The following is a 57,671-nucleotide window of genomic DNA, read 5'->3' on the forward strand; positions in this document are numbered from 1 at the left end:
AATGCCGCCTCCGGTTCCAATGACAGCATCACCATGCGTAACAGCTTCGTCGGCCTGACCGGCGGCTGGGGTACCTTCGTCGTTGGCCGTAACGACACCCCGATGAAGACCTCGACCGGCAAGCTCGACCTCTTCGCCGACACCATGGCTGACTACAACGGCACCGTCGGCTTCGACGACGTCCGCGCCGACAACGCCATCGCCTATGTCAGCCCGAACCTGGCCGGCTTCCAACTCGCCGCCGCTGTCCATGCCGGTGGCGCCTCCACCGCCGGCTACGGTGAGAACATCAACTCCGACAGCCTGGCCGAGGCCTACTCCGTCGCCGGTATCTACAGCAACGGCCCCTTCTACGCCTCGCTGGCCTATGAGTCGCTCGGCAGCGAGCTGTTCATGCGCACGAACGTCAGCAACGACAAGTTCTCGCCGTCTTACGTCGATGACGACTACACCAAGTGGCGCGTCGGTCTGGGTCTGATGGACTGGAACGGCTTCACCCTGACCGGTATCTATGAAGAGCAGTCCAACCTGCCCGAAGGTCAGATCAGCCCCGCTACCGACAACGAAAAGCTGAAGATCTGGCAGGTTCAGGCCGGCTACTCCTTCGGCAACAACATGGTCAAGGCCATGTACGGCAGCGGCAATCGTGACGGTCGCATCAGTGACGACCGCTTCCGTGATGCCATCGAGGGTGATTACTACACCTGGGCCATCGCCTTCGACCACAACCTGAGCAAGCGCACCAAGGCTTACGTGCTCTACACCCAGGTCGACGACGATATGTCCAACACGGACTGGGACGGCTTCTCGGTCGGTATGATCCACAACTTCTAAGCCCCGGCTCGAAGTTGCGTAAAACGAAAACGGGATCCTTCGGGATCCCGTTTTCTTTGTATCCTCATCAAGCCGGTCACGATATCCGGATGACGACCCGGCTCCCGCCGGATCGATTCGATCAGGGCGCGATCGTCCTCGGCCCCTGCGCCGACCCCAGAATCAGCACATCCGCCGGACGCAGGGCGAAGATGCCGACCGTGACCACGCCGGCAATGGCGTTGATCTGCTGCTCCAGCCCCTTGGGATCCGTGATCTCCAGGTTTTGGACATCCAGGATCAGATTGCCGTTGTCGGTGACGAACCCCTCGCGCCATACCGGCGTGCCGCCGAGCCGAACCAGTTCACGCGCCACATAACTGCGTGCCATCGGAATCACCTCGACCGGCAACGGGAAGCGCCCCAGCACCTCGACCAGCTTGCTCTCATCGGCGATGCAGACGAACTTGCGACTGGCCGCCGCGACGATCTTCTCGCGCGTCAGCGCCCCGCCGCCGCCCTTGATGAGCTCCAGCCGCCCATTGGCCTCGTCGGCGCCATCGACATAGAGCGCCAGCTCGCCGACCGCATTGAGATCAAAGACCGGGATGCCGTGACGCTCGAGGCGCTCGGTCGAGACCACGGAGCTGGAGACGGCGCCCTCGATGCGGCCCTTGATGCCGGCCAGGGCGTCGATGAAATGATTCACGGTCGAGCCGGTGCCCACACCGATCACCCCACCCTCGACATAAGCGAGCGCCGCCTCGGCCGCCTGTTTCTTCAGATTGTCTTGATTCACGGATTGTCCTCCGATTTTTCGTTGTAGAGACGAGATTCAGTCAAAACGGCATCGAGCCGAACGTCCCAGGGGCGCGGCTCGATGTGCTCGCAACGCTGGCACTCATGCGCCACGCCGATCAGCTGCGGCCGGCGCCAGCGCGGGTGGCGCCGCCGAAAGGCCAGCGTGCGATCGTAGAAACCGCCGCCCATGCCGAGACGATGCCCCTGAGCGTCGAACCCGACCAGCGGCAGGATCATGAGGTCGAGGCTGATCGGGCGGATCAACTGGGGGCCGCGTCCGGCCGGCTCGGGGATGCCGAAGCGATTGGGCCGCAACCGCTCGCCCGGACGATAGCGCGCGAACCAGAGCGCGCCCTGGCGTCGCTTCAGCGGATTCAGGACCGGGAGATAGAAGCGCTTGGCGCGACAGGACTCGAGCCGCATCAACCCGCGCGGATCGATCTCGCCATCGGCGGGCCAGTAGAGCGCGACACGTCGTGCGCGTCGCACGCTCGGATGTCGGATCAGGCGACGGAGCAAGGCCTTGGCGTGTCGGCGCTGCGTGCGCGCGTCGAGTGCGCGGCGTGCCGCTCGCAGCCGCTGTCTGAGTCGCTGAGGGGGAGACATGCGATGATGTGAAGGAGAGACACCCCCCATCTGTGCCGTTGCAGGCCCTCGTTCTTGAACCATAGGGTTCAAGTGGGGACGACGGGCGCCGCTTCAGGCTTTCCGCTCGGAGGCGGACATGCGCAACCGCTTTGCCGTGCCATCCCCGGGGTAGCGATTAGGCTCAAGAAAATACCCAGGCCGCTCTCGAACACTACAGGGGGTGTCTTGGGTTACAGGCTATACCCTTTCGCGCGGGGCGTCCAGACTTGACTGTGCCGGAATTTCCGATTCGGCCTGATCGGCCTGCCCATCGTCCGCATCTCCGGCCAAAGCATGGTTCACCCGATCCTGCAATTGCTGCAAACGCCGGGTCAGATCGCCCTCGGGACCGGAGCGCGCACGCTGGACCTGGATGAGATCATAGGCGATGTTCAACGCCGCCATGACCGCGATGCGGTCGGTGCCGATCACGCGCCCGGTCTGACGGATCTCGCGCATACGCCCATCGAGCAGCCGCGCCGAGGCCTTCAGGTCGTCCTGCTCATGGAACTCGCAGGCGATCCGGTATTCCTTGTCCAGGATCTTGATACTCAGTTGCAACGGCTCTTCGATCACAGATTCTCCTCCATCGCACGCAGTCGGGATAGCATGGCCTCGACGCGGCTTCGGGCTTGTTCGGTTTTTTCGATCAACTCGCTACGCTCGGCGACGAGCAGCTCCTGGCGCGCGCGCAGCGAGGCGTTCTCGTCCCTGAGCCTCTCGTTCAAACGGATCAGGGCCGTCAACCGAAGTTCAAATTGATCGAGGTCAAACTTGGCCAAAGTCCGCGACTCCATTGGAATTCCGCGCACTATAGAAGGGGCTTCGCGGGCGGTCAATCGGGCAGGTGTGCGTGCTATGATCCCGGATCTTCCAGCAAGGCTCAAGCATACCTTTAGTGACGGGAGGTCGCCACGGACATCATCGACCCTGACATCGGCCCCTATCTCGACGCCGGGCCATTGAATCCCTCACCCAGCGAGGCGCACGGCATCCTCTGTGGCCTGATCTGCGGCGGGGACACGCAGGCCCTGGAGTCCTGGCTCGGACAGGTCTCGCCCACGCCCGACGCGGGTGAGGCACTGGTCGCCGAGGGGCGAGCGGCCCTGCGTGAATGCGGACTGGCCATCGAGCGCGAGTTCCAGGGGCTGGAGCCGTTGGTTCGGCTCCCCTCCCCCGCCGGCGACTCGGCCCCGCTGGGCGAACGCGCGCTCTGGCTCTACGACTGGATACGCGGCTTTCTCTATGCACTCGGTCTGGTCGGGCTATCCGAGTCCGATCTCTCCGAGCAGGGACGCGAGATCCTGCGCGATCTCACGGCCATCACCCAGATGGACCTCGACGACCTGGAGGAGACCGAGGACAACGAGCAGGCGCTCGCCGAGGTGATCGAGTTCGTCCGGGTGGCGGCCATGCTGATCCATCACGAGCGGGCCATCGCGCGCTCGCCGACCAACAGCGGCCCGGCGACTTCCGCCGGCCAAGAGACGGACCCCGAATGACCCGTTCCGAATACAGACGCCGCCGCCGGGCACTGGCCAAGACCCTCGGCCCGGACGCACTCGCCATCCTGCCGGCGGCGCGCGAGGTGACACGCAATCGCGATGTCCACTACCCTTTCCGCCAGAGCAGCGACTTCAGCTATCTGACCGGCTTCCCCGAGCCGGATGCCTGGCTGGTGATCGCGCCTAAGCGCAAGGAGGGCGAATGCGTCCTCTTCTGTCGTCCGCGCGATCCGGAGCGCGAGCAGTGGGATGGCGCGCGTCTCGGGGTCGAGGGCGCGGTCGATGACTTCGGCGCCGACGAGGCTCATCCGCTGAGTGAACTCGATACGGTGATGCCGACGCTCATCGACGGGCGTCAGCGGCTCTACTATCCGATCGGCACGGACTCGACGCTGGACGCCCAGGTCATGGGCTGGGTCAGACAGGTGCGCGCCAAGGCGCGAACCGGCGCCGTCGCGCCCGAAACCTTCGTCACTCTCGAATCCGTACTGCACGAGCAGCGTCTCATCAAGAGTCCGGCCGAGATCGCTATCATGCGCCGCGCGGCCAGGATCTCGGCGCGCGCGCACAGCGAGCTGATGCGTCTGTGCCGCCCGGGTCTGAACGAGGCACGGCTGGAGGCCGAGTTTCAGCACCAGTGCGCGCTGGCCGGTGCTCGGCATCTGGCCTATCCGAGCATCGTCGCCGGCGGCGAGCACGCCTGCGTGCTGCACTATGTCGAGAACTCCGCCCCATTGCGCGACGGCGATCTGGTGCTGATCGACGCCGGCTGTGAGCTGGACGGCTATGCCTCGGACATCACCCGCACCTTTCCGGTCAATGGCCGTTTCAGTCCGGCCCAGCGGACCATCTACGACCTGGTGCTGAAGGCGCAGCGGGCTGCTATCGAGCGTGCGCGTCCGGGACGACACTGGAACGAACCGCACGAAGCGGCGGTCAAGGTGTTGACCAAGGGACTGGTGGAATTGGGTATCCTGAACGGCAAGACCAAGGATCTGATCAAGGACGAGGCGCACAAGCCCTATTACATGCACCGCACCGGCCACTGGCTGGGCATGGACGTGCACGACGTCGGCGCCTACAAGCACGACGGCGACTGGCGCGAGCTGGAACCCGGCATGGTGCTGACCGTGGAGCCTGGACTCTATCTGTCGCACGACGAGGCTGTGCCCGAACCCTATCGCGGCATCGGCGTGCGGATCGAGGACGACGTGCTCATCACCGAGCATGGCCACGAGATCCTCTCGGACGCGGCGCCCAAGGAGCCCGAGGCGATCGAGACACTGATGCGACCGAGACACTGACGTGACACAGGGGTTGACGATGGCGGAATTCGACGTGGTGATCGTGGGCGGCGGTCTGGTCGGCGGCAGTCTGGCTGGCGCGCTACGCGAACTGCCGCTGCGGGTGGCGGTGATCGAGTCGGCCCCCGTGCGTGCCTCGAACAAACCGAGCCCGGACGAGCGCGTGATTGCGCTGTCGCTCGGCAGTCGGCGCATCTTCGGCGGACTCGGCGTCTGGCCGGCCATCGCGCCCGTGGCCGAACCCATCCTGAGCGTGCATATCTCGGATCGCGGTCACTGCGGCTTCACCCGGCTCGAACGCCATGAGGCCGGCGTCGAGGCGTTCGGCTATGTGACGCCGGCGCGCGCCATGGATCTGGCGCTCCAGGAAGCGCTCGAACCGGCGTCCAACATCCAGACCCTGCGCCCGGCCCGGTTGCTCGATCATCAGGTCGGTCCCACAGGCGTCGCGCTGGACATCCAGGTCGGGGACGAACGCCGGCGCATCACGACCCGTCTGCTGGTGGCCGCCGACGGCGGTGACTCCGGCGTGCGCGAACGGCTCGGACTCCAGGTCGATGGACACGACTATGGGCAGGACGCCGTCGTCACCACCGTACTGGCGGATCGACCCTGCCCCGGTCAGGCCTTCGAGCGCTTCACCGACACCGGCCCCCTGGCCATGCTGCCGATGCCCGGCGGACGCTATTCGGTGGTCTGGACCTGCCGACCGACCGAGACGGCCGACCTGCTCTCGCTCACCGAGGCTGATTTCATCGACCGTCTGCAAGCGCGTTTCGGCTGGCGTCTCGGACGACTGAGCGCGCCCTCGCCGCGTCAGGCCTATCCGCTCAAGCTCAAGCTGGTGCGCGAGACCATCCACGAGCGTCTGGTGCTGATCGGCAATGCCGCCCACACCCTGCATCCGGTCGCCGGTCAGGGTTTCAACCTGGGTCTGCGCGATGTCGCCGCGCTCGCCGAGGCGCTGGGCGAGGCGGCTCGATGCGGACAGGATCCGGGTTCAGCCAACACGCTCGCCGACTACAAGCGCTGGCGCGGACGCGATCAGTCCGACACCGCGCGGCTGACCGATACCCTGGCACGGCTGTTCGTGGCGCCCTGGCGTCCTGTGCGCATCGCACGCAATCTGGGACTGCTGGGACTGGATCTGGCGCCGGGCGCGCGTCAGCGGCTGGCGCGACGCTTCATGGGACTCGACGGCTCGCTGCCGCGACTGGCCCGTGGTCTGCCGTTGGAGACGCCTCATGTCTGACACTCGCACAGACTTCGATGTGGTCGTGGTCGGCGGCGGCATGGTCGGCGCCGCCTTTGCCGCCGCCTTCTCGGGTCACGGACGCTCGATCGCCGTCGTCGAATCCTTTGAGCCCGTCCGCAGCTGGCCGCTCGGCGAGATCGATGCGCGTGTCTCGGCCCTGAACCGAGCCAGTCAGTATCTCTTGGAACGACTCGAAGTCTGGAGCAGCATCCAGGAACTCGGGGTGAGTCCCTATCGTGAGATGTATGTCTGGGACGCGCTCAGCGGCGCCCGGATCCATTTCGACAGTCAGACGCTCGGCGAGCCGGATCTGGGTCACATCGTCGAAAATCGCGTCATTCAGCGCGTGCTGTGGGAGCACCTCGAAAACACCGATGACGTCCGGCTCTTCTGCCCGATGGGCATCGTCGACCTGGAGATCGACGCTGAGGGCTCGCGCCTGATCCTCAGCGACGGTCGCGCGATCACCGCCCGGCTGCTGGTCGGCGCCGATGGACGCGATTCACTGGTGCGTACCCTGGCCGGCATCGAGACCGAGGGCTGGGACTATGGCCAGCGCGCTATCGTCGCCCATGCCCGGCCCGCCGAATGGCATCGTGAGACGGCCTGGCAGCGCTTCCTGCCGACCGGTCCGCTGGCGCTGCTGCCGCTGGCCGACGGGCGCTGCTCGATCGTGTGGTCGGCCGACGAGGCGCGTGCCGCCGAACTCATGGCGCTCGACGATGCGGCCTTCTCGGCCGCACTGACCGACGCCTCCGAACGGAAGCTCGGCGCCCTGACGCTCGACAGCCGGCGCGTCGCCATTCCGCTACGGCTGCAACATGCCAAGACCTATGTACGTCCGGGCGTCGCGCTCATCGGCGATGCGGCCCATGCCATCCATCCGCTCGCCGGTCAGGGCGTCAATCTCGGCTTCATGGACGCCGCTGCCCTGATCTCGGCCCTGGAGACCGGACTGGCGCACGGGCGCGACCTCGCCGGACTCTGGACCCTGCGCCGCTACGAGCGCACGCGGCGCGGTGAGAACCAGCGCATGCTCCAGGCGATGGATCTCTTCAAGCGCTTCTTCGGTCACGAGGAAGCGGCCGTGGTGCGACTGCGAGGACTGGGTCTGAACGCGACCGATCGCCTGGAGCCGCTCAAGCGGTTGATCATGCAGCAGGCGCTTGGACTCGGACGCGAGCCCGGCGCCGGCGGCGGGTATGAGCTCTGTACGCCGCGACCTGAGGTCGCCGGCACCGTGCAACCGAACCGTCATGGGCGATCGGTATAAGATTCGGCTTTCAGCGTCCAGTCTCCAGCTTCCAGCCGCTCAACATCCACTGCAACGAAACGAGGGGGAATCATCGTGCCAGCCAAGAATGCCTTCTATGCCCAATCCGGTGGCGTGACCGCCGTCATCAACGCCTCGGCCTGCGGCGTGATCGAGACCGCGCGCCTGTACTCGGTGCGCATGGGCAAGATCTATGCGGGACGCAACGGCATCATCGGCGCGCTCACCGAGGATCTGATCGATACCAGCCAGGAGTCGGATGAAGCCATCGCGGCGCTGCGCTACACGCCCTCCGGCGCCTTCGGCTCCTGTCGCTACAAGCTCAAGAGTCTGGAAGCCAACCGGCGTGAGTACGAGCGGCTGATCGAGGTCTTCAAGGCGCACGACATCGGTTACTTCTTCTACAACGGCGGCGGCGACTCGGCCGATACCTGTTACAAGGTCTCGCAGCTCTCCGAGAGTCTGGGCTATCCGGTACAGGCCATCCATGTGCCCAAGACCGTGGACAACGATCTGCCGATCACCGACAACTGCCCCGGCTTCGGCTCGGTAGCCAAGTACATCGCGACCTCAGCGCTGGAGGCGTCTTACGATGTGCGCTCCATGGCCAAAACCTCGACCAAGGTCTTCGTGCTCGAAGTCATGGGCCGTCACGCCGGCTGGATCGCCGCCGCCGGCGGTCTGATCGAGGATCACGGCATTCCGGTGCTGATCCTCTTCCCCGAGATCGAGTTCGATCAGGAACGCTTCCTGGCCGCCGTCAAGGCCAAGGTCGAGCAGTACGGTTATTGCACCGTGGTGGTCTCGGAAGGCGCCAAGTATCCGGACGGACGCTTTCTGGCCGAACAGGGTACGCGCGATGCCTTCGGACACGCCCAGCTCGGCGGCGCGGCGCCGGTCGTGGCCAACATGGTCAAGGAGGCCACGGGCTACAAGTTCCACTGGGCGGTGGCCGACTATCTCCAGCGCGCGGCACGCCATCTGGCCTCCAAGACCGATGTCGAGCAGGCCTATGCGATGGGTCGCGCGGCGGTCGAGTTCGCGCTCGCCGGTCACAATGCCGTGATGCCCACCGTCAAGCGCCTGAGCAACGATCCCTATGCCTGGGAGGTCGGCGAGGCGCCGCTATCCGAGGTCGCCAACGTCGAGAAGTTCATGCCGCGCGAGTTCATCTCCGCAGACGGCTTCGGCATCACCCCGGCCTGCAAGCAGTATCTGATCCCGCTCATCCAGGGCGAGGACTATCCGCCCTTCGAGCACGGTCTTCCCAAGTACGTCACGCTCAAAAACGCCCCGGTCGAACGCAAGCTCAGCGTGTTCGAACTTTAAGGATTGGGATTATCAAGACCCGTTTGGACTATAATTGACGTTTCTGCCGCCTCGGCGGCAAAACGTCACAGACCGACTCATTCAAAGGCCCTTTCATGGATCTGTCCAAGGTTTCGCGCGGGGACAACGTCCCCCATGCCCTCAACGTCATCATCGAGATCCCGGCTCACTCCGAGCCGGTGAAGTACGAGATGGACAAGGAGACCGGCGCCATGTTCGTCGATCGCTTCATGTCCACCGCCATGCACTATCCCTGCAACTACGGCTATGTCCCGCATACCCTGTCCTCCGACGGCGACCCGGTCGACGTGCTGGTGGTCACGCCCTATCCGCTGATTCCGGGCTCGGTCATCAAGTGCCGTCCGATCGGCGTGCTCAAGATGACCGACGAATCGGGCGACGACGCCAAGATCCTGGCCCTGCCGATCGACAAGCTCTACAAGGGCTATCGTCAGGTCGAGAGCTTCCGCGACATGCCGCAGCATCTGCTCGACCAGATCGCGCACTTCTTCGAGCACTACAAGGATCTCGACGAAGGCAAGTGGGTGCGGATCGCCGGTTGGGGCGATCGTGAGGAGGCCTGTCAGGAGATCCTGGCCAGCGTCAAGATGTTCGAGGACGCGCCCGAGAAGCCGGCCTTCTGATCGATGCTGACGCACTTCACCCCGAGCGGCGAGGCCCACATGGTCGACGTCGGCGCCAAACCCGAGACGGTGCGGCGCGCCCTGGCCGAGGGGTGGATCCGGATGCGGCCCGCGACCCTGGCCCTGATCGAACAGGGCGCACACGCCAAGGGCGATGTGCTCGGGGTCGCGCGGCTGGCCGGCATCATGGGCGCCAAGCGCACGGCCGATCTCATCCCGCTCTGCCATCCGTTGAGCCTCACGCGCGTCGAGATCGAACTGACGCCCGTCGCCGATGCGTCCGCCGTCCGCTGCCGCGCCACGGTCGAGACCCTTGGCCGTACCGGCGTCGAGATGGAGGCGCTCTGTGCGGTGCAAATCAGCCTGCTGACGATCTATGATATGTGCAAGGCCGTCGATCGGGGCATGTGCATCAGCGACGTCCGACTGGTCGAGAAGCTGGGCGGACGCTCCGGACACTGGCAACGCGAGGCCCCGGACTCGACCTGATACCCCTACACCCGCGCCGCTTCGGTGGTCACGACCGTCACTCGCCTGAATCCGGAACCCATGACCGACACCCGTTCACGCCCGCCGACGCGCTTCCACGCCCTCTATCAGAACGCGCACTTTCTCACCGCCGCCGTCCAGCTCCACCAAGCTCCGGACGATTCCGGACGCGAGGTCGCCTTCGCCGGACGCTCCAATGCCGGCAAGTCGAGCGCCATCAACGCCATCTGTCACCAGAACTCACTGGCCCGGACCAGCAAGACTCCAGGCCGCACCCAACAACTGATCTTTTTCGAGCTCGACGAGACGCGCCGTCTGGTCGACCTGCCCGGCTATGGCTACGCCAAGGTGCCCGAGCGCATCAAGCTCGAATGGCAGCGCCATCTCTCGCACTATCTGGAGAGCCGTCAGTCGCTCGTCGGGCTGGTGATCGTCATGGACATCCGCCATCCGCTGACCGACTACGACCGTCAGATGCTCGCCTGGGGCCGGCGTGCCGGTCTCTCGATCCTGCTGCTGCTGACTAAGGCCGACAAGCTCAAGCGCGGCGCGGCCAGCGCGGCGCGTCTGGCCGTCGAGCGCGCGGTGGCCGACGCTTCCGGGCAGGTCGAGGTTCAGCTCTTCTCGGCCCCCGAGCGCCAGGGACTCGCCCAGGTCCAGGCCACGCTGGATCGCTGGCTGCACGTCGGCGCCTTCGACCTCCAGACACCGACCACCTGACCGCATCCAATGGCCACGAGCGACCATCCGCCGATGATCGAATACGGCTTATTGGATGACCCGCCCGCTTCGGGCGAACGGCCGCCCCCTGCCCGCCCCAGACGTCGGGCACGGCGGCTCGACGCCGAGACGCTCGCCTGGGAGCGCGATCTGTTCGTCGGCGGCCCGGTCGCGGTGCTCGTCTGGCGTCCGGAGTCGCGCTGGCCGGTGTGCCATGCCTCACCGAACGTCGTGCGTATCTTCGGCTATCCGGCCGAGTCGATGATGGGCGAGGGCTTCCATTACATGGCGCTGATCCACAGCGACGACGTCGATCGGATCGCCGGCGAGGTGGTGCGCTATCTCAACGAGGGACGCGACGCCTGGGAGCAACGCTACCGGATCGTCCGCGCGGATGGTCAGGTCCGCCGGCTGTACGACTTCACGGTCGTGGATCGCGACGATCTGGGTGAACCGCGTCTGCTGCGCGGTTACGTCATGGACGAGACCGAGATGCTCCAGCACGAGCGCGACTTCCGGACGCTCGCCGATGCCATCGCGGACGCGGTCTGGATCAGTGCGGCCGACACCGGACTGCTGTATGCCAACCCGGCGGCCCTGCGCCTGACCGGGCACGACGCCGCCGGCCTGGGCAGCAGACGCTGGCCGGACCTGATCGCGCCTCGCGACCAGCCGCGTTTCTCCGCACTCATGGAGACTGTGCAGGCCGGTGCGCCCGCGCACGGCGAAGTCCGGATGCTCCGCTCCGATCGAACCGAGGCGCCGGTCGATCTCAGACTCCAGCCACTCGAGGATGGGCGCTGTCTGGGCATCGCGCGCGACCTCGCCGATCGGCATGTGAGCGAGACGCGCCCCCAGACCGCCGAGCGTCACGATACCCCGGACGTGCTGCGCGAGACTCAGGATCTCTATCGCGCCATCATCGATCAGGCCGCCGACGGCATCGTCCTGATCGACGCCAGGACGCTGCGTTTCGTCGAGTTCAACGACGCCGCCTGCCGATCCCTGGGCTACAGCCGGGCCGAATTCGCCCGACTTGGCATTGCGGACATCCAGGCCGATCTCTCGCCGCGCGGCATCGCCCAGTGGCGCGCTCTGATCAATAGTTCCGGACAGGGCGATTTCGAGACGTGCCACCGCCACAAGAACGGCGAGATCCGTCATGTGCTGGTCAGCAACCGTCTGCTGAGCATCCGCCAGGGGCTCTACTGGGCGGCGATCTGGCGCGACATCACCGAGCGCAAGCGCATCGAGGCGGAACTGGACGAGCATCGGCGCCATCTGGAGGAACTGGTGCGAACGCGCATCGCCGAGCTGGAGCGCGCGCGTCTGGGAGCCGAGGGGGCCGCGCCCGACGTCGACTGAGGCCGGATCAGGCCGAATCGACCAGTTCCAGATAACGCGCCGCGATGGCGCGCCAGTCCAGCGGCGCAACGAAGGCGCGTGCGGCGGCGCCCAGCCGAACCCGCCGTTCGGGATCGGCCAACAGCTCGGCCACGGCCTGGGCGAAGGCGTCGTGGTCGTCGACGATCAAAGCCTCGACGCCCGAGGTGATCGGGATGCCCTCGGCGCCCTTGGCGGTGCTCACCACCGCCAGCCCGGCGGCGAAATAATCCAGGATCTTCATGCGCGTGCCGCCGCCCTTCTGCAGGGGCACCACAGCCAGATCCGCCCCCTTCAGATAGGGCGCGACCGACTCGACCGGCCCGGTGAAACGCAGACGCGGATGGAGTTCGCGCGCCGGCGGATGGGCGCCGATCGCCAGTACCGTCACCGCCACGCCCAGACGTTCGAGCCGAGGCAGGATCTCGTGCGCCATGACCTCCATCGCCTCCAGGTTCGGCGGATAGAGATAGATGCCGTGATAGACCAGGATGGCATGATCGGCCGGGATGCCGTGGAGCGCGTGGAGATCCAGAGGCGCTGCACGCTCGAAGCCGTCGAGATCGACCCCGTGCGGGATGTGATGCAGACGCTCGGGCGCCACGCCATCAGCCAGCAGACGCTGGCGGTCGGCTTCGGAGACGACGACGACGGCATCCGAGCGGTTGCACCAGCCCAGTTCGATCTTGCGCAGCATCTCATAGCCGTGCCGGGACAGATCCGGCGCCTGATCGGCCAGACGCTGATACTCGACATTGTGCTCGACCAAGAGCGCGCGTCCGCCCAGCAGATCGCGCGCCCAACAGGTCGCGCGCCCATAGGCGGGGAACTCGGCCTGATAGACGCGCGCGCCGCTACGCAGGGCCAGATAGAGGGTGCGCGCGATGAAGCTCCAGTCGGCCGTCGGACGATAGAGAAAGGCGTCGTCGGCCGGGATGCCCGAGTCGAGCAGAAAGGCGCGCACCCGCTCCGGATCGGGTCCGAGCGCACTCAGCCAGCGCGGAAAGGTGCGCTCGACGAACCGGCCCTGGCGCACCTCGTGATAGCGGACGCGATCCTCGCTGATCAGATAGACGGCCTCGACCGCGAACGACAGGCCCCAGGCGGTGCGCTCGATCTTGACCGCCGCGCCATGGTTGGTCGGTCGGATGTCCGAGCGCGAGACCAGGATCACCGCGCGGCGCCGGCCGAGACGGCCGATTCCGCGCGTCAGGGTCGTCACGAGCGGCTTGAGCCAGGGCCGCACCCGACCGAGCGCGGCGCGTGCCAGGGTTTTGAGCCGCGCGGAACCTCGTGGCGGAACCCTGGCCTCTGGGGTCCGGACGGATGGCTCGTGAGGCGCGGCGGCAGGTTCCTCAACGCTCGGAGGGACGGGAGGCGTGGGCGGCTCCAGATCGATCAGCGGCGCCCCCGGACGGACGCGGACCGGCGCGGCCAGGAAATCGAGCACAGGTTGAATGGTTCGACTGTAATGGAAGCGTTCCTCGACCAGCCGCAGCGCATTGGCCGACTTGAGTTCGACCGACTCGGGATGCTCCAGAATCGCGGCGATCAGCCCGTCGACGTCCTCGACCCGGTCGACGATCCAGCCGGCGTCATAGTCGCGCACCAGTTCGGCCAGCTCGGTATAGCCGTTGCAGATCAGCGGCAGTCCCAGACTCAGGAACTCCATGGCGCGGAAGGACTGACTGTGCCGGCGCTCGGGATTCGCGTCGGCCAGCTCTAGCCCGATGTGACACTCGCGGCGCAAATAGGCGCGCATCTCCCCATAGGGCAGGAGTCCATGACGCTCGACGATCGACTCGGGCCATATCCGCTCGCGCTCGCTGAGTTCCAGCGGCGGCTGATCGGCGGCATAGACATAGTGGCCCGCGAACATCACCAGCCCAGCGCGTCCCTGACCGTGACGCTCCAGCGCCCACACCAGGGGATCGAGCCAGTCCTCGGTGCGGCGCCAGGGCCAGGAGACCCCGCCGGCGACCAGACGCAGGCGTGTGTCCGGGGAATAGGTCAGGGGGTCGACGCGCTCGAAGCCCGCCGAGATGGGCAGCACATCGATCGGAGCGTCGGCGCGACAGTCGAATCCGGCCAGGAGCAGCCAGGGCAGCAGAAAGCTCGCCTGACGCCGGTTGCCGACCAGGAAGCGGTCGGCGCGCCGATAGCAGGCCAGCGTGCGCCGCACCTCGTCGGCCAGATCCAGATGCTCCTGATACATGGCCTCCAGGATCCTGGGCGCCACCACGTCGAGCACGATCGGCGCCGCGAGCGACTCGGGCAGGAGTTCGATCAGCTCCCAATAGCCCAGGATCAGCGCATCCGGCGCCTCCTCGTCGATCAGGGCCGCCAGCGTCTCGCGATCGGCATAGCGACGCGCGCGCAGACCGCGCTCGGCGATCAGAGGCGTCGGCTCGCCCAGAGCCTCGGGATAGACCTGCACGACGGCATGACCGGCGGCGATGAGTCCGAGCGCCAGCCCGTGGGCGCGCACACTGTTGCCGGAGGCGATGCGCTCGGGGTCGAGCGGCTCGCCGTGGGTGATGAGCAGGATCTTCATGCGGCGCGCTCCGTGAGTAGCCGTTCCAGGGTGGTGCGCGCGACACGGCGCGAGAAATGCTGCTCGATGTTGTCGAGCCCGGCGTGCGCCAGCCGCTGCCACAGCGACGGCTCGCGATAGAGCCGGACCACGGCGGCGGCGAAGGCAGAGGCGTCCTCGCCGATCAGGATGTCGGTCCCCGCGGTCAGGGACATGCCCTCGGCCGCGCAGGGCGTGGCCACGACCGGCACGCCATAGGCCATGCTCATGTTGATCTTGCCCTTGACCCCGGCCCCGTAGCGCAGGGGCGCGATCGACAGCCGGGCGCGCTCGAAATAGGGCGTCACGTCCTCGACATAGCCGGTGACGTGCAGTCCACGCCCGGCGTCCTCGAGGGCGCGGATCGTCTGCGGCGGGCGGCTGCCGATGACGAAGGTCGGCACCGGGCCGAGTTCGGCCTCGACCAGGGGCAGGATCTCCTCGACGTAGTAGCGCACGGCATCGACGTTGGGATCATGGTTGAACCCGCCGATGAAGAGGATGGCATCACGCTCATCGAAAGCGGCTGGCGTCGGATGGAGGTCGTGGATGTTGCTCAGGATCTCCAGCTGCGCCTCGGGGGCCTCGCGCGCCAGCAGCTCGCGCTCGACGGAGCTGACCACCAGGGTCAGGTCGGTGCGCGCGATCAGGTCGAGTTCCTGGCGGCGGCGCTGAGCGGCGCGCTTGAGTGCGGCCGGATCGTTCTTGAGTTCGGCCTCGCGCTGCTCGCGCAGGAAGTGCAGATCCACGGTGTCGAACCAGACCTCGGCCTGGGGCGCATACTGCCGGACCGCATCGAGGAACTGGGCGGCGACATTGGCCCGGCTCAGGATCACCAGGTCGTATTCATCGCCACGCGCCTGCAGATGGGCATGGATGGACTCGATGCCGGGTGCGGTGAGCACCTCGATACCCCGTCGCTGGAGTCGAGGACCATAGGGCTCGACGTATTCGAGGTTGGAGGGCGCGAAGGCCGTGTGCCAGCCCAGTGCTAGGAAGGTCTCCAGCAGGTTGAACATGCGCAGTGAGCCGGAATCCTGGTCCGGGGTCAGCATCACGGCGTCGATCACCAGGACGCGGCCCTGATCGCGGTTCGCGGCGCCGGTCGTGTCCGCCCCCTGGTCGGGACGCACCAGCGTCACCTCGGGCTGGTAGAGGATGGTCCGCCCCTGGGCGCGCAGGCGCTCAAGGAGTTCGGGCGTGTCGGCAGGGCGGCTGCCCGACTTCAACACAGACTCCAGGGCACGCCGATTCAGCAGCAACCCGACTTCTGAGGCTGAGTCGAGGGTGCGCGGATAGTTGTACTCGGGCGCCTGGGGATCGCCGCCGACACCGATCGGCCAGAGCGTACCGTCCAGGGCACGCCGCCGCCCGGCCTCGATCAACCGACCGTCGGCGCCGACCAGCTTGGGGCTGATCGCACCGACCATGGACGTCTCCTGATCCTCCTCAGGCGCCCCATGCAGAAGACGCCACAGCCAGTCGTGCGGACGAGCCTCCAGACAGTCGAGATTCAGGATCCAGTCGGCCGTGGAAACCTCGAGCACGGACGCGAGCCGGTCCGCGATGGGAGCGCCCGGTTCGAGCGCCAGACGACGCGCCTCGGGCGCCCGGCAATCGAGCAGTTCGGCGATCGGGTGTCCGGGCGAATGCAGGAAGATCGGCTCGAACGGCGGCGTGTAGCGGCTCCGGATCAGCGATTCGAGCAGCCAGAAGGTGTGGATACAGATCCGGTCGAGATCGACCAGCAGAGCGACCTGGGGGTGCGGCTCGGGCCGGATCTCGAGCGCGGCGATGCGCGCGACCTGCCAGAGCGTGCCCAGCCCGGCCGACCTTCGCCCATGCGCACGACTCAGTTTGGCCGCGAACGTGCGCACCACAGGAACGGGTCCATGGAAGCGCAGGATCTCGACCAGATGCTCTGCGTGCGATCGGAGTCGGGAGGCCGGACCCGAGAGTGGAGCCAGCGCTGTCTGCGCCCAGCGATAGGGCGCGCGCATGGGCCAGATCAGGAGATCGGTCAGCCACAGGATCTGCCCCAGCCACGAGCGATGACGCTCCAGATCGTCGCGACACTGGACCGCGTCGCGCAGAGACTGGACACCGAGCAGGTCGAGTAGCTCGCGATCGGCACGTCGGGCGGATTCGAGCGCGCGCGCACGCGACTCGGCGCCCAGGATACGCTCGTGCAACCCCTGGATCCGCGCCTCCAGCACCCGATTCTCGGCTGCCAGGAGTGCATGGCGGATCTTCCAGTCCTCGCGCTCCTGCCGCAGTTCGTGGGTCTGTTCGAGCAGGGTGCGATTCTCGGCCGCGCACCGCTCACGCAACTCCAGATACATGGGTTGATGCTTGGCCGCGTCGACGAGAGCCAGCACCTGCTCGGTCGTCCAGCGCGTGCGCCACTTGTCGAAGAAGGTCGCCAACCCGCGCGTCAGCCGTTCGTCGTCCTGATGCAGACCGAAACCGCTCGCGCCCTGGATGCGGTAGACACCCGTCACGCGCTCGACGTGGATCAGCGGCGTGAGCGCGCTCAGCCGGACCCAGAAGTCCCAGTCCTCGTAGACCTCCAGCGACTCGTCGAAGCGCAACGACTCACCGACCAGTGAGCGCGCGAAGAGCACGGCATGGATCGGCAGATAGTTCTCGAACAGGAGCCGCCGCGGATCATGGGGCTGGTTGAAGACGTGCACGACCTCCCAGCCGCCCTCGGGCGTCGGACGCCGGCACTCGATCCCGGCATAGGCCGCCAGGGCGCCCTCGCACGACTGGATCGCCTCGACCAGACCGGCGACGTGTTCCGGCAGCAGCCAGTCGTCGTCGTCGAGGAAGAGCAGGAACTCACCCTGGGCCGAGTCCAGGCCCAGGTTGGCCGCTGCGCCGCGTCCCAGACGCTGGCCGCTGGAGACCAGACGGAGCGGACGGTCGCCACAGCGCGGCGTGTCGAGTTCGCGGGCGCCCCGGACATCGATCAGCACGACCTCGATGTGCGGATAGGTCTGGGCCGCGACCGAGTCGAGCGTCTCGGCCAGGGTCGCGCGCCCCATGGTGCGGATCAGGATCGAGACGAGAGGATGGGCAGTGGGGTCGAATCGTTCCTGCTTGGGGCGGCTCATCGCTCTGGCTCGTCGCTCGTTGGAATGGGTCAATGGAGAATCATCGGGTCATCGATGATACACCATGCCCACGACTGGATTCAGCGCGAGACGGATGAATGCTCGCGCGCCACGCTCGCGCCGTGCAGACTGAAGAGCAGATCGACTTCGGCCTGAGTCAGGCCGCAGAGCTTGCGGACCTCGCCGCGTCCGCGACCGAGCCGGATCAGCTCGATGGCCTGGACATAGAGTCCCTCGTCGACATCGCGCAGACGCAGCTCGCTCTGCTGATCGGCGAGCCGGTCGAGGGCGCGTCTGACACTGGACTGATGCTGACTCTGATCGATGACGTCCTCGGCCACGGCCTTGATGGCGCCATGCAGGGCCAGGATCGCGGTATCCGTCTGCTGCCGATCGTGTCGCAGCTCGCGCAGGCGCTCCTCCAAGACGTGCAGCCGGGTGCGCAGACGCACGGCCAGCCAGATGGCCGACAAGGCGACGAGCAGCGCCGGCGCCGCCACCCAGAGCGGATCGATCCGAATGGCCTGAATCAGAGCCGAAACATCCATCACGATCCTTCAGGCATAGTCGTCGATGCGGCCACGGCGCCGCCCCTGAATCCGCGGCGTAGAAGCGTTCGCCTGTCCAGGCAGCTGCTCATCGGCGCCGCGTGACCTCGAACGACGATCCTCCAGCCGCCGATCGGCCGACCGTCGGTCGACCTGGCGCCGATCAGCCTGACGGCGATCACGCACGCGCCGATCTCCGCCCGGACGATCGTCCAGGCGCCGGTCCTCTGAGCGGCGCTCATGGGTCCGCCGCTCTTCGAGCCGACGCTCGTCGAATCGGCGCTCGCCACCACGACGCTCCTCGCGCTGTCCGCGCCGGTCGGTCCGGCGACGCAACAGCCAGGTGCGCTGCTGTTCCAGTCGGCGCTCGCGATCATCGCCCAGCGCCCGTGAGGGTGTCTGGGACTGGATCGGTCCCACATCTCTGGTAGGTTCGCTCATGGCTTCGCTCCCTTGAAACTGGAGTACGTCCCGTTGGGCCGTCACTGGATTCATCGGCTGACGGTGCCGAAACATGAACCGCGACGGACCGGCTCACGCCGTCCTCACAGCTCGCGCAGGCTCGCCCACTCCTCGTCGGAGAGCAGCTTGTTGAGATCGATCAGGATGGTCAGACCGTCGTTGGAACTGGTGACGCCCAGGATGAAGCGACTGGTCTGATCGTTGCCGACGGCAGGAGCCGGATCGATGGACGCCGCCGGGATCTGGACCACCTCGGCCACAGAGTCGACCAGGATGCCGATGTTCTGGTTGTCGACGTCGATGATGACGATGCGCGAGGCCTCGTCCGGCTCGCGCACCGGCAGCGAGAGACGCCGGCGCGCATCGATCACGGTGACGACGTCGCCGCGCAGATTGATGATGCCGAGGATGTAGTCGGGCACGCCGGGGACGGGCGCGATCTCGGTGAGCTTGAGCACCTCCTGGACCTGGAGCACGTCGATGGCATAGGTCTCGTCGGCCAGACTGAAGGTCACATAGGACGAGGAGCCGCCCGGCTGGCTCGCCCGCAAATCGGATGGGGTCATGGTGTCGGTTCTCGGTTCGTCGTTGAATGCTTGCTGGGGGCGCCCGGACGTCACTGGAGGCGTCCGATACCGGCCTCCAGATCCGTTTTCAGACGCTCGGGTTCGGCGCGCTCGCTCGATCGCGCGGCCTGGAGACCGGGCAGCACGATCACGGCGACCCGCCGGTTGCGCGCCCGCCCCGCCTCGGTGGCGTTGCTGTCGGCGGGCTGGAACTGGCTGTAGCCGATGGCGACCATGCGTTCGGGATCGACGCCGTTCTGGGCGAACAGGTTGACCACGGTCGCCGCGCGCCCGGAGGACAGTTCCCAGTTGGACGGATAGATGGTGTTGTTGATCGGCAGGTCGTCGGTGTGCCCCTCGACATGGATGCGCACGTCGCGCCGCCCGAGCAGTCGGGCGACCCGGATCAGGGCCGGACGCGCCGCCGGCTCCAGTGTCGCCGAGCCGCTGGAAAAGAGCAGATTGCTGTTGATCGATACCTCCAACCAGTAGGGCTGGCGCTTGACCTCGATGTTGCCGGCCTCGATCAGCGACCCCATGGCCTCCTGCAATTCCTCAGACATCTCCCGGATCTCGCCGATGATGCGCCCACGCTCTTCCTCCGTGGCCGCGCCGATGAGGGCGGCGAGCGCCACATCGGTCGGCGAGAAGGGCTCGAAACCCGGCTCGGGCGCCTCCTCGGCCGGACGCGGAGCGATGATCTCGACCGGGGCGAGTGAGCGGCGCACGTCCTCGCTGACCGGATTCATCTCCAGGGTCGGGTCGCCGATCTGGATCGGATCCATGGCCGCCTGCGCGCCGAACGCCTCGATCAGGGACTCGGAGAGCACGCTGTACTTGCCGGCATCCACCACGGAGACGGCATACATGACCACGAAGAAGGCCATCAGCAGCGTCACCAGGTCGCCATAGGGGATGGCCCAGGCCTCGTGATTGACGTGCTCCTCGTGCCGCTTGCGCCGCGCCATGGTCTCGACTCACCCCTGAATGAAGCCGTTGAGCTTGTTCTCGATGTTACGCGGATTCTCGCCTTCGGCGATCGCGACCAGCCCTTCGAGCAGCATGGTCTGATGGGTGACGCGCGCCTGGACGACGGATTTCAGCTTGTTGGACACCGGCAGGAAGAAGAGGTTGGCCAGGCCCACGCCATAGATGGTGGCGACGAAGGCCGCCGCGATGCCCTGCCCGAGTTTGCTCGGCTCGGCCAGATTCTGCATCACCGCCATCAGCCCCATGACCGCGCCGATGATGCCGAGCGTGGGCGAGTAGATCCCCATGCTCTCGAAGACGCGCGCCCCCTGGAGATCGAAGGCCTCGCTGTTGTCGAGATCGGACTCCAGGATCTGACGCAGCGTCTGCGGCTCGGCGCCGTCGACCAGGAGTTGCAGCCCCTTGCGCACGAAGGGGTCCGGCTCCTTGTTGGAGCGATCCTCCAGCCCGAGCAGCCCCTCCTTGCGCGAGAGCTGCGACCACTCGACGATGCGCTTGATCATGCGCTTCGGCTCCAGGAGCGGCGGCTTGAAGACCCAGGGGAACATCCTGAAGGCATGCAGGAAGACCGGAACCCGGGTCTGCACCAGGGTCGCGCCCAGGGTGCCGACCACCACGATCAGGAAAGCCGCCAGATTCCACAGCGCTTCCACCGAGCTGCCCTTGGCGACGACGCCGCCGAGGATGGCTACGAGTCCGAACAAGAGCCCGATCAGGCTCAGGATGTCCATGGCTCAACAGAAACCCTTGACCAAGGCCGGCCCGACCTCCTTGAGCGGCAGGATCTGATCGGCCAGACCCGCGTCGATCACGGCGGCGGGCATCCCGTACACCACGCAACTGGCCGCATCCTGCGCCCAGACATGAGCGCCGTTGGCCTTGAGTTCGCGTGCGCCCTCGCGCCCGTCGGCGCCCATGCCGGTCAGCACCACGGCCAGCACCTGCGAGCGAAAGGCCGCGACGGCGGATCTGAAGGTGATGTCGACGCTCGGCTTGTAGATGGTGCCGGGCGGACTCTCCTCGATGCGCACCCGAGGCTGGGCGCCGCCTTCCAGAATGAGCTGCACCCCGCCGGGCGCAAGCAGCGCACTGCCAGGCTTGAGCACATCGCCCGAGGCGGCTTCCTTGACGTCGATCTGACACAGGTTGTTCAGCCGCTCGGCGAAGGCGGGCGTGAAACTCGCCGGCATGTGCTGGACCAGGATGATCGGCAGCGGGAAGTTCTTGGGCAGTCCCTTGAGCACTTCTTGTAACGCTACGGGTCCGCCGGTCGAGGTGCCGATCAGGACCGCGCGCAGGCTGTTGAGGGGCGTGGCGCTCGGCGAGAGACGCGGCGGCGGCGCGGCAGTGCGCGACGGCGAACCCAGGGACGCCCCGGTCGGCGCGGGACGATCGAGCGGCGCCGGAGTCGTCGGGCGCGTGAAACGGGTTCGACCCAGCGCACGCACCCGTCGGCGCAGCAGGATCTTGGCCGAGTCCTCGTCCTTGGCCATCTCGCTGAAGCGCTTGGGCAGGAAGTCCATGGCCCCGGCGTCGAGCGCATCGAGCGTCGCCTTGGCGCCCTCGGTGGTCAGGGTCGAGAACATCAGGATCGGACGCGGCGACTCGGCCATGATCCGGCGTACCGCCGTGATACCGTCCATCACCGGCATCTCGATGTCCATGGTGACGACGTCCGGATTCAGACGCTTGACGACCTCGATGGCCTCCTGGCCATTGGCGGCAGTTCCCACGACCTCGATGCCGATGTCCGCGTTGAGGATCTCGACGATGCGCCGGCGGAAGAAGCCGGAATCGTCGACCACGACGACACGTAGACTCATGCCGGCATCCCCGTCTCGGCCAGCCGCTGTTGCGCGTGTGAGGCCCGTCCGCCGTACCCCGGCTGACTCATGAGCCGAACCAACGCCGGAATGTCGATGATGAGTGCGATCCCGCCGTCACCCGTGATGGTCGCGCCGGCCAGTCCGGGAACGCCGTGCAGTCCCTTGCCGAGCGGCTTGATCACGACCTCCTCCTGACCGACCAGATCGTCGACGACCAGACCGATCTTGCGCTGAGCGACATGGACCACGACCACGTGCGAGTCCGGCTTGGGTTCGACCAGACGATAGGGATGCAACCAGCGCAAGGCGTAATAGAGCGGCAAGGCATGGTTGCGCACCATGATGGCCTCCTGATCATCGACGAAATGCGTGCGCGTGAGATCCAGATCCAGGATCTCCGAGACCGAGGCCAGCGGGATGGCGAAACGCCGTCCGTCGAGGATGACCATGAGCGCCGGCAGGATGGCCAGCGTCAGCGGCAGTTTGACATTGAGTTTGGTGCCGACTCCGAGTTTGGAGTCGATCTCGACGGTGCCATTGAGCTGGGCGATCCGGGTCTTGACCACGTCCATGCCGACCCCGCGCCCGGAGACGTCCGAGATCTCCTCCTTGGTCGAGAAGCCGGCCATGAAGATCAGGTCGAAACACTCGCGCGTCGACAGCCGCTCGGCCTGACTGGGATCGAGCAACCCCTTCTCGACGGCCTTGGCGCGCAGCTTCTCGGGATCCATGCCGCGCCCGTCGTCCTGGATCAGCAGCGAGATGTGATCGCCCTCCTGGGCGGCGCCCAGCACCACGGTACCCCGGCGCGGCTTGCCGGCGGCCTCGCGCACATCGGGCATCTCGATGCCGTGGTCGACCGCGTTGCGGATCAGATGGACCAGAGGATCGGCGAGCGCCTCGACCAGGTTCTTGTCGAGATCCGTCTCCTCGCCGAAGGTCTCCAGCTCGATCTCCTTGCCGAGATTGCGCGCCAGATCGCGCACCACGCGCGGGAAGCGGCTGAAGACCTTCTTGACCGGCTGCATGCGGGTCTTCATGACCGCCGACTGCAAGTCCGAGGTCACGAGCGCCAGCGAGGCGATCGCCTTGCCGATCTCTTCGTCGCCGGTGCGCACGCGCAGCATGCTCAACCGATTGCGCACCAACACCAGTTCGCCGACCAGGTTCATGATTTCGTCGAGCCGCTGGGTGTCGACCCGCACGGATGTCTCGCCGGCAGGTGCGGCGGCCGCGCGCTGGGCCTTGGCGGCCTCGGGATCGACGGACGGCGCGGGAGGGCTGGATGGGGCGCCGACCGCCGGACGGCTGGGCTGACTGCTCGGGATCGGAGCCGGCGGCGGACTCGGCTTGGACGGCTCGGCCTGAGCAACCGGCTCGACGGGTTTCGCCGCTTCCGAGCCATGCAGTTGGTCGAGCAGTGATTCGAACTCATCGTCCGTGATCAAGTCATTGGCGCCGGTCGACTCCTCGGACGCAGAAACAGCCTTGGGCGGCTCGGACTCGGCCGGCGCCGGCGGCTCGGGGACGGCGTCGGGTGACGATGCAGACGGCTGACCCGAGAGCGCATCGAGCAGGGCCTCGAACTCGGCCTCACTGATCTCGTCGACCGACTCCGTCGTGGACTCGGCCTCGATGGCGGACGGTGGCGTCGATTCGTCTGATGGTGGGGCACTGGGGGGCTCAGGTACGGCGACGGGCGGCGGTTCGGGTACGGACTCCGGCACGGGTTCGAGCGCGTTCGTCCCGGCGGCATCCGGGACGGCGAGTGCCGCCAGATCCGTGATCAGCGCGGGTGGAGCCGGCTCGGGTTCACGCCCCGACTTGAGATCGCCGAACATGACGTTGAGCACGTCGAGCACGCGCAGCACCACGTCCATGAGCACCGGATCGATGCGGCGCTCGCCATTGCGCAACAGATTGAAGACGTCCTCGGCATGATGACAGACCACCACCAGGGCGTTGAGATTGAGGAAGCCCGCACCGCCCTTGATGGTATGGAAGCTGCGGAAGACCGCATTGAGCAGGTTGCGATCGTCGGGATTCTGTTCCAGATCGATCAGCTGCTCGTTGAGCGCCTCCAACAGTTCACCGGCCTCGACCAGAAAGTCCTGGAGGATCTCATCGTTCGGATCGATTGCCATGCATGATCACCCTGGGGGTCGATGGGCTAGAAGCCCAGGCTGGAGAGCAACGCGTCCACGTCGTCCTGACTGGTGACGACCTCGGCGACCGCGTCCTGAGTATTGGGCACGATCGGACCATGACCGCGCGTCTCGGGTGATGCGGACTCGTCCGCAGCCGGCTTGGCGGCCTTGGGCAGATCCATCCGGGCGCTCGACAGACGAATGAGTCCGACCAGATTCTCCTCGACCTCCTGCACCAGACGGATGACGCGGCGGATGATCTGTCCAGTGAGATCCTGATAGTCCTGGGCCATCAGGATCTCGGACATCAGCGACTTGAGCCGCTCGGTCTCCTGACCGCTCCGGGTCAGGAAGTCGTCGAGCTCGCGCGCCAGCTCGCGGAACTCGTCGACTGACAGTTCGCGATTGCGAAAACGGTTCCATTGCTCGTGCAGCGTCGCCGAGCGCTCGTGGAGCGACTCAGCGATGGGCATGGATTCGTCGAGCGCGTTGAGCGTGCGATGCGTCGCCTGTTCCGTCATGGAGACGACGTAGTTCAGACGCTCCTTGGCGTCCGGGATCTCGTCGCGCGTCAGTTCGATCAGGCGCGAGTCGCCTCGGAAGCTGTTGAGCGCCTCGTGCAGGTCGCGCGTGAGCTTGCCGAGTTCGTCGAAGAGTTCGCGCTCGTAGGGCAGACGCAACTGGCGGATGATCTCGTCGGCCCCGCCCGGATCCCCGGCCTCCAGTCGCTCGACCAGACGACGAGCCAACTCCAGCTGGAGACTCAGGCGTTCTTCATCGTTGTCCATTGCTCATCCCTGCGCGTCGAGGCGCTCGAAGATCTTGTCGATCTTTTCCTTCAGGGTCTCGGCGGTGAAGGGTTTGACGATATAGCCGTTGACGCCGGCCTGGGCGGCCTCGACGATCTGGTCGCGCTTGGCCTCGGCCGTCACCATGAGCACCGGCAGCGACTTGAGCGCGGGATCGGCGCGCACCGCCTTGAGCAGCGCGATGCCCTCCATGTTGGGCATGTTCCAGTCGGTGATCAGGAAGTCGAAACCGCCGCCCTTGAGCATCGGCAACGCGGTGCTGCCGTCGTCGGCTTCCATGGTGTTGTTGAACCCCAGCTCACGCAGCAGGTTCTTGATGATGCGTCTCATGGTGGAGAAGTCGTCCACGATGAGGATTTTCATGCCTTTGTCCACGCAACGCTCCACATGGAATCTGTTTTGGTTTGAGAATCAGGCGTCCGGCCCTGCTTGGGTCCAGTCGTTCAAACGGCCCCGCAGACGATGCAGGGCCTGACTGCGAATCTGGCTCACGCGCGACTCGGTGACGTCGAGGACGGCTCCGATCTCACGCAGATTGAGTTCCTCATCATAATAGAGCGCGAGCACCAGACGCTCGCGTTCCGGCAGGCCGGCCAGCGCCTCGGCCAGGGCCGCGGCGAACTGCTCGCGCTCGACCTGCTCGGTCGGCATGGCGCTCGTTCCCGGCAGCAGCCGGTCGCTGTCGGCGTCCTCGCCGAACAGATCCTCCAGCCCAAGGATCTGGCAACTGGCGCTATCCTGCAACATGCCATGATAGTCGTCGAGTGTGACGCCGAGCGTCTCGGCGATCTCGCGATCATTGGCTGCGCGCCCCTCGCGCGCCTCGACCTGATGGATCGCCTCGGCGATGCGCCGGCTGTTGCGATGCACCGAGCGCGGCGTCCAGTCGGCGCGTCGCAGTTCGTCGATCATGGCCCCGCGCACCCGGATGCCGGCATAGGTGGCGAAGGTCGCGCCCTGCCCCGGCTGGAACTGGCGCGCGGCCTCGATCAGACCGACCATGCCGGACTGTATCAGATCCTCGACCTGCACCGAGGCCGGCAGCCGCGCCGCCAGATGATGCGCGATGCGCCGCACCAGGTCGACATGCTCGGACACCAGCCGCCCCGCCTCGTCCCCGGCGCTCGCGTACCCCATCCGAGAGCGGCCACGGATCATCAGGCGCCTTGCAGCAGACGCTCGACGAAGAAGCCGATGCCGCCGACATCGGTGGCGCCGCCGCGCGCGGCGTCGATCCGGCGTGCCAGATCGTTGAAGACGCGCCCGGCCGGACTGCCCGGATAGAGGCTGACCACCGGCTGGCGCTTCTGCACCGCCAGACGCAGCTTTTCGTCCATCGGGATCATGGCCGCCGTCTCCAGCACCACGTCCGGCAGATAGCTGGCACAGACGGCCGAGAGTTTGCGCATCAGACGCTGACCGGATTCGATGTCGCGTAGCATGTTGCAGATTATCCGAAAACGACGCACCCCGTGCTCCTGATGTAGAACCTTGATCAGTGCGTAGGCATCTGTCAAGGACGCCGGTTCGTCACAGACCACCACGAACACCTGCTGCACGGCCTTGCAGAAGCTCGTGACCGAGTCATGGACGCCGGCGGCCGTGTCGACGACCAGGATGTCGAGCGGCTTGTCGTAGCTGCTGAAGGCGCGGATCAGGCCCAGATGTTCCGCCGGGGTCAGGTTGGCCATGGACCCGATGCCCGAGGCCGAGGGCACCAGCAGCAACCCGTCCGGCCCTGGGAGCAGGACGTCCTCCAGGTTCTCGACGCGCCCGGCGACCAGATCGTGCAGGGTCTTGGTCGGGCGTAATCCTAGCATCAGATCGGCGTTGGCCAAGCCCAGATCGGCGTCGAAGAGCATGACGTTGCGTCCCAGCCGGGCCAGGGCCACGGACAGATTGACCGCGACATTGGTCTTGCCGACGCCGCCCTTGCCGCTGGCGATGGCGATGCTCTGAAAGGGCCGGTTCCTAGTAGGCTGCATGCACGGATTTCCTGAAGGGGACCACGGACTCCAGCACCAGGCTGTCGCGTGTCATGACGCCCTGGGCGGGCGCCGTCCACGCAGTCGGGGTCTTGGGTGTCGAAGGTCTGGAATAGGACTCGGACCGGGCGGGCGCGGACTCGTCGCGCGGCGCGAACCAGGGGTTCTCGATCCTGACGGGGGCGCTCTCGACCTGCGCGCGCGGCTGGAGTCGCGGACTCGGCTCGCCCAGCGCCAGCCGCGTCAGATGTGCCGTGTCGGCCTTGTGGAAGTCTTCCTCGATGCGCTGGCCGTCGCTCTGGAAGACCAGCCCCAGATGCTGTTCCAGCAGCACCGAGAGGATCTCGCCGAGCCGTTCGGCTTCGTCGATCTTGGTCAGCACCAGGGCCGAGGGTTCGCAGCTCTGGAAGGCCTTGAGCACCTGACGCAGCACCCCGGCCTGATGGGTCGCCGGAATCACCAGCCAGGTCTCGATCTCGACCAGATGGCGGATCTGGGCGAAGAGCTTGCGCTCGGCGGCATCGCGCGCCGAGCGTCCCTCGGTGTCGACGAGGATGAGATGATCGCCGGCCGTGCGATTGGCCAGATTGAGCAGATCGCGTTCGTTCTCCAGCAGGATGACCGGCACGCCGGCCATCTGGCCGAAGGCCTGGAGCTGCTTGTGAGCGCCGATGCGCTGACGGTCGAAAGTGACCAGGGTCACGGAGTCCGGCCCCAGGCGACGAATACGGTGCAGCGCCAGCCGGCTCAGGGTGGTGGTCTTGCCCGCGCCTGTGGGACCGACGAGCGCCAGCACACCGCCGCGTTCAAGCACGCCGGGCTGCACGCTCGCGACCGAGGCGGCGAGACGGGTCCGCAGACGGCTCCAGGCTTCCTCAGACGTCTGATCCTCCTGGAGACCGCCGATGAGCGAGCGCGCCAGTGACTCGTCGAATCCGCACTCGACCAGCCGTTCGATGATCCCGGCGGCCAGCGGATGACGCACAGCCCATTGATCGCGTTCGCTCAGCGCCTGCTGTTGCGCCAGCAGGGCGCGCAGATCGCGCAGTTCGCGGCGCATCGCGGCCAGATCGGAATCGGCCGCCGCCGTGCGCATGGAGCGTGACATACTGGGGCGTGCCGGTGCGCTCGGCTCGGTCGGAACCTCCATGGCGGCCACGACCTCCAGCACGCCATCGACGCGACGGCTCGACAGAATCACCGCGTCCGGTCCCTGCTGCTCACGCACCTGGCGCATGGCGTCCTGCATGTTCTTTGCCTGATAGCGCCGTACATTCATCGCTCAAACTCCCGTTACTCGATCAGGCCCGTGCCTGCGCATTGTCGCTCTTGCCCACGGTGGCCACGACCCGGATGCGTCGATTGTCAGGGATCTCGGTGAAGGCGAGGACGACCAGGTTGCGCACCGCCCCTCTCAGCCAACCCGCGATCCAGGACCGGATCTCCGGAGCCACCACCAGGACAGCCGGCGCGCCTTCGGCCTCTTGCTTGCGAGCCGCTTCCGTCACCGAGCGTTGGAGCCGCTCGGCCAGACCGGGCTCGATGCCGATGGTTTCGCCCTGACTGCCTTGTAGCGATTTATGCAACAGTTGTTCCAAGGATGGATCGAGTGCGATCAGCGGCAGCTCGTCCTCGGGTCCGATCAGATCCTGCACGATCGAACGGGCGAGCGCCACGCGCACGGCGGCGGTCAAAGCGGCGGGATCTTGACTCTTGACCGAACGTTCCGCCAAGGTTTCGGCGATGGTGCGCAGATCGCGGATGGCCACCTGCTCGGCCAGCAGGTTCTGAAGCACCTTGAGCACCACGCCCAGCGAGATGGTCTTGGACGACAGCAGGTTTTCGACCAGTTTGGGCGAGCGGCGTCCGAGCTGATCGAGCAGATGCTGCACCTCCTCGTGCCCGATGAGCCGGTGGGCGTTCTCGCGGAAGATCTGCGACAGATGGGTGGCGATGACGGTGGCCGAGTCGACCACGGTATAGCCGGCGGCCTGGGCCGCGTCGCGGTTGGCCGGGTCGATCCAGAGCGCGTCCAGGTTGAAGGTCGGATCCTTGGTCGGCGTGCCCTCGACGGTGCCGAACACCTGTCCAGGATTGATCGCCAGATCGCGATCGGGGAAGACCTCGGCCTCGGCGGCGGTCACACCCAGCAGCGAGATCCGGTACTGGTTCGGCCCCAGCTCCAGGTTGTCGCGAATGTGCACCGGCTGAATGAGAAAACCGAACTCCTGCGAGAGCTTGCGCCGGATGCCCTTGATGCGGGTCATGAGCTGGCCGTCCTGGGTGCGGTCGACCAGCGGGATGAGCCGGTAGCCCACTTCCAGCGACACCAGATCGACCGGCGGCACGTCCTCCCAGGACAGATCGCGATCCTCGGGCGCGGGCAGCGACATACCTTCAGGCAGGCGCTCGATGACCTCAGGCACTGGGGCTGGCGGCTTGGCAGCGATCAGATAGCCGGCCCCGATCAGGCTGGAGGAGATGCCGAGAAAAACCAGATTGGGCATCCCCGGAATCAGGCCCAGAATCCCGATGACCCCGCCCGAGATATAGAGCACGCGCGGGTTGGCGAACATCTGGCCGAACACCTGCTTGCCCATGTCCTGGGAGCTGGAGGTGCGGGTGACGATGATGGCCGTGGCCGAGGACAGCAGCAGCGAGGGGATCTGGGCGACCAGACCGTCGCCGATGCTCAGCAGGATGAAGGTGTTGGTGGCGTCGGCGAAGGTCATGCCGGCCTGGGTGACGCCGATGACGATGCCGCCGATGATGTTGATGAACAGGATCAGGATACCGGCGATGGCATCGCCGCGCACGAACTTGCTCGCGCCGTCCATGGAGCCGTAGAAGTCGGCTTCCTGCGCCACGTCCTCACGGCGCTTGCGCGCGTCCTCCTGCGAGATCAGGCCGGCGTTGAGATCGGCGTCGATCGCCATCTGCTTGCCGGGCATGGCGTCCAGGGTGAAGCGGGCGCTGACCTCGGAGACGCGCCCGGCGCCCTTGGTGACGACCACGAAGTTGATGATGACCAGGATGGTGAAGACCACCACGCCGATGGCGAAGTTGCCGCCGAGCACGAACTGGCCGAAGGCCTCGATCACCTTGCCCGCCGCCTCGGTGCCCTCGCCGCCGTTGAGCAGGATCACGCGCGTCGAGGCGACGTTGAGCGCCAGACGCAGCAGGGTCGCGACCAGGATCACGGTCGGGAAGGAGGCGAAATCGACCGGACGCGGGGTGTAGACCGCGACCATGACCACGATCAGCGACAGCGCGATGTTGAAGGTGAACAGCAGATCGAGCAGGAACGGCGGCAGCGGCAGCACCAGCATGCCGAGCAGCGCGATCAGCAGCAGGGGCGTGACCAGCCCCATGCGTCCGACATCGCTCAGACGTTCGACCAGGGTCGTCATCGACGCCGTCTCCGGCGACGCGGCGCGCTGCGCGGATCGAGATACTCCTCGGGCACCGGCAGGTCATCGGCCAGCTCGACGTCCGGATCCTCGCGCCGGATCTGATAGACATAGGCCAGGATGCGCGCCACGGCGATGAAGAGTCCGTTCGGGATCTCCTGGTTCAGATCCGTGGTGAAATAGATGGCGCGCGCCACGCGCGGGGCCTCGACGCGCACGATGCCGTGCTCCTCGGCCAGCTCGCGGATGGCCTGGGCCACCTCGTCGGTGCCCTTGGCGAGCAACAGGGGCGCGGCCATGGTCGCGGGCACATAGGAGATGGCCACGGCATAGTGGGTCGGGTTGGTGATGACCACGTCGGCCTTGGGCACCTCGGACATCATGCGCCGCTGCGCCATCTCGTGCTGCAACTGGCGGATGCGGCCCTTGACCTCGGGCTTGCCCTCGGTCTCCTTGAACTCGTCCTTGATCTCCTGGAGCGTCATGCGCAGTTGTTTCTGATGGTTCCAGATCTGGAAGGGTGCATCGATGGCGGCCACGACGATGAGTGCCGCCGCCGCGATGAGAAAGAGCCAGGCGGCCATATGCACGGTCTGGACAATCGCCTGCTCCACGGCCATCTCGCCGAGCATCAGCAGATTATCCCAGATGCTCATGATGGCCAGAGTCGCCACGATCCCGACCAGACCGAACTTGCCCAGCCCCTTGATCAGCTCCATCAGACCCTGCACCGAGAACACGCGCTTGAGGCCGGTGATCGGATTGAGCTTGGAGAACTTGGGCATGAGCGCCTGGGTCGAGAAGTTCATGCCTCCAACCAGGATCGGCCCCATGAGGGCGATCACCATGAGCAGACCGAACAGCGGCGCCAGGATCAGGAGCGCGCGTCCGAGCAGGTGCTGAAGATGGGGCGCCAGCAGGCCCTCGTCGAAGATGAGTGCGCGCTCCAGCGTCCAGCCCTCGATCATCAGCTGACTGATCCGCGCCGCCATGCCCCCGCCGAGGAAGAGCAGAAAGGCGCCGCCCACGACCAGGATCACGAAGGTATTGAGCTCGCGCGAGCGCGCGACCTGCCCTTTCTCGCGCGATTCGCGCAAGCGTTTGGCGGTGGGGGCCTCGGAGCGTTCCTGGCCGTTTTCGTTCTCGGCCATGGCTCAGATCCTCGCCACCCGCTCGATCAGCGGCAGAGCCGTGAACAGGAAGTCGCCGATACGCGCCGTCAGACTCGGCAGCGTCAGCAGGATGATGAGAAAACCGGCGAGAATGGTGATCGGAAAACCGACGGCGAAGATGTTGAGCTGGGGCGCGGCGCGCGTCACTACGCCCATGGCCAGATTGATCAGCAGCAGCGAGGCGACCGCCGGCAGCGCGATGAGCACGGCTCCGGCGAACATCTGACTGCCGAAGCTCGCGATGAACCAGAGATCCTCGTTGTCCGGGCCGTCGAGTCCGATCGGAAAGGTCTCGAAGCTCCTGAGCAGGAGTTCGAACAGCACCAGATGCCCGTTCATCGCCAGGAAGATCAGGGTCGCGATGATCGAGAGATACTGCGAGATCATCGGCACCTGTACCCCGCCGACCGGATCGACCGCCGAGGCGAAGCCCAGTCCCATCGAGAGTGCGATCGCCTCGCCGGCCTGATTGATCGCCGAGAACACCAGGGTGAGCACGAAGCCCATCGAGATCCCGATCAGCACCTGTTCGACCGCCACCACCAGGCCGCCGACGCTGAGCGGATCGATCGCCGGCGCCTCGGGCAGTTGGGGCGCGATCATCCAGGCCAGCAGCAACGCCAGCCCCAGACGCACGCGCGCGTTGATCTGGCGCGCGCCGAAGACGGGCATCACCAGCAGCATGGCGCTGATGCGCACGAAGGGCCAGACCAGCGAGACGGTCCAGCGCAGGATATCCGTGGCCTCGAGCGTGAGGGTCGACATGGCGATGGCGGGCGAGCGGGACCGCGTGACTCAACCGATCATGCCGGGGATGCTCTCGTAGAGCCGGGTGACATAGTCGGTGACGAGCGTGAGCATCCAGGGTCCGGCGATGATCAGCGCCGCCCCGACCCCGACCAGCTTGGGGATGAAGGTCAGCGTCATCTCCTGGATCTGGGTCGCGGCCTGGAACAGACTGATGATCAGACCGATGATGAGACCTGTAAGCAGAGGCGGGGCGGACATCAGGATGATGATCTCGCCGGCCTCCTTGCCGACGTCCAGGACCATTTCGGGTGTCATCTCAGTATTCCTCGTGTTCGGTTCGCGGCCGATGTGCTTCGGACACGGCCGGGTGGATCGGGATCTTCGCTGACGATCATGCAGGATCGGGGCCGGATATCCCAACCAACGGCTGGCTGTCAAGTATAGAAGCTGCGCGCCAGGGTTCCGAGCAGCAGCGACCAGCCATCGACCAGCACGAACAGCATCAGTTTGAACGGCAACGAGATGATCAGCGGCGAGAGCATCATCATACCCATGGACATCAGCACGCTGGCCACCACCAGATCGATGATCAGAAAGGGGATCAGGATCAGGAACCCGATCTGGAAGGCCGTCTTCAGCTCGCTGATGACGAAGGACGGGATCAGCAGCGTCAGCGGAATGTCGTCCGGCGACTCGAAGCCGTCGATCCCCCGGATGCCGGCGAAGAGCGCCAGATCCGATTCGCGCGTCTGGGCCAGCATGAAGGTTCGCAGCGGCTTGACGGCCTTGGCGAGCGCCTCCTCGGTGCCGAGCTGTTCTTCCATATAGGGCTGGATGGCGGTGTCGTAGATCTCCTGGAAGATGGGCGACATGACGAACAGCGTCAGGAACAGCGCCAGACCGAGCAGCACCTGATTGGAGGGCGTCTGGGTCGTCCCCAGCCCCTGACGCAGGATACCGAGCACGATGATGATGCGCGTGAACGAGGTCATCATGATCAGCGCCGACGGCAGCAGCGTCATCAGCGTCATGATGATGAGGATCTGGAGCGTGACCGAGTAGACCTGACCGCCGTCGGGCGCGGTCGTGACGGTCACGGCGTTCAGACCGCCGATCTGGGCCAGGACCAAGCCCGGCACGAGCACTCCGGCCGGCACCAGTCCCCAGCGCAAGAGCCGTTTCATCCGGGCTTTCCGCCGCGCTTGAAGCGTTCGAGCAGACTGGCGAAATCCCCGCTCCAGGGTTCATCCGCCGGCGGCTCGATGGGCTGGGCGAGCGTGTGCAGATGCGTCACGCCCGCCGACGTCACGGCGATCAGGATCTGCTCGGCGCCGACCTGGATCAGCATCAGCCGCTCGCGGACGCCGATCGAGCGCACGGCCAGGAGGCGGATGGCGCCCTGTCCAGGCGTCGCCACGCCCGGAACCCGGCGCAGGAACCAGGCCAGGACGACGATGGCCAGAAGCACCAGCACCAGCCCGCCGACCAGTTGGCTCAGATAGCCGGTCGCCGGCGCGATGACGGGCGTCTGGGGCTCGGCCCAGACCAGACCGGGCGCGAGCCAGACTGCCCAAGCGATCGCCGACCCGGATCGCGCGCGCGTAGACATCCTCACCTCAGCTTGCGCACGCGCTCGCTCGGGCTGATGACGTCGGTCAGCCGAATGCCGAATTTCTCGTTGACCACCACCACCTCGCCATGCGCGATCAGGGTGCCGTTGACCAGCACGTCGAGCGGCTCGCCGGCCAGACGGTCGAGCTCGACCACCGACCCCTGGTTGAGTTGCAGCAGATTGCGGATCGGAATCCGGGTGCGCCCGATCTCCATGGCGATGGTCACGGGTACGTCCAGCACCATGTTGAGATTGACATCGGAGGCCGGTTCAGGCCGGGCGCCGCTGAAGTCCTCCGGACTCATGCGGCGGATGCCCTCCATGCCGGAATGCGTCTCTCCACCCTGTTCGCTTTCCTTCTGCTCCTCGAGCGCGGCCGCCCAGGCGTCGGCGATCGCCTCGTCCGGGTCGATCTCGGGTTGATTCGTGTCGTTGGTCATCTGGCTTAAAACCTCCACCTGTCCGGGAGCCTCGGGACGTTTCTACTATCGGCGGCTCCGGCGCCGAACCGCGCAGACATCGGCCGAGTCGCCGCGAGGCGTCTCAATGCTTGATATGTTCGATGATCTTGATGGCATTGATACCATTGGAGACCCCGAACTTACCACGAAAGAGCGGGATGTCCTCGACGTTGAGGATGACGGTCTCGGGCAGGTCGACCGGAATGATGTCGCCGGGCTTGACTTCGAGCAATTGCTCGACGGTCAGCGTCGCCTCGGTCAGCACCGAGCTGATCTCGACCTTGGCGAGCGGGATCTCCTCTTCCAGCGCCCGCTGCCAGCGCTGATCGACGCCGCTGCGATCGGATTGCAGCCCCGTGTCCAGCACCTCGCGGATCGGCTCGATCATCGAATAGGGGAAGGTGACGTGCATGTTGCCGCCGCCGCCTTCCAGTTCGATGTGAAAGTCGTTGATGACCACGATCTCGGTCGGGCTGACGATGTTGGCGAACTGCGGATTGACCTCGGCATTGATGAATTCGAAGTCCAGATGCATCACCGGCTCCCAGGCCTTCTGCATGTCGCTGAAGGAGGCATCGAGCAGGTTCTTGATGACGCGCATCTCCATGGGCGTGAAGTCGCGTCCCTCGATGCGCGAATAATAACGCCCGTCGCCGCCGAAGAAGTTGTCGACCAGACCGAAGACCAGCTTGGGATCGAAGACGAACAGCGCCGTGCCGTGCAGCGGATAGACGCGCACCAGGTTCAGACTGGTCGGCACATAGAGCGAATGCAGATACTCCGAGAACTTGGTGACACGCGCGCCGATGACCGAGATCTCGGAGGAGCGGCGCAGCAGATTGAACAGGTGCACGCGCAGATAGCGCGCGAAACGCTCGTTGATCATGTCGAGCGTCGGCATCCGGCCGCGGACGATGCGATCCTGGGTCGCGAAATCGTAGGCGCGCGCCTGACCGTCCGGGGGAAAGGGATTGGAATCGGTATCGACGTCGCCGCTATCGACGCCATGCAGCAGGGCATCGATCTCGTCTTGGCTGAGGATGTCGGATTGCTGCGCCATTGCCTGGACCGTTACTGCATGATGAGCTCGTTGAAGAGCACATCACGGATATCGGACGGCTCGCTGGTACGGGCCAGCAGCCGCACCAGGGTCTGGCGCAGGGATTCGCGCAGGGTGTCCTTGCCCTCGGGCGTGTTGAGCGCGGCGTACTCCTGAGCTGCGAGCACCGTCAGGATGTCGTTGCGCAGCATGGGCATGTGTTTGTCCACGGCCGTGGTCACGGCCTGATTCGGCGTGGTGATGGTCAGACTGACGCGCAGGAAGCGGACCGGGCCGCCGGGCGAAAGGTTGACGGTCAGGCTCTCGATTTTGTGATAGATGAGCGGCCCGGCCACGGGTATCGCGGCCGCGCCCTCCTCGGTCTGTCCCGCAGGCGCGGGCGCGGCCTCGCTCGATGCCTCGGCGGACGCCTCCGGCTCGTCGGCGGACTTGCCGTACCAGAGGAAATAATAGGCGGCGCCTCCGCCGCCCGCGAGCAGCAGCAACAGGATCACCAGGAGGATGATCAGCTTCATCCGACCGCCCGGCGCCTTCTCCGCCCCCTTGTCGGCCTGTTTCTTGTTGGCCTTCTTCTTCTCAGCCATGCTCCGCTCCTCTCGAATCGCGTTGCGCGTTCCATGGCGCGCGCACTGGAAAACCGTGGATCCGGGCGTCCGCCGCCGACGGCGGGGACATCCGGTCGGAATGATGAAGGGGTGATTTTAAACCGTACTGCGGCGAACACCAGCAGGCGTCGAGCGAGGATCGCCGATGCGTCGTCGGTTAGACAGGCGACGGACTCAGGTGAAGACATCGAGCCGGCGCGACAGCACCGAGATGGTGCCGCGGGACTCGATCCGATCCTCGTCGTCCTCGGTCTCGAGATCCTCGACTCCAGCCGATCCGCCGCCTTCGCGCCCGCTCCCGCCGCGATCCTGGGGCGCCTGATCCGAGACCGAGACATTGCCCAGCAAGACGCCGTCCTGGGCGAGCGCCTCGCGCAGCCGGGGCATGGCCGCCTCCAGCACCTCGCGCGCGATGGGATGCGCGGAGACGAACTGCACATGGGTCTTGTCGCCCTCCTGGACAAGGCGCACGTCCAGGGCGCCCAGACTGGGTGGATGCAGTTTGATCTCGGCCGTGTCGAGTCCATTGTCGACCGACCAGCGCACCTGCTCGGCCAGACGCTGCTCGCCGCCGGGCTGGAGCAGGCGGTTGAGATCCAGGGTCTGGAGGCGTGCGCCGGTCGTTGGCGTTTCGGTCGCCGATGTGCTGCGCGTCGATCCAGTCGACCCCAGGTCGTTGCGCTCGCCGATTTCCGTATTTTCCGCAGCCACATCCAGTACCGATTCGAGTGTCCTGTCGCCACTCTTCGAGGATGTCTGTAGCGCCTCAAGCGTAGGACCGAGGGATTCATCGACCAGAATGCTTGAATCCGAGGACGCGGAAATCGAGGCTGCCAGCCGGACCCCAGCTCCGTCACCGCTCGATTGACGCGCAAGCCAGGATGGCAGGGTCGAAGTCGACTCAACAGTTTCAGGATCTTTGCTGATCTCAGATCCTGTAACGCCTGAAGCGGCAATTGGATCGGTCTGCCTCAAGAGTCTTGTCAGCGCCTCCAGATCGAAGGACGTCGAGTCGACAGACTCTGACGTCGGAGCCAGTTGATTTCCAAGCGCCTCCTGTGTTGTCAAAGGCACGGTGGTCGACTGGCCGAGACCAGTCGCTACAGCGATCGCCTCCGAGCTTTTTCCCGAGCCATGACCTAGAGACATATACGGTAGAGCGCGAGCGGAATTTTCTGATTCTTGAGGGAGGATTTGACCGGATTCGCTCAGCCAATCGAGCACCATCGTTGGTAGTGAGCCAAGGCCCGCGACCGGCGTCGACTCATTCTCCGACGCCGCTTCGTCGGCGGAAGCACTCTCTTCATCGATGCCGGACAGCGCCCTCTCGCCGAACAAGCCGGTAATGGACAGCCGGCCGGAAGACGATTCACTCTGTCCCTGGACGAGCGCAAAAAACTGCGCCACCAGCGACGCGTCGTCGATGGCCGCAACCTCGATCGGATCATCGCCGCGCTGAAGCATGAGCGACTTGATCTGACCGGCCAGTGATTGCACGAACTCACCACTATCAGCCGAATCCAGAACTCCATTTTCGTCCAGTCCACCCAGGATCTGCGGCAGCAGCCCCGAGAGTCCGGTCGATGTCGAATCAGTCGTCATCATCGCGATCACTCCTCGCCGGACGCCGTGAAACCGGCGTCTCGATCGGAATCGAAGGCCTTGCGCGTGGCCCACATGTCGAGCTCGCGCTGTTGTCGGCGCCCATCGGCGATGGCGTCGAACCGGCGGCGACGTTCGATGAGCTTTTCGAGCGAGCGGCTGGCCTGATGGCGATCCATCCAGACCGTGCGCGCCTGATCGACCTGGCTCTGAGCGGCCGCCACGCGCAGATCCTGCTGTTGCAGCGCCTCGCGCAACTGGTGGTGCATGAGCGAGAGCTGTTTCATCAAGTTCACGTCGTTCGGGACCGGCGCATTGAGATAGCTCGCCTGGTACTCGACGAGCAGGGCGCGCTGCTGCTCGACCCGGTTGAGTTCGGCCAGACGCCCGGCGAGCGCCACGGCCGCCTCGTTCTCCTGGGCCTCGCGGATCTTCAACAGACGCTGGAAACGTTTGACGCTCATTCCCCATTCACCTCAGTGGACCGACGGACTCACTGACTCAACGGCAAGCCCAGCAGCTCGAACAGTTGATGCCGCGAATCCTCGAAACTGGCCTTCTCCAGCCGATTCTGACCCAGATAGGCCTCCAGGCGCGGATTGATGGCCACGGCCTCGTCGAGCTGGGGGTCCGATCCCTTGCGATAGGCGCCGACCGCGATCAGGTCGCGGTTGCGTTCATAGGTCGACATCAGGTTGCGGAAACGATAGGCCGCCTTCTGGTGCTCGGGCGTGACCACGGCGCTCATGACACGCGAGACCGAGGCGCCGACGTCGATGGCCGGATAGCGCCCGGTCTCGGCGATCGCGCGCGAGAGCACCACATGGCCGTCGAGGATGGCGCGCGCCGAGTCGACGATGGGATCGTTCTGGTCGTCGCCCTCGGCGAGCACGGTATAGAAGGCGGTGATCGAACCGCCGCCCTTGTCGCCGTTGCCCGCACGCTCGACCAGTTGCGGCAGACGCGCGAACACCGAGGCCGAATAGCCCTTGGTCGCCGGTGGTTCGCCGATGGCCATGGCGATCTCGCGCGCGCCCTGAGCGAAGCGGGTCAGCGAATCCATCAGCAACAGCACGTTCAGCCCCCGGTCGCGGAAGGATTCGGCGATGGTGGTCGACACCCAGGCGCCGTGCTGGCGCAGCAGCGGCGACTGGTCGGCGGGCACGGCCACGACCACGGTCCGCTTGCGCGATTCATCGTCGAGGATGTCGTAGATGAACTCGTTGACCTCGCGGCCACGCTCGCCGATGAGTCCGACCACGATGACATCGGCTGAGGTGTGGCGGGTCATCATGCCCAGCAGCACGCTCTTGCCCACGCCGCTACCGGCGAACAGCCCGATACGCTGGCCGCGACCGACCGACAGCAGGCCGTTGAGCGCGCGAATCCCGACGTCGAGCGGCTGGGTGACGGGTACGCGCCCGAGCGGGTTGATCGGACGTCCCTCGATCGGCGCCATCTCGGCGGTGCGGATGGGGCCGCCGCCATCGAGCGGTTTGCCGAGCGCATCGACGACCCGACCGAGCAGCGCCGGACCGACCGGGATGCGCCGGGCCTGTTCCAGCGGCTCGATTCGCGCGCCCGGCGCCAGACCTTCGAGCTTGCCCTCGGGCATCAGGAAGGTGCGCTCGCCCTGGAAACCGACCACCTCGGCGCCCAGACGGGTGCCGTGAGCGGTATGGATCGCCGCCCGTCCGCCGACCGGCAGCCGGATGCCCTCGGCCTCGAGCGTCATGCCGACCATGCGTGATAGCCGTCCCTCTGGCTGGGGCGCGGGGACGTCCTCGATACGCCGGCGCGAGCGTGCCAGACGGTCGCGCAGACCATGCACGAGCTGCTCGGAACCCTGCTGTTTCAGATCCTCGATGACGTCGCTCATGTCGGGTGCACCTCGGTTTCCGATTCAGGGACAGACGCCGGCTCGGCAACGGGTTCCATCTCGGGTTCGGCCATCGGCTCCGATTCATCGGTCGACGGCGACGGCGCGGGCGGCTCAAGCTCGCCCCAGATCGCATCGATCCCCTGACGCAGCCGCGTCTCTAAGCCGGCATCGATACGGCTCGGACCGCTGGTCAGGATGCAACCGCCCGGCTCGACCTCCGGATCGGCGATCCAGGTCGGCTGCTCGTCGTTGGCCTCGGCATAGGCCGCCAGCAGTTCCTGGTCGCGCGGATTGACGTGAATCCGCACCGGATGCTTGCGCGAGGGCAGCTGCTGAAGCGCCTCGTGCAACACCTGCTGAATGAGTTCGGGACGGGTGGTCAATTCGGCCATGACCACGCGCCGCGCCAATGCCGACACCAGCGCCAGCAATTCGGGCTCCAGGGCATCCGCTGAATCGGCCAGCGGATCGGCCAGGGCGCGTGCGATCCCTTCGAGCGCGGCGACCGTCTCACTCAGTGTCCGCTCCTCGGTCTGGCGCCATTCCTGCTCGCGCGCCTCGCGCTCGGCACGTTCGGCCTCGGCCTCCTGGTCGGCCTTCTCGCGCCCCTCGCGATAGCCGGTCTCATAGCCGTCGCGATAACCGGCCTCGACACCCTCGTGCCGCGCCGCTTCCTGCAAAGCCGCTATCTCCTCGGGCGTGGGCGGCGGCGGCCCCTCGGGTTCGGCGACCTCCACGGCATTCGGGTCGAAGTCGACATCGGGCGGCAGCCAGCGCCGAATGCCGGCGGCAAGCTGTGGATCGGACGTCGAGAGGAAACGACTCACAGCATCGCCTCCCCACCCTTGCTGCCGAGCACGATCTCACCACTGTCGGCCAGACGCCGCGCCACGGCCAGGATCTCCTTCTGCGCGGTCTCGACATCGCTCACGCGCACCGGCCCCTTGGTCTCCAGATCCTCGCGCAGCATCTCGGCGGCGCGCTTGGACATGTTCTTGAAGATCTTGTCCCTGAGCTCCTCCTCGGCCCCCTTGAGCGCCAGCACCAGGGATTCGGTCGTCACCTCGCGCAGCAGGGTCTGGATGCCGCGATCGTCGACATCGACCAGATTGGCGAAGACGAACATCAGCTCCTGGATACGCTCGCTCAGATCCTCGTCGACCTGACTGACGCCCTCCATGATCGCCGTCTCGCGTGTGCCTTCCATGAAGTTGAGGATGTTGGCCGCCGTCTGCACCCCGCCGATCATCGAGGACTTGGCGGTATTCTTGCCCGAGAGCTGGCTCTCCAGGATCTCGTCGAGTTCCTGCAACGCCGCCGGCTGCACGCCGTCGAGCGTGGCGATACGCAGGATCAGATCCGACTGCATCCGCTCGGGCAGATGCGAGAGGGTTTCCGCCGACTGATCCGGGTCGAGGTGTGAAAGCACGATCGCCACGATCTGCGGATGCTCGTGACGGATCATCTCGGCGATGGCGCGCGGGTCGAGCCACTTGAGCGCTTCCAGACCCTTGGAGTTGCGCCCGATCAGGATGCGGTCGATGAGACCGGCAGCCTTCTCGTCGCCGAGCGCCGTGCGCAGCACACTGCGCACATAGTCATCGGCGCCGATGCCGAGCGCGGTCTGATCCTGGATCAGCTCGGAGAACTCCTTGAGCACGGCGTCGATGTCGGTGCGCGTGATCCGGTCCAGCGAGGCCATGGCGCCGCCGATCCTCTGGACCTCCTTCGGTCCCATGTGACGCAGCAGTTCGGCGGCGCATTCCTCGCCGAGGCTCATCATGAAGATGGCCACGCGCTCGGCCCCCGTTTTCTTATCCGTTGCCATCTTCAGCCAACCATTGTTTCATGACCTGGACCACGCGCTTGGGATCTTCGCGCACCATCTCGCGCACGGCCTCCAGGTCGAGTTGTTGACGGTCCGGTCCCTTCGGACCCATGAGAGCGGCGATGCCCGAGGGTTCGTGCGTCAGCGACACGATCTCCTCGCCTTCTTCGCCTTCCTCGCCTTCGATGCCTTCCGTCAGGGCGCGGGTCTCCTCGTCTTCCTCCGGCTTTTCCGGCTCGGGCGGCTTGGGCAGGATCTGATTGAGCGCCGGCTTGACGACGGTCAGCATCACGATCAGCGCCAGCAGCAGTCCGCCAACGATCTTGACCAGCTCCAGGAACCAGGGTTGCGTCCAGATCGGCTCGGCGTCCTCATCGGATTCGGGCACGAAGGAGGCCGAGCGCACCTGCAGCGAGTCCCCGCGCGCTTCGTTGAAGCCGATGGCCTCGCGCACCAGCTCGCGCAGCGTCTCCATCTCGGCATCCGAACGCGGGGCGCGGATCGGCTCGCCGGCCTCGTTGACCTGATCGACGTAGTCGACCACCACCGCCGCCGTGAGCCGGCGCACACCGCCGGGCGTCTCCTGAATATGTGAGATCGTCCGATCGACCTCATAGTTGCGCGTCGTCTGCTGACTGCGGCTGCTCGGCACCGTGGCATTGCCCTGCCCCTGCGCCTGCTGCTGACCGACCACGCCGCCGGCCGGCGGCTGATTGGTCAGGGCGCCCGGAATGCCGCCGGCGAGCGGATCGGCGCCGATGCGCTCTTCCTCGTTCAGCTGCTCGGAGCGGATCGCGGTCTTGTCCGGATCATAGGACTCCTGGGTGCGCTCGACACGCGAGAAATCCAGATCCGCCGACACCTGGACCCGCACCCGATCGCGCCCGACGATGGGCGCCAGCAGCGACTGGACGCGGTCGACATAGCGCGACTCGACCCGATGGGTGTATTCCAGATGGTCGAGACTGAGCCGGCTGCTCTTGTCCTCGCCATCCGAGGTCAGGAGCCGCCCGCTCTGATCGACCACGGTCACGCGATCAGGCGTCAGCTCAGGAATACTGGAAGACACCAGATGCACGATGGCCCCGACCTGGGTGTCGGTCAAGCCCCGGCTGCCCTTCAGATGCACGACGACCGAGGCGCTCGGCGGCACGCGCTCGCGCACGAACACCGAGCGCTCGGCCCTGGCGATGTGCACCCGCGCCTTCTCGACCGGCTCCAGGGCGGCGATGGAGCGCCCCAATTCGCCTTCGAGCGCGCGCTGGAAGCGGGCGCCCTCGATCAGACGGCTGGTGCCGAAGCCCGAGTCCTGCTGCAACAGCTCGAAGCCGATGTCCGCCGATTTCGGCAACCCCTGACCGGCGAGTTGCAGCCGGGTCTCGGCGACGCGCTGCTGGGGAATCTCGATGCGCCCGGAAGTGTTGTCGACCCGGTAGGGCACGCCGAGCTGGGTCAGCGCCTCCATCACCTCGGAGGCCTCGGCGCTCTCGAGCTGGCTGAACAGCGGCACATAGGTCGGCTTGAGGGCCCAGAACAGGATGGCCGCCACCGCCACCAGTCCGCCGGCGAGCATACCGATGAGCGCGATCTGACGCCCGACCGACATCTCCCTGAAAACCTGGAGACCGAGCGTCAGACGTCCGCCCAGCGTATTCGGATCCGCTGCGGGGGGCTGATCCTGGGTCGGGTTCTCGGTGATGGCGGTATCGATGGCGGCCATGTGGGGTTAACTCGGCGGCGTCCGGCCTAGACCTGCATGCTCATGACTTCCTGATAGGCCGACAGCAACCGGTTGCGCACCTGATTGGCGGCCTCGAAAGCGATGCTCGACCGGTTCATGGCCACCATGACCTGGGGCAGACTGACATTGTTGTCGCCCAGCTCGAAGCGTGTCTGCATGGATGACGACTCCTGCTGAATCTCGTTGACATCGCGAATGGCGTCGCGCAGTTTGGCGGCGAAATCCTCGTCCTGACCCGCCGCGCCCTGGGGCTCGGCGACCGGCGCCGCATTTTCGACGCGACCCGACTGGGCGAGCGCACGCATCTGCGCCAGCACATTCTGGATCTGCATCTCGCCACTCATGACTCTGGAATCTCCCGGCTCGTGCCTCGTGGGATCGAGGCCCGTCTCCGCGCGTACCCGAGTGCGTCACTCGGTGGGGGACGGCCATCATTGGATGGTCAAAGCCAAGCAAATTGAGTGCCGGAGTCCGGGGCACTCAAACGACCGAGAACGACGTCTTTTTGACGCCCGAGAGGTCATGCAGGATGTTCGACGACGGTCTACAGCTCCGAGGATTCGTCGCGCGCGTCGCGTTCCAGTCCGAACTTGCGCATCCGCTCGACGAGCGTGGTGCGACGCATGCCGAGCCGGCGCGCGGCACGGGCGACGACGAAGCCGTTCTGTTCGAGCGCGGCCTGGATCATACGCCGCTCCAGATCGTTGAGATACTCGCGCATCTCGGCGCCTTCGGGCGGCAGCAGATCCTCGCCGAGTCCGGGCGGCGCGCCGTTGGCCGACGGCCCCGGCTCGGCGGCGCCGTCCGGCAAGATCTCCAGCCCCTCGGGTCGGAAACGGCTGGGCAACTGCGCCAGATCGACGAGCTGATCGGGATACATGATCGAGAGCTGCTCGAGCAGATTGGCCAGCTCGCGGACGTTGCCCGGCCAGGGTTGTGCGCTCAGATGCGCCAGCACGCTCGGGGTGAGCCGGGCCGGCTGGCCGCCCTGCTCGCGCAACCGGGCTTCGAGCGTAGCGATCAACAGCGGAATGTCGCTCGGGCGCTCGCGCAGCGAGGGCAGCTCGATCGGGAAGACGTTGAGCCGGAAGAACAGATCCTGGCGGAAGAGTCCGGCCTCGACCGCCTCCTCCAGATTGCGATGGGTGGCCGAGATGATGCGCGCATTGGCCTGGATGGGCTTGTTGGAACCGACGCGCTCGAAGGTGCGTTCCTGCAGCACGCGCAGCAGCTTGACCTGCATCGGCAGCGGCATGTCGCCGATCTCGTCGAGGAAGAGCACGCCGTCGCCGGCCAGCTCGAAGCGCCCGGCGCGCGCGGTGAAGGCGCCGGTGAAGGCGCCCTTCTCGTGGCCGAAGAGTTCGCTCTCGAGCAGATCGCCCGGAATGGCCCCGCAGTTGACGGCGACGAAGGGCTTGTCGGCGCGGCTGGAGGCGGCGTGGACGGCGCGCGCGACCACTTCCTTGCCCGCGCCCGTCTCACCGAGGATGAGCACGGTCGCGTCGGTACGAGCGACCTGCGTGATCAGACGCTTGACGTTGAGCATTCGCGGATGACGACCGACCAGATCGATCCCGGACGGCGGCTCGGGCTCGGATTCGAGCTGGAGTCGCTGCAGGATCTGGATCACCAGGCCGGGCGTCAGCGGCGGCACGGCGACATAGGCGCGCCCGGCGAGCGGCGCCGAATCGCCGTCGAGCGGCTGACAGACGAGCGGCGGATGCTCGGGACCGGAACAGCGGGCGAGCGCGCGCTCCAGCCCGTCCGCCGTGTCACAGACCCAGAGCGCGCCCAGATCCCTGTTCGAGACCGGATCGAGGCTCGCCGGATCGCGCACATCGCAGCCCAGGAACTCCAGGACATGCCGCGTGGCGAGACGCGCGGACTCATCGCCATACAGACCGATTCTCATCACCGAGCGCGTTCCTCTTTCCCCTCAAGCTAGCCGTCGCACAGACGGTCGATGCCGGCGCCGATCGTCGACGCTCATGATCCGGGCGGCCATTGACCCGAGAATTGAAGTGGCCAAGATCCTAACCGCTTCGGAGACGACGGAAAAGTCATTCAGCACGCTTCGACGCACTCTTGCTAAGATGACGCCATCGACAGACTGCCCGAGTTGAGACCATGCTCGCGAGTATCCAGAACTACTATGAACGCCTGGTCCTGGAGTCCATCCGGGAGAAACTCTCGGGGCGGGACGAGGAATACGACGCCGACTTCGTGGCCGACCTCGCCTGCCTGGCGCTCAATGCGCTGCCGGCCCGCTATGTGCGCCACACGGTGGATCTCTGGTCCCATCTCGGGGACGGAGACCGCGCGATCATGTCTCAGGAGGTCGACGACGCCGTCGAGGCCGCGCTCGCGGTGATGCACCGCCGCCGCGAGTCACGCCGCACCGAGGCCGCCGAACAGGAGCCGGGCAAGACGCGCCTGCCCTGGACCTAGCCGGGGGGCGTCTTCGCGGCGAGACGCTCCAGGGCCGTCTCGGCGAGCGTCGACAGGCACAGGAACCCCTGATAGGCGCGCGCATCGAGCGCACAGTCGGCCGATCGGCGGTCGGCATAGACCAGACCGACCGGCCGTCCCGCGACCCATACCGAGCGCGCCATGAAGTCCTCCACGCGCGTCAGGGTCTCGACGTCCGGCGGCGCCTGGTCGCCCAGCTCGGCCCGGTTGGTCGCGTTCAGCCAGAGCGCTCCAGGGGCCGCCATCAGGCGTGCGAAGAGACCGTCGCGGTCGAGCGACAGACTGAAACGATTGAAGCCCGGCTCGAAGTCCGTGCCGACGAGCTGATCGGCCCTCAGGGTCCGCCGATCCGGATCCAGGACGGCGTAGACGACCCGATTCAGGCCCAGACCTCGATGCAGTCCATGCAGCCAGTCCAGGATGAGCGTCTCGCGATCCTCGATCCGGCCGGCACTCAGCGCCGCGCCGGCGCGCTCCAGCTCATCGGCGCGTGGCGCCAGACAGAAGGACGCCGCGCACGGACGATCGAACCACGTCAGGTCTTCGTGTCCGCCGGCGCGCGGCAGCGCTTCCAGCGGCGTCAGACCGTACAACAGGGCGCGCTCGTTGAATCGATCCACGACACGATCGAGGCGGTCGGACAGGGTCGCCGGATCGCATCCAAGCAATTCCGAGACCAGTTCCAGATCCCGCCCCTGCCCCGGATGACGCCAGCCGGCGAAGGCATGGCGCGCGATCTGGGTCGCCAGCATCACGTACAGCGGGCGCGGATGACGCGCATTGCGCCCGCGCATCGACTCGCGCGCCATCTCCGGCAGGTTCCAGGCACAGGCCAGCCCGTAGCCCAGCGCCTCCAGGCTCGCGCTGAGCGTCACGTATTCGGCCTCGTGCGGCAACACGTCCGGGTGCTCCATCATCTCCAGATAGCGGCCGATCCGGGCGTCGCCTCGCGCCAGCAGATACAGCTCGCCGAGATCGTTGAGCAGGGCCGCGAGCGCGATCTCGGCCGGCACCCGATCGCGTTCGAATTCGGCCCAGTCCAGTGCCAGCAGCGCCGCGAGCAAGGCCCGACCGCAACCGCGTCTGTAGTGTTCGAGCCGCCGGGCGTCGAGCACGTCCTCGGCCAGGGGCGCCTGACGCTCGAGTTCGGCCAGCGTCCGCGTACCGAGCATGTGGATGGCATCCTCCAGCACCACGATCTCGCGGCGGAAATGCCGATGCTCGACCGCGTTGGCCCGCTGCAGGACGCGCAGCGCCAGCCCGGGATCGCTCATCACCACTAGGGCGATGCGTCCGAGCGGCGCGCCGGCGTCGGCCAGCACCCGCGCCAGTTCGCGGCGCGTGCGCGCCTGGACCGGCAGCGTATCGAGCCGGGCCGTCGCGATCACCTCGTCCAACCACATCGATCCCATCGCGTCTCGCATCCCCAAATCGGATTCTGCGCGCCGTCGCATTGGTTGGCGCCGCTCGACGGATGCTATATTAGCGGGCACGCGAAAGGCGCGTCATGCGCCATGACTCCAGACATCCGTCAGTTGCTCGGTAGCCGGTCCACGTGAACTTCATCCTGGGTTCGATCATCGTCGTCGCCTCCGTGCTGGGCGGGTTCGCCGCCGGCGGCGGACACATCATCGCGCTCTGGCAGCCCTTCGAACTGGTCATCATCCTGGGCGCGGCCGGCGGCGGTTTCGTCATCGCCAATCCGATGGGCGTGGTCCTCAAGTCGCTCAAGTCGATACCGGCCCTCTTCACCGGCTCGAAGTACAAGAAGACCCACTACATGGACGCGCTCGGCTTCATGTACGAGCTCTTCAACAAGGCGCGCAAGGAAGGACTCATGGGCATCGAAGCCGACATCGAGGAACCCGAGAGCAGCGCGCTGTTCCAGAAATATCCGCTCATCCTCCAGGACCATCACGCCACCGAGTTCATCTCCGATTACATGCGGCTGGTGGTCAGCGGCAACATGAATCCCTTCGAACTCGAGAACCTGATGGATGTCGAGATCGACACCCATCACCATGCCGCCGCCGAGACCTCGCACGCCGTGCAGCAGGTGGCCGATGGTCTGCCCGCCTTCGGCATCGTCGCCGCCGTGCTCGGGATCGTGCATACCATGGCCGCGCTCGGCGGCCCCATGAGCGAGATCGGCGGACTGGTCGCCGCCGCGCTGGTCGGAACCTTCAGCGGCATCCTGATCTCCTATGGCTTCGTCGGTCCCATCGCCAGCTACCTGGGACGACTGGCCGACGAGGAGACGCGCTATCTGTCCTGTCTCAAGGCGTGCATCCTGGCTACGGTGCAGGGTTACAGTCCCCAGGTCGCGGTCGAGTTCGGCCGCAAGACCATGCCGCCCGAGCTGCGTCCCAACTTCCAGGAGTTCGAGCAGCATCTGCGAGGAACCAAGTAGCGCGGGAGTGGCGAGTCCATGGCGATCAACGAATCCAAACAGCCCATCATCGTCAAGAAGATCGTCAAGAAGGGCGGGCATCACGGCGGGGCCTGGAAGATCGCCTTCGCCGACTTCGCCACGGCCATGATGGCCTTCTTCATGCTGCTCTGGATCATGGGTTCGACCACCGAGGATCAGAAGGCGGCGATCTCGGATTATTTCAACAATCCCTCGGCCTTCATGGGCGTTGCCGTTTCACCCTCGCAGGCCATCGGCGAGGGGACGGGTTCCAAACCCTCGCTGATCGACTTCGAGGGTGCGGTCGACATGGGGCCGCAAACCCTGGAACCGGACGTGACCGAGCTCGATCCCGAGCAACTGGCCGAACTGGCCCGCGAGCAGGACGCCGCGCGTCTGGCCACGCTCAAGGAGATCCTGGAGCGCAAGCTGGACCAGAGCGAGACCCTCGCTCCCTACAAGGATCAGCTGCTGATCGATATCGTGCCCGAGGGGTTGCGCGTCCAGATCGTCGACAAGGAGCATCGTTCCATGTTCGATCTGGGCAGCGCCAAGCTCAAGGATTACACCACCGACATCCTGCGCGAGCTGGGTGCGCTGATCAATCAGGTGCCCAACCGGATCAGTCTCACCGGACACACGGATGCGCGTCCGCTGGGCGGTCTGTCCTACAGCAACTGGGAGCTGTCCACCGAGCGGGCGAATGCGGCGCGCCGCGCGCTGGTGGCGGGCGGGATGCGTGAGGACAAGGTCGGGCGCGTGGTCGGTTTCGCCTCGACCGTGCCTTTCGACAAGAGCGATCCGAACAACCCGATCAATCGCCGGATCAGTCTCATCGTCATGACCCGTGAGGCCGACGAGGCCATGCACGAAGAGGGGGCGTTGCTCGAATCCAGAGGCGAACAACCGGCGCCGGCTCGATCCGGGGTTCCTGAAGCTTCCGCATCGCTCGAATCTAGCCGTGAACCGGCGCCGCGGCGTCCTCCAGGTGTGCTGGTGCCTCCCGCGCCGTCAATCGATTGACGCCGTCGGCGGCGATGTATCAGGCTGTCTGCTCGACCATTGCCGCTAAAATACCAATAATTTTTTCAATATCGCTTATATAGTACAGATCACTGTCTATGTAGGCTTTGTTTTTGACGAGCTTGATGAATTTCCATTCGTCACCCGTCGTAACGGCGCCATAGATACACGGCAAATCGTGATTATCTTTTTCGTTATACAGTCGAGCCGCATACATTTCGGCAATGCACTGCCCAAGCCCGGAAACGATGTTCTCGTTCTTGGCTTCGACTATCGTCAAGACAGGCGTGTCGAGATACAACTGCACTTCAGAATGACTGATGATGTAGTCACAAAATCCGGCCAATCCCTTTTCTTTATCCACATTGAAGTCGACCCCTGAAAATAGACTCAACCTTCCTTCGAGACGATCTTTCACCTCAAGCAGTATGTTTATGATTATCAGCTCGGACCGGGCTTTTTCGGTATTGATTGCCAGAGCCAAAGGGACATTTCGCTTCAATGTTTTCGCGAGATAGTCGCTTATTTCGAGACCGACGATGTTCGAGAAAACAGATTCGTTCTCGACGGTCTCTATGCTGAAGTCGGCTTTGACTTTTTTTAGAGTAAAATCGCTGTAGGCCACTTTGTTCTCCTTATCGAAATCGCAATGCCGCTTTCATCCTAAGTCGTTGATCAAATAAAGAAATCATCAAACCACCACCAGGGCGAGATGCGTCATTTTGCTGTAGGCGCGGCTTCAGCATCTTCAACCGATGCGGCTGAAGCCGCACTACAAAAGACGTTTCTCGAACTAGACGCGGTTTCGGCATTCTCATCTGAAATATGCTGAAAGTTGCTCATTTGTCTCGGCGATGTCGAATGCCTCCGGATCAAATCCCCCTCCAAGCCATTCGAGCATTTCTTCATACTCCGGATTTTCAGGATCACTCAACGTATTGAGAAGTTCTTGATAACCCCAAATACCTCCGCAGTCTTCGGGAGGACATGCCCGCTTCCCTTTGATGCACAAGGGAAGTTTCTTGTCTTTTTCATAGGGCAATATCTTCTCTAGAATGATTTTATGCTCCCAGGAGTCGCCGAAGTCGTATTCATATACGATCGTTTCTTTTTCCGACTCCAGCAATTTATTCAATGTATATTTGTTTTCGTCTTTGACTTCAAGGCCGAACGAGAACTCATCATCTTTGATGCCATAGAAAGTGCGACCGGAAATAAATTGATGAAGATGGCTGTTCGTCCATCCCATCACCAATTGAAGGACAAGATGCAGACTTCCAAGTTCAATGTCACTTGGAACAAGTATTCTTCTCCAAATCGGCGGCTTTACGCCGTTCAAAACGACTTTCAGTTGATATATGTTTTTCATGATTTCACCAGTATTCTGGGGTTTTGCTCAGCATTTGTTCGATACCCCGACTCCAGGCGGACTTGAACGCGGGGTCTGAGGCAAACAGCTTATACAGCTCCAGCTCTTCTTTGCGGCGCTTCAGCATCACGTCCTGCAACATCTTTTCGAGCGCCAGCTCGCGCGTGTAGGGGTCGGAGTTGGCGGCGTATTTTTCGCTGTAATCCGGGTGGGTGCGGATGCTGTCGACCACATTGATGAACTTCACCCGCTGCTCTTCCGGTGTCGCGCTCCAGCCCTGAAACCAGCGTTCGTTGAAGGTGCGGATGATCTCGTCGAGCGGGTCCGTGTCCGGGTCGCCCTCGCGGTAGCCGCGTGGATTGGGGTTGTGCGGATCGAGTTCGGACGGTGAGGCATCGAGGTCGATGCTGTGGTTCAGTTTCGTGCGCTCCAGACCGTAGGAAGACAGATCGACCGCTTCCAGCAAGGCGTCGAGCTGATCCTGGTCGGGGTCGGTGATCTTGAGCTTCGGGAGCAGAAACTTGAGAAACCAGAACAGCTTTTCCCAGGCGATGACCTCGAACGGCATGATCGCCGCCATCTGGCTGTAGATCTTGACGAACTGGCGCGCCTTGATCTTGAAGTCGATCTTGTCCTTGTCGGTCAGTTCCAGTTGCCGGTTGAAGCGGTCCGCCGCCGTGTCGATCAGCGGACTCAGGGTCTGAGCGTCTTCGCCGGCGAAATAGCGCGTGACGAAGTCCTCGATCTCTTGGCGTTCATACACGCCGACCTGATCGAGCACGTCCTTGAGTTCGTGCAGGACGTTCACGTCCGTGGCCGAGGACAGGGTGGTGACGGTGTAGAAGGGATCGAAGGCGGCCTTGATGTCGGCGGCCTCGTTGAAGAAGTCGAGGATGAACAGATCCTCGGTGCGTTTGCCGAGTTTGGGCGCCGAGCGGTTGAGGCGCGACAGGGCCTGCACGGCGAGGACGTGTTGCAGCTTCTTGTCCACATACATGGTGGTCAGCTTCGGCTGGTCGAAGCCGGTCAGGTATTTGTTGGCGACCACCAGCAGCCGGTAGTCGTCCGCGTCGAACCGATCGCGGGTGTCGGATTCGGGAAAGCCGTTGATCCCGGCCTCGGTATAGGTCAGGCCATCGACGAGCTTTTCGCCCGAAAAGGCGATGAGTGCCTTGAATGGGTGGCCGCGATCCGCCAGCCGCTTGCTCACTGCCTGGTGGTAGCGGATCGCCGCCTCGATGTTCTGGGTGACGATCATGCCCTTGGCCTTGCCGCGCAGTTTCTTGGGCGTGACGACCTGCTCGATGAAGTGGTCGAGCATGATTTCGGCTTTGATGTTGATCGTGCGCGGGTGACGTTCGACATGGGCGCGCAGTTTCTTCTGGGCCTTCTGGGTGTCGAACAGGGGATTGTCGGCGATCGACTTCCGGATCTCGTAGTAGCTTTTATAGGTCGTGTAGTTCGCCAGGACGTTGAGGATGAAGCCTTCCTCGATGGCCTGCTTCATGCTGTAGAGGTGGAAGGGTTTGAAGCGGCCGTCGGGTTGGCGCTCGCCGAATTTTTCCAGCGTGCTGTTCTTGGGCGTGGCGGTGAAGGCGAAGTAGGAGGCGTTGCCGCGCATCTTGCGCGAGCGCATTGCGGCGAGGATCTGCTCTTGCGGGTCGTCCTGCTCTTGGTCGGGGTCGAAGTCGTCCGCGCCCTGGCCCATCACGCGGTTCATGTCGTCGTGGGCGCTGCCGCTCTGGCTGCTGTGGGCCTCGTCGATGATGACGGCGAAGCGTTTGTCGCTGAGGTCGGCGATGCCTTCGATGATGTAGGGGAATTTCTGGATGGTGGTGATGATGATCTTTTTGCCGTGTTCCAGGGCGGCTTTCAGATCCGCCGAGCGCAGGGCCGGGGCGACGATGTTCTTGACCTCGGAGAAGTCCTTGATGTTGTCGCGCAGTTGTTTGTCGAGCAGGCGGCGGTCGGTGACGACGATGACGCTGTCGAACAGCGGTTGGTCCAGTCCTTTGGCGCCTGGGATGTCCGCTCTGGCCGGGTAGGTTTCGATGAGTTGATAGGCGGTCCAGGTGATGGAGTTCGATTTTCCCGAGCCGGCTGAATGCTGGATCAGGTAGCAGTAGCCGACGCCCGTGGCGGCGACATGTTCGAGGAGGCGGCGCACGACTTCGAGCTGGTGATAGCGGGGAAAGATCAGGGTCTTTTTGGGTAGTGGATCGGTGGCTTTGCCTTCGAGCAGGATGAAGTGCTGGATGATGCGGGCGAGGCTGTCCTTGGTGAAGATGTCTTCCCAGAGATAAGCGGTTTTGTGGCCGTTGGGGTTGGGCGGGTTGCCTTCGCCCTGGTTGTGGCCTTTGTTGAAGGGGAGGAAGACGGTGGCCGGGCCGGCGAGTTTGGTGGTCATGAAGACTTCGTCGGTGTCCACGGCGAAATGGACGAGGGCGCGACCGAATTGGAGCAGGGGTTGGGTGGGGTCGCGTTGGGTGCGGTATTGTTTTTGGCCGTGGTAGCGGGCGGTCTGGCCGGTCCAGGGGTTTTTGAGTTCGATGGTGATGAGCGGCAGGCCGTTGATGAAGAGTACGGTGTCGATTTCTTCGCCGGGGTTGGTTTGGGAGTAGCGTACTTGTCGGGTGAGGCTGAAGAGGTTGGCGGCGAAGTTTTCGTGGACCCTGGCGGCGGAGCCGGCGAGGGGCGCGGGGTACATGAGTGTGAAGTGGGCGTCGTCGACGGCGAGACCTTTTTTGAGCAGATGCAGGATGCCGTGTTTTTTGATGAGTCGGTCGAAGCGTTCGAGGATTTTGCGTTGCCAGTCGTTGGGGTGGCGGGTTTTGAGTTTGGTGAGTTCTTTGTTTTGAGTGGCTTCGAGAAATTCCCAGAACAGTCGGGTGTCGAGGGCGTATTCGGCGTCGAAATCGGAGGGCCAGCCGAGTCGGAAGAGCGTCGGGTTGTAACTGGCGGGGTGTTCGGCGATCCCTTCGGTTGTCAGGCCGGTGAGGTGGCGCTGAATGGCCGCCTCTAGCGCCTGTTCGTTTGTCTTGCTCACCATAAACTCAATCCTTCATCTTGATTGGATTCACCACGCTCAATCCCTCAATCCAGTCAAAATCAGCCACATTCCGGGTGGCTAATACCTGCTGATGCTCCAGTGCTGTTGCGGCAATGACCGCATCGCCCAATGACATTTTGCGTTGCTGGCGCAGTGAGATAGCTCGACTAATAATGAAGCTTGACACAGGATAGACGTTAGTAAGAGTAAAAAGCTCGGTCAGATCGCGCCTATCGAAATCACTAAGATGGTGATAACCCAGCACCTCTAAACGGCTGATATCCGAAGCACAGATCGGCTGTAGCAGACACCACTCACGTAATGATGCAAATTGTGGCTGAATGGCATAGATAAAGATATTGCTATCCAGTAGCACCGTTACTCTCTCCCCGGCAGGGGGCGGTCCTTGCGAATCTCCCGTTGCCATGCTGCGGGATCGTCAATCTCCCGAAAAGCGGTGCCGCGTTCGGCGATTTTTGCCATCAATTGTGCCACTTTAGCGCCATTCGGCTCTTGCTCCTGATGGGGAGAAGTGGTTGGAGGGAACGTGAGTTTATGCTTTAGATATTCGACAAAATGGGTCACTTCCTGCTGCATGGCAGGGGGTAAGGTTTCAAAATCGTTTAGTAGTTTTCGGGCTGTAGAATTCATCATGCTGTATCCCTAAATGACTTTGATCTTGCCGGTGACTGTGGCGTTGATCAAGACGGTTTTGTATTCTTTGAGGGCTGTGATTTGGCCTTGCTTGATGGTGATGCCGTTGTCGATTTTTTCGCAATTCGCTTTAATATCATTAACGATTGCGCTTTGCTCGTCGCCGGGCGGAAGCAAAACAATAGTCTCGCCAAGCTCCTCTTTGTTGAGATGCGGTTGCGCTGAACGCATTCTCAACAAATAGAGTTGCTCGTACAGAATATATGGACATAGCAGTGATAAACTCAAAAATGCTTCATTTACGCCATGTGGAGTAACAACCATGTCATAACCTGCAACTGCTCCATCAAACTCAATTGGGACTATGGCGGAATCACCTGTATAAGCACCACTTCTTACGACAATGATTTCACCCTGCTTCAAGAAAGCATTGCGATCTCTTGGCACCCCTGCCGGGGCAACAAAAATAAGTCCTTTTGGGTTAATTTTCCCTCGTTCCACGTTGGTGGCGCGCAATAACGGTAAACCGTCCTCAGTCTCTCTTGGGGGTTGTCCGAGTCCGTACCTAATTAGTGCAATATGTTTTAGGCGCTTCACCTCCCAATGCGCCGGAATTTGACCGATCCAGTCGATGCCGCTGTCCTTCATGGGGGCATCGGGGTTCAGGCCACGGGTGATGGTTTCTTGGATCAGAATTTGCCGCCGCTCACGCAGCAGCGCGATTTGCGCTTCCTTTATGCGCACCGCCTCGTCGATCTTCTCTGAGACTTCGGCGATGTGCTGGACAATCGCCAACTGTTCGTTGCGTGGCGGAACAAGCGTCAACAGGTTCTTGAAATCGTCCCAATACAGCCGCTTGCGGAAATCTGTGATGCCCTTGGAACCGGAATCCATCTGCCGAATGAACGCCGGACAGCGATACAGCAATTCGAAGTAGTCTGCGACCAGCGCCGAGCTTGGTCTCGCAACAACATAGGCCGGGCTGACCATGCCATGCACGGATACAGCACCGATGCCGCCCTGCCATGCGCGCATCATGTTGTAGGCTACGTCGCCGGGTTTCACTTCCTTGTAGGTGGTGCGGTCCTCAATCTTGATGATTGAACGGATGTTTTCTTCGTCGCTCAACTCCTCGGACGACACGCCACTGTGGATCGACACCGACAAGACCGGCAGATCGGCACGACCCGAGACTTTCATTTCGCGGAACAGGGCGAAGTTCCGCCGTACCTCCCAATGCGCCGGGATTTGGCAGATCCAGTCGATGCCACTGTCCTTGTAGCGGTCATAGGTCGGCCAGGCGGCAACGCTCATTACACCACCCCCGACAAATCAGCCGCCTTCACCCCCAAAATATCCGCAATCAACCCATCCGCCTTCTGCTCCAGCGCAAGAATATCCCGCGTCACGGCATCCAGACTGCGCAACGGCTTGTGACGATAGAAATACTTGTTGAAACTGATCTCATAGCCGATCTTCACCGACTCGAGATTGATCCACGCCTCCGGTACATGCGGCTGCACCTCAGCCTTGAAATAGCGGTGAATGCTGTCCTTCAGCGGCACCGCCTCACTATCGCGCAGATCGCTGCTCGACTCATAACTCAGCCAACCGCCATCAGGCTGGACATACCACCCGAAATCACCCAATTCATCAACCCGACAACCGTAACGCCCAGCCAGCGCCTCCAACTCATCCTTACTGAAACACTCGACCTTAGAAATCACCTTCTCCGCATCCTCGGCATACCAACTGACCGCATTCAAAATCGCGTTCTTCTCCGTCGCTGTCAGCTTGATCTTACGCGCCTTCAACACCTGCCCCACACGCTCGCGAAACACATTGAAATCCGCGGACTCCTCGCCACCGATTGCCTCCATCAACTGCCGCCCGACCCCGATCAACTCACGCTGACGCAACCACAGACCGACATCGACCAGCTTGGCCCGCTGCTTGGCATTCAGCCCGATCTCCCGCTCCTCACACCAACGCTGAATCGCCTTCGCCTGCCCTTTCAAAAACCCGGATTCATACACCTGATCGCCATGCTCGGCCCACAACTGCCCCATCGGCTCACGCAGCGACCGATCGAAACGCAGCGGCTCCAGCCGCTCCGCACTGAACTGAGCACGACGACGATCCGGCCGCTCGATGCTCACCTTGTAATAACCGAAATCACTGTTATCGAAAATCTGAACGGCAATCCCAGCCGGATCGCCATTCGCATCCACTCGCCGCTCAACCGGCTGAAACGCCAGATAAGCCGCCGTAATCTGCTCGATATGCTCAGGCGCAAATTCGCAATTCTTATCGCCGAGATTCTTACGCAGCTTGCGATACAGCAGATTCGCATCGATCAACTGCACCCGACCGCGCCGCGCCTCAGGCTTGGCATTGCTCACAAGCCAGATATAGGTCGTGATGCCGGTGTTATAGAACAGATTGTTCGGCAACTGAATGATCGTATCCAGCAGATCGTTTTCGATCAGATAGCGACGGATGTTCGACTCCCCGCTGCCCGCATCGCCGGTGAACAGACTCGAACCATTGTGAACGCTGGCAATGCGCGACCCGACGGCACTGTTGGCGACGGGCTTCATCTTGCCCACCATCTCCATCAGAAACAGCAACTGCCCGTCACTGGAGCGCGGGGTCGCATCGACGGTTTCGCGCCGCCCCCAATAATCGGTCAGCTCCACCTGAAAGCGCGGATCTATGACCTCCTTACCCTCCTTGATGTACTTGAGTTCACTGCTCCAGCTTTTGCCGTAGGGCGGATTCGACAGCATGAAATCGAAGCGCAGCCCCGAGAACTCATCGACGGACAGCGTCGAGCCGACCTTGATGTTCTCCGGGTTGTTGCCCTTGATCATCATGTCCGACTTACAGATGGCATAGGTCTCGTCGTTGATCTCCTTGCCGTACAGATAGACATCGCCCCTGGCCGCAATCGGCCCCTCGGGATCCTTGATGTAGTTCTGCGCCTCGGTCAGCATCCCGCCGCTGCCGCAGGCCGGGTCGTAGATGGTCATCACCGGCGGCAACCGGTCGCTGATCGGGTCGAAGATCAAATGCGTCATCAGATGGATCACCTCACGCGGCGTGAAGTGCTCCCCGGCTTCCTCATTGTTCTCTTCGTTGAACTTGCGGATCAACTCCTCGAAGACATAGCCCATGCCGAGATTCGACAAACCGGGCATCGGATTGCCGTCCGGGTCTTCGGCATCGTGCGGCGTCAGGTTGATGTAAGGCGAGATGAACTTTTCCAGCACATCGAGCAGCACCTGCTTGTTCGCCATGTGCCGCATCTGTTCGAGCAGCTTGAAGCGGGCGATGATCTCCTTGACGTTGTCGCTGAACCCGCCGAGATACTCCTCCACATTGGCCAGCAGAATCTGCTGATTGTTGGT

Annotated in this window: 56 protein-coding genes and 1 other RNA gene (2 of these 57 cut by a window edge); 13 read left to right on the forward strand and 44 right to left on the reverse strand. The window is 64.4% G+C overall.

What is annotated here, in order from left to right:
• A protein-coding gene (locus HW932_RS11945) for a porin (RefSeq protein ID WP_176976716.1) crosses the window boundary here: on the forward strand, positions 1–834 show its 3' portion. It extends 282 nt beyond the left edge of the window; 834 of the gene's 1,116 nt are visible here — the last part of the coding sequence; the start codon falls outside the window, past its left edge; its stop codon occupies positions 832–834.
• 121 nt (positions 835–955) lie between these two features.
• On the opposite strand, the gene rpiA is transcribed toward HW932_RS11945, so the two are convergent.
• From rpiA to HW932_RS11970, 5 genes are all read right to left on the reverse strand, one after another.
• Positions 956–1,612 (reverse strand): ribose-5-phosphate isomerase RpiA, encoded by a 657-nt coding sequence (gene rpiA, locus HW932_RS11950; RefSeq protein WP_176976717.1) that lies wholly within the window; start codon positions 1,610–1,612, stop codon positions 956–958.
• Positions 1,609–2,220: a 5-formyltetrahydrofolate cyclo-ligase gene (locus tag HW932_RS11955; RefSeq protein ID WP_176976718.1), complete on the reverse strand. Its 612-nt coding sequence runs from the start codon at positions 2,218–2,220 to the stop codon at positions 1,609–1,611. The genes rpiA and HW932_RS11955 overlap by 4 nt, the downstream gene beginning before the upstream one ends.
• Before the next feature lie 19 nt (positions 2,221–2,239).
• Positions 2,240–2,425: non-coding RNA, 6S RNA (gene ssrS / locus HW932_RS11960), on the reverse strand.
• 14 nt (positions 2,426–2,439) lie between these two features.
• Entirely contained in the window at positions 2,440–2,817 is a 378-nt protein-coding gene (locus tag HW932_RS11965) for a cell division protein ZapA (RefSeq protein ID WP_176976719.1), read from the reverse strand.
• Positions 2,814–3,023 (reverse strand): TIGR02449 family protein, encoded by a 210-nt coding sequence (locus HW932_RS11970; RefSeq protein WP_222932336.1) that lies wholly within the window; start codon positions 3,021–3,023, stop codon positions 2,814–2,816. The genes HW932_RS11965 and HW932_RS11970 overlap by 4 nt, the downstream gene beginning before the upstream one ends.
• 153 nt (positions 3,024–3,176) lie before the next feature.
• On the opposite strand from HW932_RS11970, the gene HW932_RS11975 reads away from it, so the two are divergent.
• The 9 genes from HW932_RS11975 (at position 3,177) to HW932_RS12015 (ending at position 12,125) form a co-directional block, all read left to right on the forward strand.
• Entirely contained in the window at positions 3,177–3,743 is a 567-nt protein-coding gene (locus HW932_RS11975; RefSeq protein WP_343047355.1) for a UPF0149 family protein, read from the forward strand.
• Positions 3,740–5,050 carry a Xaa-Pro aminopeptidase gene (pepP, locus tag HW932_RS11980; RefSeq protein WP_176976720.1) on the forward strand — a complete coding sequence of 437 codons (1,311 nt, stop codon included), beginning with the start codon at positions 3,740–3,742 and terminating at the stop codon, positions 5,048–5,050. The genes HW932_RS11975 and pepP overlap by 4 nt, the downstream gene beginning before the upstream one ends.
• Before the next feature lie 19 nt (positions 5,051–5,069).
• Entirely contained in the window at positions 5,070–6,302 is a 1,233-nt protein-coding gene (ubiH, locus tag HW932_RS11985) for a 2-octaprenyl-6-methoxyphenyl hydroxylase (RefSeq protein ID WP_176976721.1), read from the forward strand.
• A complete protein-coding gene (locus HW932_RS11990; protein WP_176976722.1) occupies positions 6,295–7,578 on the forward strand; it encodes a UbiH/UbiF/VisC/COQ6 family ubiquinone biosynthesis hydroxylase in 1,284 nt (427 codons plus the stop codon). The genes ubiH and HW932_RS11990 overlap by 8 nt, the downstream gene beginning before the upstream one ends.
• 75 nt (positions 7,579–7,653) lie before the next feature.
• Entirely contained in the window at positions 7,654–8,907 is a 1,254-nt protein-coding gene (locus HW932_RS11995; protein ID WP_176976723.1) for a diphosphate--fructose-6-phosphate 1-phosphotransferase, read from the forward strand.
• A gap of 95 nt (positions 8,908–9,002) precedes the next feature.
• Entirely contained in the window at positions 9,003–9,551 is a 549-nt protein-coding gene (gene ppa / locus HW932_RS12000) for an inorganic diphosphatase (protein ID WP_176976724.1), read from the forward strand.
• 3 nt (positions 9,552–9,554) lie between these two features.
• Positions 9,555–10,040: a cyclic pyranopterin monophosphate synthase MoaC gene (gene moaC / locus HW932_RS12005; protein WP_176976725.1), complete on the forward strand. Its 486-nt coding sequence runs from the start codon at positions 9,555–9,557 to the stop codon at positions 10,038–10,040.
• Between the two features lie 60 nt (positions 10,041–10,100).
• A complete protein-coding gene (gene yihA / locus HW932_RS12010; protein WP_176976726.1) occupies positions 10,101–10,760 on the forward strand; it encodes a ribosome biogenesis GTP-binding protein YihA/YsxC in 660 nt (219 codons plus the stop codon).
• Between the two features lie 9 nt (positions 10,761–10,769).
• Entirely contained in the window at positions 10,770–12,125 is a 1,356-nt protein-coding gene (locus HW932_RS12015; protein WP_176976727.1) for a PAS domain-containing protein, read from the forward strand.
• A gap of 7 nt (positions 12,126–12,132) precedes the next feature.
• Here the strand turns inward: HW932_RS12015 and HW932_RS12020 are convergent, their stop codons facing one another.
• From HW932_RS12020 to HW932_RS12170, 31 genes are all read right to left on the reverse strand, one after another.
• On the reverse strand, positions 12,133–14,697 hold the full coding sequence (locus HW932_RS12020) for a glycosyltransferase (protein WP_176976728.1): 2,565 nt from the start codon (positions 14,695–14,697) through the stop codon (positions 12,133–12,135).
• Positions 14,694–17,831, reverse strand: coding sequence for a glycosyltransferase (locus tag HW932_RS12025; RefSeq protein WP_176976729.1), 3,138 nt, complete (start codon positions 17,829–17,831; stop codon positions 14,694–14,696). The genes HW932_RS12020 and HW932_RS12025 overlap by 4 nt, the downstream gene beginning before the upstream one ends.
• Before the next feature lie 80 nt (positions 17,832–17,911).
• Positions 17,912–18,379: a DUF2802 domain-containing protein gene (locus tag HW932_RS12030; protein WP_176976730.1), complete on the reverse strand. Its 468-nt coding sequence runs from the start codon at positions 18,377–18,379 to the stop codon at positions 17,912–17,914.
• 9 nt (positions 18,380–18,388) lie between these two features.
• Positions 18,389–18,820 carry a hypothetical protein gene (locus HW932_RS12035; protein ID WP_176976731.1) on the reverse strand — a complete coding sequence of 144 codons (432 nt, stop codon included), beginning with the start codon at positions 18,818–18,820 and terminating at the stop codon, positions 18,389–18,391.
• A gap of 104 nt (positions 18,821–18,924) precedes the next feature.
• Complete coding sequence (locus tag HW932_RS12040) at positions 18,925–19,407, reverse strand: chemotaxis protein CheW (RefSeq protein WP_176976732.1); 483 nt, start codon at positions 19,405–19,407, stop codon at positions 18,925–18,927.
• Between the two features lie 50 nt (positions 19,408–19,457).
• Complete coding sequence (gene motD, locus HW932_RS12045) at positions 19,458–20,375, reverse strand: flagellar motor protein MotD (protein ID WP_176976733.1); 918 nt, start codon at positions 20,373–20,375, stop codon at positions 19,458–19,460.
• 9 nt (positions 20,376–20,384) lie between these two features.
• Positions 20,385–21,128, reverse strand: coding sequence for a flagellar motor protein (locus HW932_RS12050; protein ID WP_176976734.1), 744 nt, complete (start codon positions 21,126–21,128; stop codon positions 20,385–20,387).
• 3 nt (positions 21,129–21,131) lie between these two features.
• Positions 21,132–22,220, reverse strand: coding sequence for a protein-glutamate methylesterase/protein-glutamine glutaminase (locus HW932_RS12055; RefSeq protein WP_176976735.1), 1,089 nt, complete (start codon positions 22,218–22,220; stop codon positions 21,132–21,134).
• Positions 22,217–24,367, reverse strand: a complete 2,151-nt coding sequence (locus HW932_RS12060) for a chemotaxis protein CheA (RefSeq protein ID WP_176976736.1) — start codon at positions 24,365–24,367, stop codon at positions 22,217–22,219. Before HW932_RS12060 ends, HW932_RS12055 begins: the two co-directional genes overlap by 4 nt.
• 26 nt (positions 24,368–24,393) lie before the next feature.
• Entirely contained in the window at positions 24,394–25,158 is a 765-nt protein-coding gene (locus tag HW932_RS12065) for a protein phosphatase CheZ (RefSeq protein ID WP_176976737.1), read from the reverse strand.
• Positions 25,159–25,161: 3 nt separating this feature from the next.
• Positions 25,162–25,542 carry a chemotaxis response regulator CheY gene (cheY, locus tag HW932_RS12070; protein WP_176976738.1) on the reverse strand — a complete coding sequence of 127 codons (381 nt, stop codon included), beginning with the start codon at positions 25,540–25,542 and terminating at the stop codon, positions 25,162–25,164.
• Between the two features lie 48 nt (positions 25,543–25,590).
• Complete coding sequence (locus tag HW932_RS12075; protein WP_176976739.1) at positions 25,591–26,337, reverse strand: RNA polymerase sigma factor FliA; 747 nt, start codon at positions 26,335–26,337, stop codon at positions 25,591–25,593.
• On the reverse strand, positions 26,337–27,164 hold the full coding sequence (locus HW932_RS12080; protein WP_176976740.1) for a MinD/ParA family protein: 828 nt from the start codon (positions 27,162–27,164) through the stop codon (positions 26,337–26,339). The genes HW932_RS12075 and HW932_RS12080 overlap by 1 nt, the downstream gene beginning before the upstream one ends.
• Entirely contained in the window at positions 27,151–28,443 is a 1,293-nt protein-coding gene (flhF, locus tag HW932_RS12085; RefSeq protein WP_176976741.1) for a flagellar biosynthesis GTPase FlhF, read from the reverse strand. The genes HW932_RS12080 and flhF overlap by 14 nt, the downstream gene beginning before the upstream one ends.
• A 22-nt stretch (positions 28,444–28,465) precedes the next feature.
• Positions 28,466–30,574: a flagellar biosynthesis protein FlhA gene (gene flhA, locus HW932_RS12090; protein ID WP_176976742.1), complete on the reverse strand. Its 2,109-nt coding sequence runs from the start codon at positions 30,572–30,574 to the stop codon at positions 28,466–28,468.
• A complete protein-coding gene (gene flhB, locus HW932_RS12095; RefSeq protein ID WP_176976743.1) occupies positions 30,571–31,725 on the reverse strand; it encodes a flagellar biosynthesis protein FlhB in 1,155 nt (384 codons plus the stop codon). Before flhB ends, flhA begins: the two co-directional genes overlap by 4 nt.
• A 3-nt stretch (positions 31,726–31,728) precedes the next feature.
• The gene (gene fliR, locus HW932_RS12100; RefSeq protein ID WP_176976744.1) at positions 31,729–32,511 is read right to left on the reverse strand and encodes a flagellar biosynthetic protein FliR; all 783 of its coding nucleotides are present in this window, start codon (positions 32,509–32,511) and stop codon (positions 31,729–31,731) included.
• Positions 32,512–32,541: 30 nt separating this feature from the next.
• Positions 32,542–32,811, reverse strand: coding sequence for a flagellar biosynthesis protein FliQ (gene fliQ, locus HW932_RS12105; protein WP_155448886.1), 270 nt, complete (start codon positions 32,809–32,811; stop codon positions 32,542–32,544).
• Positions 32,812–32,930: 119 nt separating this feature from the next.
• A complete protein-coding gene (fliP, locus tag HW932_RS12110) occupies positions 32,931–33,680 on the reverse strand; it encodes a flagellar type III secretion system pore protein FliP (RefSeq protein ID WP_176976745.1) in 750 nt (249 codons plus the stop codon).
• On the reverse strand, positions 33,677–34,105 hold the full coding sequence (gene fliO / locus HW932_RS12115; protein ID WP_176976746.1) for a flagellar biosynthetic protein FliO: 429 nt from the start codon (positions 34,103–34,105) through the stop codon (positions 33,677–33,679). The genes fliP and fliO overlap by 4 nt, the downstream gene beginning before the upstream one ends.
• A 2-nt stretch (positions 34,106–34,107) precedes the next feature.
• Complete coding sequence (gene fliN / locus HW932_RS12120) at positions 34,108–34,548, reverse strand: flagellar motor switch protein FliN (protein WP_176976747.1); 441 nt, start codon at positions 34,546–34,548, stop codon at positions 34,108–34,110.
• A gap of 103 nt (positions 34,549–34,651) precedes the next feature.
• Entirely contained in the window at positions 34,652–35,629 is a 978-nt protein-coding gene (gene fliM, locus HW932_RS12125; protein ID WP_176976748.1) for a flagellar motor switch protein FliM, read from the reverse strand.
• Between the two features lie 11 nt (positions 35,630–35,640).
• Positions 35,641–36,213, reverse strand: coding sequence for a flagellar basal body-associated FliL family protein (locus HW932_RS12130; RefSeq protein ID WP_176976749.1), 573 nt, complete (start codon positions 36,211–36,213; stop codon positions 35,641–35,643).
• Positions 36,214–36,408: 195 nt separating this feature from the next.
• Positions 36,409–36,945, reverse strand: a complete 537-nt coding sequence (locus HW932_RS22110; RefSeq protein ID WP_343047352.1) for a flagellar hook-length control protein FliK — start codon at positions 36,943–36,945, stop codon at positions 36,409–36,411.
• Positions 36,946–37,844: 899 nt separating this feature from the next.
• A complete protein-coding gene (gene fliJ, locus HW932_RS12140) occupies positions 37,845–38,300 on the reverse strand; it encodes a flagellar export protein FliJ (protein WP_176976750.1) in 456 nt (151 codons plus the stop codon).
• Positions 38,301–38,329: 29 nt separating this feature from the next.
• Positions 38,330–39,715, reverse strand: a complete 1,386-nt coding sequence (locus tag HW932_RS12145; protein WP_176976751.1) for a FliI/YscN family ATPase — start codon at positions 39,713–39,715, stop codon at positions 38,330–38,332.
• Positions 39,712–40,545 (reverse strand): FliH/SctL family protein, encoded by an 834-nt coding sequence (locus HW932_RS12150; protein WP_176976752.1) that lies wholly within the window; start codon positions 40,543–40,545, stop codon positions 39,712–39,714. The genes HW932_RS12145 and HW932_RS12150 overlap by 4 nt, the downstream gene beginning before the upstream one ends.
• Positions 40,542–41,546, reverse strand: a complete 1,005-nt coding sequence (fliG, locus tag HW932_RS12155) for a flagellar motor switch protein FliG (RefSeq protein ID WP_176976753.1) — start codon at positions 41,544–41,546, stop codon at positions 40,542–40,544. The genes HW932_RS12150 and fliG overlap by 4 nt, the downstream gene beginning before the upstream one ends.
• Entirely contained in the window at positions 41,533–43,266 is a 1,734-nt protein-coding gene (fliF, locus tag HW932_RS12160; protein WP_425485118.1) for a flagellar basal-body MS-ring/collar protein FliF, read from the reverse strand. Before fliF ends, fliG begins: the two co-directional genes overlap by 14 nt.
• Before the next feature lie 26 nt (positions 43,267–43,292).
• A complete protein-coding gene (gene fliE / locus HW932_RS12165; RefSeq protein ID WP_176976754.1) occupies positions 43,293–43,631 on the reverse strand; it encodes a flagellar hook-basal body complex protein FliE in 339 nt (112 codons plus the stop codon).
• Between the two features lie 200 nt (positions 43,632–43,831).
• Positions 43,832–45,199 carry a sigma-54 interaction domain-containing protein gene (locus HW932_RS12170; protein WP_176976755.1) on the reverse strand — a complete coding sequence of 456 codons (1,368 nt, stop codon included), beginning with the start codon at positions 45,197–45,199 and terminating at the stop codon, positions 43,832–43,834.
• A 215-nt stretch (positions 45,200–45,414) separates the two neighbouring features.
• On the opposite strand from HW932_RS12170, the gene HW932_RS12175 reads away from it, so the two are divergent.
• Entirely contained in the window at positions 45,415–45,735 is a 321-nt protein-coding gene (locus HW932_RS12175) for a late competence development ComFB family protein (RefSeq protein ID WP_176976756.1), read from the forward strand.
• Here the strand turns inward: HW932_RS12175 and HW932_RS12180 are convergent.
• A complete protein-coding gene (locus HW932_RS12180; protein ID WP_176976757.1) occupies positions 45,732–47,159 on the reverse strand; it encodes an HDOD domain-containing protein in 1,428 nt (475 codons plus the stop codon). The genes HW932_RS12175 and HW932_RS12180 overlap by 4 nt on opposite strands.
• Before the next feature lie 152 nt (positions 47,160–47,311).
• Here HW932_RS12180 and motA point away from each other — a divergent pair, with 152 nt between their 5' ends.
• Together motA and motB are read left to right on the forward strand one after the other, a co-directional pair.
• Entirely contained in the window at positions 47,312–48,166 is an 855-nt protein-coding gene (gene motA / locus HW932_RS12185; RefSeq protein WP_176976758.1) for a flagellar motor stator protein MotA, read from the forward strand.
• Positions 48,167–48,184: 18 nt separating this feature from the next.
• On the forward strand, positions 48,185–49,189 hold the full coding sequence (gene motB, locus HW932_RS12190; protein ID WP_246296794.1) for a flagellar motor protein MotB: 1,005 nt from the start codon (positions 48,185–48,187) through the stop codon (positions 49,187–49,189).
• A gap of 19 nt (positions 49,190–49,208) precedes the next feature.
• Here the strand turns inward: motB and HW932_RS12195 are convergent, their stop codons facing one another.
• From HW932_RS12195 to HW932_RS12225, 7 genes are all read right to left on the reverse strand, one after another.
• Positions 49,209–49,814 carry a hypothetical protein gene (locus HW932_RS12195; RefSeq protein WP_176976759.1) on the reverse strand — a complete coding sequence of 202 codons (606 nt, stop codon included), beginning with the start codon at positions 49,812–49,814 and terminating at the stop codon, positions 49,209–49,211.
• A gap of 189 nt (positions 49,815–50,003) precedes the next feature.
• Positions 50,004–50,558, reverse strand: coding sequence for a plasmid pRiA4b ORF-3 family protein (locus HW932_RS12200; protein WP_176976760.1), 555 nt, complete (start codon positions 50,556–50,558; stop codon positions 50,004–50,006).
• Positions 50,559–50,562: 4 nt separating this feature from the next.
• Positions 50,563–53,607 carry a type I restriction endonuclease subunit R gene (locus HW932_RS12205; protein ID WP_176976761.1) on the reverse strand — a complete coding sequence of 1,015 codons (3,045 nt, stop codon included), beginning with the start codon at positions 53,605–53,607 and terminating at the stop codon, positions 50,563–50,565.
• A gap of 4 nt (positions 53,608–53,611) precedes the next feature.
• A complete protein-coding gene (locus tag HW932_RS12210) occupies positions 53,612–53,983 on the reverse strand; it encodes a type II toxin-antitoxin system VapC family toxin (RefSeq protein ID WP_222932338.1) in 372 nt (123 codons plus the stop codon).
• Positions 53,984–53,985: 2 nt separating this feature from the next.
• Positions 53,986–54,261 carry a DUF2281 domain-containing protein gene (locus tag HW932_RS12215; protein WP_222932339.1) on the reverse strand — a complete coding sequence of 92 codons (276 nt, stop codon included), beginning with the start codon at positions 54,259–54,261 and terminating at the stop codon, positions 53,986–53,988.
• Between the two features lie 9 nt (positions 54,262–54,270).
• Positions 54,271–55,575, reverse strand: a complete 1,305-nt coding sequence (locus HW932_RS12220; RefSeq protein ID WP_176976764.1) for a restriction endonuclease subunit S — start codon at positions 55,573–55,575, stop codon at positions 54,271–54,273.
• Positions 55,575–57,671 carry the 3' portion of an N-6 DNA methylase gene (locus HW932_RS12225; protein WP_176976765.1) on the reverse strand. 294 nt of this gene lie beyond the right edge of the window, so the window shows 2,097 of its 2,391 coding nt (coding positions 295–2,391); its start codon lies off the right edge, out of view; its stop codon occupies positions 55,575–55,577. The genes HW932_RS12220 and HW932_RS12225 overlap by 1 nt, the downstream gene beginning before the upstream one ends.

Source organism: Allochromatium humboldtianum, from assembly GCF_013385175.1.
GTDB classification, from domain to species: domain Bacteria; phylum Pseudomonadota; class Gammaproteobacteria; order Chromatiales; family Chromatiaceae; genus Thermochromatium; species Thermochromatium humboldtianum.

Bases quoted from the DNA above. Each gene is read 5' to 3' on its own strand.
- HW932_RS11955 (WP_176976718.1), bottom strand. From the start codon at position 2,220: ATGTCTCCCCCTCAGCGACTCAGACAGCGGCTGCGAGCGGCACGCCGC.
- pepP (WP_176976720.1), top strand. From the start codon at position 3,740: ATGACCCGTTCCGAATACAGACGCCGCCGCCGGGCACTGGCCAAGACC.
- ubiH (WP_176976721.1), top strand. From the start codon at position 5,070: ATGGCGGAATTCGACGTGGTGATCGTGGGCGGCGGTCTGGTCGGCGGC.
- HW932_RS11990 (WP_176976722.1), top strand. From the start codon at position 6,295: ATGTCTGACACTCGCACAGACTTCGATGTGGTCGTGGTCGGCGGCGGC.
- ppa (WP_176976724.1), top strand. From the start codon at position 9,003: ATGGATCTGTCCAAGGTTTCGCGCGGGGACAACGTCCCCCATGCCCTC.
- moaC (WP_176976725.1), top strand. From the start codon at position 9,555: ATGCTGACGCACTTCACCCCGAGCGGCGAGGCCCACATGGTCGACGTC.
- yihA (WP_176976726.1), top strand. From the start codon at position 10,101: ATGACCGACACCCGTTCACGCCCGCCGACGCGCTTCCACGCCCTCTAT.
- HW932_RS12015 (WP_176976727.1), top strand. From the start codon at position 10,770: ATGGCCACGAGCGACCATCCGCCGATGATCGAATACGGCTTATTGGAT.
- HW932_RS12020 (WP_176976728.1), bottom strand. From the start codon at position 14,697: ATGAAGATCCTGCTCATCACCCACGGCGAGCCGCTCGACCCCGAGCGC.
- HW932_RS12025 (WP_176976729.1), bottom strand. From the start codon at position 17,831: ATGAGCCGCCCCAAGCAGGAACGATTCGACCCCACTGCCCATCCTCTC.
- HW932_RS12030 (WP_176976730.1), bottom strand. From the start codon at position 18,379: ATGGATGTTTCGGCTCTGATTCAGGCCATTCGGATCGATCCGCTCTGG.
- HW932_RS12035 (WP_176976731.1), bottom strand. From the start codon at position 18,820: ATGAGCGAACCTACCAGAGATGTGGGACCGATCCAGTCCCAGACACCC.
- HW932_RS12040 (WP_176976732.1), bottom strand. From the start codon at position 19,407: ATGACCCCATCCGATTTGCGGGCGAGCCAGCCGGGCGGCTCCTCGTCC.
- motD (WP_176976733.1), bottom strand. From the start codon at position 20,375: ATGGCGCGGCGCAAGCGGCACGAGGAGCACGTCAATCACGAGGCCTGG.
- HW932_RS12050 (WP_176976734.1), bottom strand. From the start codon at position 21,128: ATGGACATCCTGAGCCTGATCGGGCTCTTGTTCGGACTCGTAGCCATC.
- HW932_RS12055 (WP_176976735.1), bottom strand. From the start codon at position 22,220: ATGAGTCTACGTGTCGTCGTGGTCGACGATTCCGGCTTCTTCCGCCGG.
- HW932_RS12060 (WP_176976736.1), bottom strand. From the start codon at position 24,367: ATGGCAATCGATCCGAACGATGAGATCCTCCAGGACTTTCTGGTCGAG.
- HW932_RS12065 (WP_176976737.1), bottom strand. From the start codon at position 25,158: ATGGACAACGATGAAGAACGCCTGAGTCTCCAGCTGGAGTTGGCTCGT.
- cheY (WP_176976738.1), bottom strand. From the start codon at position 25,542: ATGAAAATCCTCATCGTGGACGACTTCTCCACCATGAGACGCATCATC.
- HW932_RS12075 (WP_176976739.1), bottom strand. From the start codon at position 26,337: ATGATCCGTGGCCGCTCTCGGATGGGGTACGCGAGCGCCGGGGACGAG.
- HW932_RS12080 (WP_176976740.1), bottom strand. From the start codon at position 27,164: ATGCAGCCTACTAGGAACCGGCCCTTTCAGAGCATCGCCATCGCCAGC.
- flhF (WP_176976741.1), bottom strand. From the start codon at position 28,443: ATGAATGTACGGCGCTATCAGGCAAAGAACATGCAGGACGCCATGCGC.
- flhA (WP_176976742.1), bottom strand. From the start codon at position 30,574: ATGACGACCCTGGTCGAACGTCTGAGCGATGTCGGACGCATGGGGCTG.
- flhB (WP_176976743.1), bottom strand. From the start codon at position 31,725: ATGGCCGAGAACGAAAACGGCCAGGAACGCTCCGAGGCCCCCACCGCC.
- fliR (WP_176976744.1), bottom strand. From the start codon at position 32,511: ATGTCGACCCTCACGCTCGAGGCCACGGATATCCTGCGCTGGACCGTC.
- fliQ (WP_155448886.1), bottom strand. From the start codon at position 32,811: ATGACACCCGAAATGGTCCTGGACGTCGGCAAGGAGGCCGGCGAGATC.
- fliP (WP_176976745.1), bottom strand. From the start codon at position 33,680: ATGAAACGGCTCTTGCGCTGGGGACTGGTGCCGGCCGGAGTGCTCGTG.
- fliO (WP_176976746.1), bottom strand. From the start codon at position 34,105: ATGTCTACGCGCGCGCGATCCGGGTCGGCGATCGCTTGGGCAGTCTGG.
- fliN (WP_176976747.1), bottom strand. From the start codon at position 34,548: ATGACCAACGACACGAATCAACCCGAGATCGACCCGGACGAGGCGATC.
- fliM (WP_176976748.1), bottom strand. From the start codon at position 35,629: ATGGCGCAGCAATCCGACATCCTCAGCCAAGACGAGATCGATGCCCTG.
- HW932_RS12130 (WP_176976749.1), bottom strand. From the start codon at position 36,213: ATGGCTGAGAAGAAGAAGGCCAACAAGAAACAGGCCGACAAGGGGGCG.
- fliJ (WP_176976750.1), bottom strand. From the start codon at position 38,300: ATGAGCGTCAAACGTTTCCAGCGTCTGTTGAAGATCCGCGAGGCCCAG.
- HW932_RS12145 (WP_176976751.1), bottom strand. From the start codon at position 39,715: ATGAGCGACGTCATCGAGGATCTGAAACAGCAGGGTTCCGAGCAGCTC.
- fliG (WP_176976753.1), bottom strand. From the start codon at position 41,546: ATGGCAACGGATAAGAAAACGGGGGCCGAGCGCGTGGCCATCTTCATG.
- fliF (WP_425485118.1), bottom strand. From the start codon at position 43,266: ATGGCCGCCATCGATACCGCCATCACCGAGAACCCGACCCAGGATCAG.
- fliE (WP_176976754.1), bottom strand. From the start codon at position 43,631: ATGAGTGGCGAGATGCAGATCCAGAATGTGCTGGCGCAGATGCGTGCG.
- HW932_RS12170 (WP_176976755.1), bottom strand. From the start codon at position 45,199: ATGAGAATCGGTCTGTATGGCGATGAGTCCGCGCGTCTCGCCACGCGG.
- HW932_RS12175 (WP_176976756.1), top strand. From the start codon at position 45,415: ATGCTCGCGAGTATCCAGAACTACTATGAACGCCTGGTCCTGGAGTCC.
- HW932_RS12180 (WP_176976757.1), bottom strand. From the start codon at position 47,159: ATGTGGTTGGACGAGGTGATCGCGACGGCCCGGCTCGATACGCTGCCG.
- motB (WP_246296794.1), top strand. From the start codon at position 48,185: ATGGCGATCAACGAATCCAAACAGCCCATCATCGTCAAGAAGATCGTC.
- HW932_RS12200 (WP_176976760.1), bottom strand. From the start codon at position 50,558: ATGAAAAACATATATCAACTGAAAGTCGTTTTGAACGGCGTAAAGCCG.
- HW932_RS12205 (WP_176976761.1), bottom strand. From the start codon at position 53,607: ATGGTGAGCAAGACAAACGAACAGGCGCTAGAGGCGGCCATTCAGCGC.
- HW932_RS12215 (WP_222932339.1), bottom strand. From the start codon at position 54,261: ATGATGAATTCTACAGCCCGAAAACTACTAAACGATTTTGAAACCTTA.
- HW932_RS12220 (WP_176976764.1), bottom strand. From the start codon at position 55,575: ATGAGCGTTGCCGCCTGGCCGACCTATGACCGCTACAAGGACAGTGGC.